Genomic DNA, 51367 nt, shown 5'->3' on the forward strand with positions numbered 1-51367 from the left:
ATTATGAAAAGGTGCTAACTTCGGTTAGCGCTTTTCTTATATAGTTACATAAATTTGCCGGCTTAGCTCAGTTGGTAGAGCATCGGTATCGTAAACCGGCGGTCACAGGTTCAAGTCCTGCAGCCGGCATAAAAAAACTAGGATGTCTTACTCATCCTAGTTTTTTTATGCGGTATTGATATAAAAGATTAAAAATTGATTAAAATTAAATCGAAGCGTATAATTACCGTTGCTGTAGTTATATTTTTGTCTGGAGGACTTAGACTTGGATAATATTGATAATAATCAATCTAAGGGATTGATTTCACTAACGTTAACTGAATCATTGGAACGTTTCAGTTATTATGGCATGCAAGCAATTTTACTATATTACATGTATTACTCAATCAGTCGGGGAGGATTGGGTTTTACACCATCAACAGCAGCTTCAATCTTTGCAATCTATGGTTCACTTAGCTACTTAGCTGCTGCTTGCGGAGGATACATAAGTGATCGTATTTTAGGTGGAAAAAGAACTGTTTCTCTTGGGGCAATAATGATTATTATTGGACAGTTAATATTATCCATTCCACTTTCTAACATGATTTTGCTATTATTTGTTTCATTAATTTTCTTAACTGTTGGAATGGGATTACTAAAGCCTACTATTACCACTATGGTCGGAAATTTATATGATGAACGATACAACACTAGAGCTTATCGTTTTACTATTTTCTTATCAGGAATTAATATTGGGGCCTTTTTAGCACCAATTATCATTGGATTTTTAGGAATGCACGTTAATTTTCATTTAGGGTTCTTCACTGGAGCCATAGCAATGTTAATTGGACTTTGCATCTTTGAGTATCATACTAAAGATTACAATCAAAATAATAGTATTTATACGTCTGATCCGATTGAGCCTTATGAAGTTCGTAAGATATTTGATCGAATCTTATTCTGTGTTGTTTCAATTGCATTAGTATTTTTATTAATGTATTCTTTTGATGCTGTAAATTTAACTAATATTATTACTTTATTAAGTGTTATCACAGTTGTGATTCCATTCATTTATTTCTTTGTGATTATTACTAGTAATGATACCGACCCAGCCGAAAGAAGGGGCATGTTAATTTATGTCATCCTATTCATTGGAGCAGCCTTCTTTTGGGGAATTGAAGAACAAGGTCCAATCGTATTGGCAATTATGGCCAACGGAAATACAGATAATGACTTCACTATTTGGAAATATGGATTACTAACATTTTTCATTGTTGTGTTTGCGATTATTGGTTATTTTTTACATAAGAAAACTGATAGTAAATTACTCAAACTATTTACAGCAGCAATCGCCGTATTCTTTATTTTAATTGCTGCACTTCATAATGGAGACTTTTATGTTCATATTTCAAGAACATGGTATCAAGCAATTAACCCACTATTTATTTTAATATTTACACCAATCTTTGCTAAGCTATGGCATCATCATGAAAGTAGTGCCATTAAAACTTTCCCAATCGGAGTGTTATTAGCAAGTATTGGTTGTTTGGTACTATATTTACCAATTCGCTTTTTAAATGGTGGAAGCGTTAATCCATTATGGATTGTTTTAACTGTTGGTATTATTTGTTTAGGTGAAATGTTAATCTCTCCAGTGGGACTTTCTGTAACGTACAGATTAGCACCAAAGAACTTTGTTTCTCAAATGATGGGAGTTTGGTATTTATCTGACGCCGCTGGACAAGCGATTAATTCTCAAGTAGTAAGATACTTCTCTGTTGAGAATGTAGATTACTTTTTAGTGCTTGGAATCATTGGAATTGTATTGTCTGCATTAATGTTTGGAATACTTCATTTCATTCTTAGAAAGGTTCCCAAAAAATAATTGTTATAAAATGAAAAAAAGTGTTGACTCATTCTACGATTTTCGATATTATATTATATGTTGATTGGTTGAGAGATATCAATCAGCGTCGCAGTTTTAACACTTGCGATTAGATAAAAAGTTATTGACATGTAAGTATGATTTTGATATTATATTTTTTGTTGATTACATTTTGTATCTTTTCGGAGGGGTAGCGAAGTCTGGCTAAACGCGGCGGACTGTAAATCCGCTCCTTCGGGTTCGGTGGTTCGAATCCACTCCCCTCCATTTTTATTGGGCTATAGCCAAGTGGTAAGGCAACGGGTTTTGATCCCGTGATGCGCTGGTTCGAACCCAGCTAGCCCAACTACTTAAAATGACTGACTTTCATAGTCGGTCATTTTTTTTATGTTATAATATATTCAATATTTCGCTTCAGGAGGTTACTATGAAAATTGGTTTTATTGGAGTAGGAGCAATGGCTAAGGCAATGATTAAGGGATTTATCAATTCTAATCAAGTTAAGCCAGAAGACATTTACGTTCATGCTCCTCATATTGGTAAGTACAAGCAATTCGCAGAAGAATTAGGGGTAAATTGTAGTAACAATAATCAAGAAGTAGTTAAAAGCAGTGATTTAATTATTTTAGCTGTTGGACCTAAGCAAGTTGTGGATGTTTTAAGAGAGGTAAGAGACGACTTAGTACATAAAACATTAGCATCCATCGTTTGGCAAGTATCATTAGAACGACTAGAAGAATTAACTAGTTATGATTTGCCAATCATTCGTTTGATTCCAAATGTTAACGTTGAAGTGAACGAAGGAATGTTAATTTATAAGAGTAATGAAAATCTAGATGGTGAATCATTAAATGAAATAGTTCATGTTTTTGATTTACTAGGTAAGACAATCGAAGTTGAAGAAGATAAATTTGATGTTTCTGGATCATTGATGGGTTGTACACCTGCATATGCATATTTATTTGCCGATATTTTCAGTCGGAGTGCTGTTAATCACGGTTTAGATAAACAAACAGCTACTGAAATGGTAGCCCAAGCAATTTTAGGTTCAATGAAAATGATTGATAAATCTGAAAAATCACCAAGCGATTTAATCGATGATGTTTGTTCACCTGCTGGTGGAACCATCAAAGGTTTATTAGCATTAAAAAAGAGTGGTTTTGAAAAAGCAGTTATTGATTGCTTTGATGCAACGCAAGAAGAGTAATATTTTGAGGGGATTGTTAGATAATGGCTTTGCCAATTTATATTCAAATTCATAATTCAATCAAAAAGAATATCGAAGATGGAAAATGGAAACTAGGTAGTCGCATACCTTCTGAACGTCAATTATCAGCTGAATTTAATGTCAGCAGAATGACTTTAAGACAAGCCATTCAAACGTTAGTTGATGAAGGAATTTTGGACCAAAGAGTTGGATCTGGTACTTATGTTTCCAATCAAAAGGTACAAGAAAAAATGTCTGGAGTTACTGGTTTTTCAGACATAATGATTGCCCAAGGAAAACATCCATCGAGTAAAACAGTCTCATATCATATGTTAGAACCATCATTAAGTGAGATTGAAAAACTAAACATTTCTGAAAACGAGAAAGTTTTAAGAATGGAAAGAATCAGATATGGTGATAATATTCCAATTTGTTTTGAAATTGCGACCGTACCTGAGAAGTTTATTGATGGTCTAAGTAAAGATGACGTTTCCCATTCTTTCTATGCATCATTAAAAGAAAAAAAGAGATTAACGCCAAAGGTATCACGTCAAAACGTTTCAGCTACTTTGGCATCTGAAAGAATTGCTGAATTTCTGGATATTAAAAAAGGTGATGCAATCTTATTATTACGTCAGGTAACTGAACTACAAAATGGCGAACCATTTGAATACGTTAGAACTCAATATGTCGGTGAAAGATTCGAATTTTATTTAGACAGTAAAAAAAGTACATTTGATTAATCAAATGTACTTTTTGTTTTATTTTTGTTTCTTTTGTTTTTTAATTAAACGAATAAATTTGGGTAACGCTAACATACGTTTAAATCTAGTTGGTTCTTTAATTAAACGATATAACCATTCAATACGATGGTTGATCCAAAATTGTGGAGCTCTTTGGACGTGACCTGATAAAACATCAAAGCTACCACCTAAGCCAATCCATAATCCATCGTTTTGTTGACGGTATTTTTCAATAAAGTATTCTTGTTTAGGAAAACCTAACGCAACAAATACCATATCAGGTTTATTTTGTGCGATTTCAGCAGCAATTTCGTCACTATCGTTAAAATACCCGTCATGATATCCAGCAACGCTTAAATCGGGATATTTTTGCGGAATAATGGTTTTTAAATCGGCAATGACTTCTGGTTTTGCTCCCAGGAAGTAAGCAGATTTATGATTTTGATTTCCCCACGCTAATAGGTCTAATAAAACATCGTAACCAGTAATTCTTTCGCTCATATCTGATCCTAGTATGTTTGCACCCATGACAATGCCGACTCCGTCTGGAACTAAGTAATCAGCTTTTTTGATGGTTTCAGCATATTGATTATCGTTTAAAGCAGCTACCACAATTTCTGGATTAGCTGTTACAACAAATGTATTTTGTCTTTGATTGATACGTTCTTTTAGTCCATCCATAAAATTATTAAATGAACTGTTTAAAAAATCGAAACCCAAAATATTTACTTTTTTATTTTCCATCTCTATACCTTCAAATAAATTATTATGATTATTTCTTTAATTAATGATAAAATAAAAGACAATAAAATGCGACATGTATTAGGAGGATTTCATTAAAAATGTCAAATCAATTTGATAATTTAACATTACATACTGATGCATATGAAATCAATATGATGCAAACATACTTTAAAGCAGGTTTGCAAAATCGCCACGCTGTATATGAAGTTTACTTTAGAAAAATGCCATTCGAAAATGGTTTTGCTATTTTCGCTGGATTAGAAAAAGTAATCGATTATATTCAAAATATTAACTTCACTGATGAAGATATTGAATTTTTGCGAAGTCAAAATGAATATAGTGAAGAATTTTTAACATACTTAAGTAATTTCAAATTTACTGGATCAATTCGTTCATTTGTAGAAGGAGAGTTAGTCTTTAACAACGAACCAATGCTACAAGTTGAAGGAAACGTTTGCGAATGTCAATTGGTAGAAACAGCAATATTAAATATTGTTAATTATCAAACTTTAATCGCAACTAAAGCAGCTAGAATTAGAATGGCCGCTGGTAACGATCCACTACTAGAATTTGGTAGTCGTAGAGCGCAAGAAACTGAAGCCGCTTTATGGGGAACTAGAGCTGCCTACATTGGTGGCTTTAATGCTACTTCCAACGTTTTAGCTGGAAAGAACTTTAATATTCCAATTAGTGGTACCCATGCGCATTCATTAGTGGAATTATTCCAAGACGACTACAAAGCCTTTAAGGCATATGCAAACAGTCATCATGAGTGTGTCTTTTTAGTTGATACTTTTGACACATTGAAGAGTGGCGTCCCTAATGCGATTAAAGTCGCTAAAGAATTAGGTGATAAGATTCACTTTGCCGGAGTTAGAATTGATTCTGGTGATATGGCATACTTATCAAAACGAGTACGTGAAATGTTAGACGATGCTGGTTTCCCTAATGCTAAGATTTTTGCTTCAAATGACTTGGATGAAAAAACCATCACTAGTTTAAAGATGCAAGATGCTAAGATTGATGTTTGGGGAATTGGAACTAAGTTAATTACTGCGTTTGATCAACCTGCATTAGGAGCCGTTTACAAGATGGTTTCAGTTGAAAATGATGATGGTGAAATGGTGGATACAATTAAGCTATCTAATAACGCTGAAAAAGTTTCTACACCAGGTAAAAAACAAGTATGGCGTGTTACCGAAAGAAAAGATGGTAAGTCAGAAGGGGATTACATCACATTGAATGATGAAAATCCTAATGAAGAATCTGAACTATACATGTTCCATCCACAATATACTTATATCAATAAGACACTTACTGATTTTGTTGCCAAGCCACTACTAACTGATATTTTTGTAGATGGTAAGTTGATTTATAACCAACCAGAATTATCTGATATTAAAGCCCATAGTGAAGAAGTATTATCTTCATTATGGCCTGAATACAAACGTGAGTTAAATCCTCAGGAATATCCAGTTGATTTATCAACTAAGTGTTGGGACAACAAGATGAGTATTATTAAAGAAGTCCATGCTCAAATTAAACAAAAACAAGATAAGGGTGAATTATAATGCGCGATAAGCAAGCTGAAATTATTGATGCGTTAATGGTTAAACCATCAATTGATTCAAAAGAAGAAATTAGAAATAGTGTTGAATTTTTAAAGAGCTATCTAAAGAAATACCCATTTTTAAAAACATTTGTATTGGGAATTTCAGGTGGTCAAGATTCTACATTAACTGGTAAATTAGCTCAAATTGCAATTAGCGAAATGCGTGAAGAAACTAAAGATGATTCATATCAATTTATTGCTGTTCGACTACCATATGGTACGCAAGCAGATGAATCAGATGCAATGGATTCAATTGCATTTATCGGTGCTGATAAGACATTTAGAGTTGATATTAAACCAATGGCAGATGCAGCAATGAAAGCTGTTGAAGAAAATGGTTTAGATATTTCTGACTTTAACAAAGGAAATATCAAAGCACGTCAAAGAATGATTGCCCAATATGCAATTGCTGGTCAAACTAGCGGTGCTGTTTTAGGTACTGACCATGCTGCTGAAGCAGTAACTGGTTTTTACACTAAATTTGGGGATGGTGCTGCTGATATCACGCCACTATGGCGACTAGATAAGCGCCAAGGAAAAGCAATGTTGAATGAACTAAATGCACCTAAGCATTTATACGAAAAGACACCAACTGCTGACCTAGAAGATGATCGTCCAGCTTTACCAGATGAAGTAGCACTAGGTGTGACTTATGACGATATCGACAATTACCTAGAAGGTAAAGATATTGATGATTCGGCTGCAGAAAAGATTGAAAACTGGTATATTAAAACTGAACACAAACGTCATCTACCAATCACCATTTACGATGACTTTTGGAAATAAGAAGGGAAATTTATAATTATGAAAAAGAACAAGATGGCAATTTATGCTCCATTACTATCTGATTTAATCACTAACACTAATAAAGTGGGAGAAGAAATGAGTCATGATTACGAACCACTAGAAGATGCGGTTGCTAAGAATGACTATGCTGGAATTGATTTAGCTAAGACAAAACAAACTTTCCAGGATGGAACTGATCAATACCAAGGCTTTTTAGTTCAATTACAAAACGCTGATGTACCTGCTAAAGAATTAGGACGTCACTCAGTATTAACTGAAGCATATGCTGACTATGTTAAGGGATGCCAAGACATGGTTGATAGCATTAGCGCCGATAAAATTGATGTCGAAGCTTTCAATGCTGCTGGTCAAGCACAACAAGATAGCATTGAAAGAGTATTTAAGACTGCTCAAAAAATCATGATGTCAATGTAATAATTAAAGATAGTTGGTAATTACTACCAGCTATTTTTTTGCTTAAAAAGACGTGAAGATAGGATGATATCAATGGAAGAATCAATTATTAAAAAGATTGTAAAGGAACTTTCTCACTATTCTGAAAAACAAGTGACTGCCGTTATATCAATGATGGAAGAAGGAAATACCGTTCCTTTTATTGCTAGATATAGAAAAGAACGCACTGGTAGTTTAGATGAAGTCCAAATTAGAGAAATTGCCGATGCAAACACTAAAATTAGTAATTTAGAAAAGCGTAAAGAGGAAGTGATTCGTTTAATTGAAGAACAAGGCCAATTAAACGCGGAACTTAAAAAAGCGATTCAAAATGCTGAAACGATGCAAAACGTTGAAGACTTATACCTTCCATACAAAAAGAAGAAGAAAACCAAGGCAATGATTGCTAGAGAACAAGGGTTAGAACCATTGGCGAAGTTAGTATTGGCCAATGATGATTCATTTGTTCAAAAGGCTAGTGATTATGTTAATGCTGAACAAGAATTAAATTCAGTCGAAGATGTCTTGGCTGGAGTGCACGAAATTTTAACTGAAGACATTGGTAACGATGCTTATTTAAGAGAATGGATTAGAGAAGATACTAAGAAGCATGGATTAATCACTAGTAAGGTCAAAAAGAATGGTGAAGAACTAGATGAAAAGAATGTTTATGCTGATTACTATGATTTTTCACAACCAATTAATCAATTAAAGAAGCATAGAGTATTAGCACTTAACCGTGGTGAAAAAGAAAAGATTCTGACCGTTAACATTGAAGTTAATACCAACGTGATTTACAAGTTCTTACAAGCTGAAACTAACCGTAAGCGAACTAACAAAAGCGCTGATGCTGTTAAATCAGCATATGAAGATGCGTATGCTCGTTTCATGAAACCAGCAATTGACCGTGAAATTAGAAATCAATTAACGGAGGAAGCTGATGAACATGCAATTGGCATCTTTGGTAAAAACTTGTATAACCTATTAATGCAAGCACCAATTAAAGGCAAAGTTGTAATTGGATTTGATCCAGCATACAGAACTGGATGTAAATTAGCAGCAATTGATGACAATGGTAAGTTTTTAGATAAGCTAGTGATTTATCCACATAAACCAGCTAGTGAAACTAAACGTGAACAATCTAAAAAGCAATTAGTGGATTTTATTAACAAGAACCATGCAGAAATGATTGCAATTGGAAATGGAACTGCTAGTCGTGAATCAGAACAGTTTGTTGCTGATTTAATTAAAGAAAATAAGCTACCAGTTTATTACGTAATTGTTAATGAAGCAGGCGCTTCAGTATATTCAGCCAGTCAAAACGCACGTGATGAATTCCCAGATTTTCATGTTGAAGAAAGATCTGCTGTAAGTATTGGAAGACGCTTGCAAGATCCGTTAGCTGAGTTAATTAAGATTGATCCTAAATCAGTTGGTGTTGGTCAATATCAACATGATTTACCTGCAAAACAATTAGATGCTCAATTAGACAGAGTTGTGGAAACAGCTGTGAATAAAGTTGGGGTTAATGTAAATACTGCTAGTCCAGAATTATTAACCCATATTTCTGGAATTACGAAAGCAACCGCTAAAAACGTGGTTAAGTATAGAAATAGCAATGGAGTATTTAAAACACGCCAAGAACTAAGTAGTGTGCCTCGTTTAGGAAGCAAGACTTACGAACAAGCGATTGGGTTCTTACGTGTTATTGATGGAACAAATCCATTAGATAATACCGATATTCATCCAGAAAGTTATTCAGTAGCAATGAAGATTTTAAAAGAACTAGGATTATCCACAGATGCATTGGGTAGTGCAGAAATCAATTCTGCCTTATCCACATTCGATGTTGATAAGTTTATTAATGAAACCCAAACCGGACAACAAACCGTCTTGGATATTATTGATGGACTAAAACGTCCGGGAAGAGATTTCCGCGATAGCATGCCAATGCCAGCTTTAAAACAAGATGTTTTGAAGATTGAGGACTTAAAAGAAGGCATGCAATTACAAGGAACTGTTAGAAACGTAATTGATTTCGGTGCGTTTGTGGATATAGGTGTTAAACAAGATGGTTTAGTGCACATCTCACAAATGAGTGATAAATTTATTTCTGACCCTAGTACAATTGTTTCTGTTGGAGATATTGTTGATGTTTGGGTATTATCAATTGATATTAAGAGAAATCGGATTCAACTAACAATGATTAATCCGGAGAAGTGATAAAATTTAAATGAATGATCAAGAATTACAAACTTTAGTGGAAAACGTTTCACTAGAATCATTTGCGAAACCGTTTGTCCACAGGGCATATTTTAATCGACGATTAAAGACGACTGGGGGTCGTTACCATGTCCAAAGTCATAATATCGATATTAATCCAAAGATGTTGTCAGAGCATTCTAAAGATGTTTTAATTGGTGTAATTAAGCACGAATTATGTCATTACCACCTTCATTTATCAGGTTATTCTGGTAAACATAATACTCTTGCTTTTAAACGATTATTAAAAACAGTAGGCGGATCACGTTATGCACCGGCACCTGTTGATAATCGTCCATTGGTTTATATTTGTTCACATTGTGGACAAACGTATCGTCGAAAGCGTAAAATCGACGTTAAAAAATATGTCTGTGGAAAATGTCGTGGAAAACTAGAATTAAAAACTGGAGATGATTAGTTTGGATAAAAAAATAATTATCAGAGTACCAGCTACATCAACTGGAATTGGTGCAGGTATTAATTCAATTGGAATTGCATTTGGCTTATATTACACTGTCATCGTGGAAGAAGAAATGGATCGTTGGCAAGTTAACCACGCACTTGGAGATGATGTGCCTCGTGACGAAAATAACATTATTGTACAAACTATTTTAAAAGTAGACCCAACGATTAAACCACATCAATTAACTGTGATGTCAGATGTGCCAATTGGAAGGGGACTAGGTTCTAGTACAACTGCAATTGTTGCTGGAATTAAAATTGCCAATGCACTTGGTAACTTAGACATGTCATTAGATGATGAAATTAACGCTGGAAGTAAGATTGAGGGCCATGCTGATGGTGTTGCCTCTGCTTTACTTGGTAACATCACCGTTTCATATTTCAATGGAAAGATGGCAACCACAGTAAAGACCGATATTCCCGAAGTAATTAATGCGTTAGTTTATCTAGTTAAAGACGATGGCACTCATGATAAAGCTATCTATAAGGATGAAGTTAGCTCTGTAGATGCTGTAAAAGCAAGTAGTGCTACTAATGTACTAGTTGCATCATTGATGAATAATGAATGGACTAAAGCTACTGAAATGATGGAAAACGATGCCATTTATACCGACAATATCTATGATATTGTTCCTGAACTTGAAGTAATTAGAAATCAAGCCCATCAATTAGGGATATATGGAACGTTCTTAAATCAATCTCAACGTAGTGTGATTACCTTTGGAACATCTTCACAACTAAATGAGTTAAGAAATGCATTAAGCGACAGTAATTTAACTGGGGTAATGAGACTAATTAAGGTTGATCATACTGGTGCTACTGTTCGCGGAGAATAAATTTTAATAAATAGTATTGAAATTAAGTTGAAAATCACATATAATAATATTTGTGATTTTTTACTGCGGCCATGGCGGAATTGGCAGACGCGCAAGATTAAGGATCTTGTCGGGATTACTCCCGGTGGAAGTTCGAGTCTTCTTGGCCGCATTATTAAAATCATCATTACACATAATGATATGGCGGTAGTGGTGAAGTGGTTAACACATCGGATTGTGGTTCCGACACGCGTGGGTTCGATTCCCACCTACCGCCCTTTTATTGGGCTATAGCCAAGTGGTAAGGCAACGGGTTTTGATCCCGTGATGCGCTGGTTCGAACCCAGCTAGCCCAATCTAAATAAAAGACATTCGTTTAATCGAATGTCTTTTTTGTTTTCTAAAGGGGAAATGAGGGTAATAAAAAAGCATCTAAACATAACATTCAGATGCTTTTTTTATTAATAGTTAATTTGAGTTGAAGTACTTGAAGTGGTTGAACTGTAATCACTAGTTGTATCTTGTGTTTGGTTCAATGATGATAAAGTACTTAAACCAAGGCTTGAACGAATTGAGTTAGAAATAGTTAATAACTCTTGTTGTGTTGGAACTTCATAATCAATTCCATTAATAACAGCTGTTTCACCTTGTAGTGTTTGTGACTTGATATGGTGAGTAGCAACTCCATATCTTTCACGAAGTGCAACCATATCGTCGAACTTCATATCAGTTTTTAGCTTACCTGAGACAGAATTTAAGATTTCCTTGTAACGAGGTAATGAAGAAATGTTCATACCTTTAAGAACAAGCTTTTGTAGGACTTGTCTTTGTCTTACTTGACGACCGTAGTCACCAGCTGGATCTTGATGTCTCATTCTTGAGTAAGCAAGTGCTTCAGCACCATTTAGAGTAACTGTCTTACCTTTAACAACGTTTGCAGCACCATATTGGAAAGTAAGTGGAGGAGTAACGGTAACACCACCAACGGCGTTAACCATCTTTTCTAGACCACCCATGTTAATGATTGCATAGAAATCAATTGGAACGTTCAATAGATTTTGAACGGTTTGAACAGCGCTAGATGCTCCTCCAATAGTATATGCTGCATTAATCTTTTCGTATGGTTGTGAATCACCAGGAACAGTAACCTTAGTATCACGAGGAATACTTGTTAGGTAAATTGTTTTCTTCTTGGGATTTACAGTTGCCAAGATGATAGTATCAGTTCTCCCAGTATCATGACGACCAAGAGCACCAGTATCAGTACCTAATAGTAAAATAGATACTGGTTTGTTTTGAGCAATCACACTCGAAACATTTCTAGCCTTTGTTGATAAACCAGGTTGATAGGCTTTATCAGCTGCATTTTTCATGTTCACATAGATACCGTGAGCAACGACCAGACCAGTAACTAGCAGAACTAAGAAAACAAGGAAGGTGATCCAAGCACCTTTATGACTTTTTTTCTTGAAATGAGGTTGACTTGCTCTGGATCTGGAAACTCGTTCGAAATTTTGATTGTTATTTTGCATAAATCAATCATAGCTCCTTTTTATGAATTTCCCCATTATAAAAGATATAATCAAGATTCGTAAATATAATTAACATTATAAACTTATTTTATAAAAATTAATAACGGTTACAAAAGATGTAACAAATTGTAATAATTTTGTCATATTTTAATGGATATGGGGAATATGATATAATTCTGATGTTGATATAACTAAATCAAGAAATTACAAATTTAATTTAAGTTAGTAGTGTATCAAGTTTTTGTTAATTTGTAAATTAAAAAAGGGGAGCGCGTTTTAAGTTGAAAAAAACTTTTCTATATATATTAATTTCTACTTTCATGTTTAGCTCAATGGAAATTGCATTAAAGAGTGTACAAGGAGTCTTTAGCCCAATTCAGTTAAACTTAGTTAGATTCTTTATCGGAGGATTGATTTTATTACCAATTGTTTTGAAGAATGGTAAACAACCTCTGATGACAACAAAGTGGAAAAGTATTGGAGTGTTTTTATTAACCGGATTTTTATGTGTGGTAGTTAGTATGACATTGTATCAATTAGCTATCATGTACGATGAAGCTTCTACGGTTGCTGTGGTCTTTAGCTGTAACCCAGTTTTTGCATTACTATTTGCATTTTTTATTTTAAAAGAAAAAATCAGCAGATTGGGATTTATTTCATTAGTAATTTCAATCGTTGGATTAATAATTATTGTTAACCCTGAAAACTTAACTAATCCACTGGGATTAACACTAGCATTAGGTTCAGCACTAACATTTGGATTGTACGGAATTGTTTCTAGATGGGGATCTAGTGTTACAGGGATGAATGGATTAGCAACAACGTGTTATACTTTCTTAGCAGGAGCTATTGAACTATTGATATTAGTTTTAATCAGTAATATTAATCAAGTAGCTCTATTAATGGATAAAGTAGAATGGTTAAAACCATTTGCTAAAACACCAATTTTACATAATATTTCATTACAATATTTTTGGATTCTATTATTTATCTGTGTATTTGTGACCGGTGGAGGATTTGCTTTTTACTTCTTGGCAATGGAAAGAGCAGGAGTATCGATTGCATCCATCGTGTTTTTCATTAAACCTGGATTGGCACCAATATTAGCAATGATTCTTATTGGTGATAAAATTGCAATTAATACCTGGATTGGAATTGTTATTATTTTAATTGGTTCCGTGATTACGTTTGTAGGGAGTCAATTGGAACAAAAAAATGCTGAATTAGAAGAATAAAAAAGAGATGATAAGATGGCTTATTTAGTAATTATGCGTCATGGTGAGAGTGTTGCTAATCAGCAAAATGTTTTTACTGGTTGGAGTGATGTTGAGTTAACCGAAAAGGGAATTCAACAAGCACACATTGCAGCACAAGCATTACAAAAATTAAATATTAACTTTCAGCATGCACATACATCTTATTTAAAACGCGCAATTGAAACTTTAAACATTGTTTTAGGTGACATTGATCAAGATTATGTGAATGCTACTAAAACATGGCGTTTGAATGAACGACACTATGGAGCTTTACGTGGCCGGATTAAAAGTGATGTTAAAGAAGAATATGGTGTTGAACAGTTTAATCTGTTTAGAAGAAGTTATAACACGGTACCACCATTATTGAAGCAACACGATGTAGACCGTCGTTACCAAAGATTAGGGGTGCAAATTCCGTTAGGTGAAAGTTTAAAAATGGCTTCTGATCGTTTAATACCGTATTGGGAAGACCAAATTGCTCCTAAGCTATTAGATAATCAAAATCAATTAATTGTGGCTCACGGCTCTATTTTAAGAGCATTAATTAAGTATTTAGATAATATTGATGATAGTGAGATTAATCAGGTTGAAGTTCCAAACGGGAAACCAATTATTTATCAATTTGATCAAAAACTTCACGTAATTAATAAAAAGACAATATAAAAAGAGTTGATACATTGTATCAACTCTTTTTTAGTTGGTTTATTTTTCAAAGAAAGCAAGAGTTCCCATTGGATCCCATGGATCTAAAACAACAGGGTCTTTTTCTTGAGAAGCGTTGTCAGCTTCTGATAAGTATTTCTTGTTAATAACTACTTGGTAGGTGAAACGTCTGAACCATGATTCACTCATAACAAAGTATCCCTTTGAACCAACTTTGTTACCCCATGAGTTTTCAACTTTCCATTTAGTTGGTTTACCATCAACAATGTCAACACCAGTGATAACCATTGCGTGGTTCATAACACTTTGATGGAAGTCTAATTGTTCAGCCTTGCTCATACCTAAATCAATGTCGAATAATTCGCCTTTAGAATATAGGTCATCATCCATGATTCCTTTTTTACGATCTGATTCTTTAGCAACATCGCTTCCGAACCAAACACTTTCACCATTCTTTAGTTGAGTAATGGTTAGTTCTTCAAGTTTGTCCATTTCTAAGTTTAAATGTTTAACTTGACGACCGTTAATGACATTACCCAGCATATCAACAGTGTATGTATTGTCATAAGGTTTATCTTCAGTAGGTGAGTTAATAATTGATACATAGTCTTCCAAGTTTAAGTTAACGTATTTATCGAAGAACTTCTTAGGAGTTAAATCATTATCAACATGGTATTCATGTTTTTCATCACGATATTCAAAGTTAAATGTTGAAACAGGTTCACCAAATGCGTATACCAAGACACGGTAAATTTCACTTAGCATATCATCTTTTGCTGCTTGAACATCTTTACCATCGTTAGCAAGTTCACGAAGTTTAATTGCATCGATTCTTAGCTTTTGGTTTAAGACTGCATTTAATTCTGAAGTATCATTACTATTTGCAGTTTCAACCATTGCAGATTGAGGAGCAACACCGTATTTTTCGATTACGGCACATAACATGTCCCATTGACCACCATCTTGTTGAGGTGAGTCTAATAACCAAGAAACACGACGACTGGTTAAAGGTTGGTTGGCAGTTCTAATAATGTTTTCTAAGAACCAGTTACACTTTTCAAATTTATCCCAAAATGTTGTGTAAATTTGTGATAATTCAAAATCACCAGATAAATTAAAGTTCTTAGCTAAATTATGACGCATAGTATTTAAAGCAGCGAAAATCCAGCAACGACCACTATGTTGTTGGTTTGATACTTCACCAGTATCGACTTCCACTGAAAAAATAGGCTTCATGTTAGCTTCAGATTCGAAGTTTGCGGCAGTTGAGTTAATACCATTGTGGCTAATAGCTCTTTGCATTACCTTAGCTTCTTGACGATTCTTTAAATCGCTTTGATATTTTTGGATATTTTCATTACTAATACTTTCTGACATCATCAGACCTCCTATACTTTTGTCATATTATATCACTGGTTTCTCATTAATTAAACGCAAAATAAAAAGAACCATAATGATAAAGTAAGCTAATCATTATGGTTCTGGGATTTAGTTTAATTAGAAAAAAATTAGATTTTTAATTTCTTTTTGCTTCAAAAGTTTCGCAATGATCTTCATGACCAACGATAACCATATCAACGACATCTAAGAATAAACCATGTTCAACGATTCCTGTCATGTTGTTTAGAATAGTTTCTAATTCATGAGGACGTTCAATATATCCAAGGTTTAAATCGATAATGTAGTTATCAGCATGAGTTAAAACGTGACCACCTTTAGCATTTGTTCTAAAAGTAGGGTGATAACCCATTTCATCTAATCGATTGAATAAATGAGAACTTCCATAAGGTGTAACTTCTAGGGGAAGTGGGAATGAACCCAAATTTTTGGCCATTTTGGTAGCATCCACAATCCAAATGTTACGGTCAGAGTTGATGGCAACAATCTTTTCACGAAGATGCGCAACACCACCACCCTTGATTCCTTGGAAGTTTTCGTCGATTTGATCAGCACCATCAATGGTTAAATCGATGTGATCAACATCGTCGATACTTTTAACATCAATCCCTAAATCGCGAGCACGTTTTGCTGAACGATTTGATGTGGGAACTCCAATGATTCGGAGACCTTCTTCTGCAACTCGTTGACCCAATGCATCCAACAAGTATTTTACAGTTGAACCGGTTCCTAGACCAACAGTCATACCGTCTTCGATATACTTAACTGCCTCTTGTCCGGCCATTTGTTTCATTAATTCTTTGTCCATAATCAGGTTCCCCTCTATAATTTCGGTAAAACGATTAAATCAGTTTGGGATGATTAATATCCAAACAAAAAGTTTCGAAAAAGGTATCAAATACCTTACTAATACATAATATAATTTTCTATGGTTATGGCTTGTTTGTCAAATAAAATATTTGGTTTTAATTGAGACCAGATTTTATAGCAAATCAGTAGTATAATATATAGTAATACTAAAACAGGATGTGTAGAGATGAAAAGAGGATTTGAAGTAGTTTCAAAATATAAGAATGATGGGATTAACTTACCATATCGTTCAACACAACAAGCTGCTGGTTACGATATTGAAGCATCCAGCGATTTTGTACTTCCATCAATTTGGAAGTTAGGATTTTTAAAAGTTTTATGGGCACTTAAACATCAACAAGATGTTTCTGAAGAAGACATGCAAAAAGCCAAAGATGTTTTGAGACCATTACTTGTACCAACTGGAATCAAAGCATACATGCAACCAGACGAAATGTTAGTAATTGCAAACAGATCAAGTGGACCTCTTAAGAGAGGGATGGTTTTACCAAATGGAATTGGAATTGTTGACGCAGATTACTACAACAATGAAAGCAATGAAGGAGAGTTATTTGTTCAAATGACTAACTTTGGATTGCTTGATAGAAAAATCAAGAAGGGTGACAGAATTGCGCAAGGTATTTTTGTACCATTCTTGACAACCGATGATGATGCTAACAAAGGAACCACTAGAATTGGTGGATTTGGCTCATCTGGAGAATAAGTTTTTAACGAAAGGAAATTAACGTGGCTAAAGTTAAGACACAATTTGTTTGTGAAGAATGTGGATACATTTCTCCTAAGTATTTAGGACATTGTCCTAACTGTGGAAAGTGGAATACATTTGAAGAACAAACCGTGCAAAAAGAAACATCTAGTTTAAAATCAAGCCATCGAATGGATTTCAATGGTAAGCAAACTCAACCACAATTAGTTAAAGATGTTAAGTTCGAAAAAGAATCAAGATTTGAGACTGATTCTAAAGAGTTTAATCGTGTATTAGGGGGCGGGGTTGTTCCTGGCTCTTTAATCTTAATCGGTGGAGATCCTGGAATTGGAAAGTCAACATTGCTTCTACAAATATCAGGACAACTTAGTGAGAAAAATCAAAAGATTTTATACGTATCTGGTGAAGAAAGTGCTAGTCAAATTAAGCTTAGAGCTGAAAGACTAGCAGTGAATGGGGCCAATATGTATCTTTACCCTGAGACTGACATGGGTGCAATTAGAAGTGCAATTGATGAGATTCAACCAGATGCAGTTGTGATTGACTCTGTTCAAACAATTTCCGAACCAGATGTTGATTCAGCAATTGGTTCAGTTTCTCAAGTACGTGCAATTACCGCTGATTTAATGTCAATCGCCAAGACTAATGGAATTACAGTCTTCGTGGTTGGCCATGTTACTAAGGGTGGTTCATTAGCTGGGCCAAAGACGTTAGAACACATGGTTGATACTGTTTTATATTTTGAAGGAGATATGCATCACTCCTACAGAATTTTAAGAGCAGTTAAAAACCGTTTTGGTTCAACAGACGAATTGGGAATATTCGACATGCAAGAATCCGGATTACAAGAAGTTGCTAATCCCTCAGAAGTTTTCTTAGAGGAACGATTGAAAGATGCTAACGGTTCTGCAATTGTGGTTTCAATGGAAGGAACCAGACCAATTCTAGTTGAAATCCAAGCATTGGTAACCCCATCTGTTTTTGGGAATGCGCAAAGAACAGCGACTGGAATCGACAGAAATCGGGTAGCGGTATTGATGGCCGTACTAGAAAAACGTGCTGGATTGATGTTACAAAATCAAGATGCATTCCTAAAAGCTGCTGGTGGAGTGAAGTTAAACGAACCAGCAATTGATTTGGCGGTTGCAATCAGTGTTGCATCTAGTTACAAGAACAAAGGGACTGATCCTGCAGAGTGTTATATTGGTGAAATTGGATTGACCGGAGAAATTAGAAGGGTTAATCGAATTGAACAACGAGTTTTAGAAGCTCAAAAGTTAGGCTTTAAGCGGGTGCTTGTTCCCAAGCACAACTTATCTGGATGGACTGCTCCAGATGGAATTGAAGTAGTCGGGGTAGCAACATTATCCCAAGCGATAAAAATGGCTTTAAAGTAAGATAACTAGCGAGGAAAATAAAAATGAAAACATTTGATAAATACACTGTGATACAACTGATATTCGTAATATTAGGAGCAACACTTGGGGTGATTTATTTACCAGTTCTATGGCATGCGATTTGGTTACACCCATCCCACTTATTAAATAATGCCTTTGTTGATTCATTAATCGGAGCATTGGTATTTTTCTTAATCTCATTATTTGCCGTTAAAAGAGTAATTTTTACATTAGTTAAAATGGAAAAATATTTGTCTTCTAAAAATCCGCTTTACGTTTTAATGGGAACAATTGGAATGATTATTGGTCTTGTCTTGGCCATCTTAATTTCAATTGTATTATTTAGAACCAAATATTTAATTACTAACTTAATCTTGCCAGCATTACTTATGATTGTTTTTGGTTACTTAGGATTTATTCTGGGAACAACTAAGTTAAATGATTGGAAAAAGATTTTTGGAATGGGCATTAAGAAGGCCAGTGGCTCAGTTAGTGCTACCAATGGTAATGAAGTGAAATATAAAATTCTAGATACTAATATCTTAATTGATGGTCGTATCTATGAAGTTGCTAAAACCGGTTTTATTGAAGGTACTTTGTTAGTACCAAAATTCGTTTTATACGAATTACAATACATTGCGGATTCATCAGATAGTCAAAAGAGAATTCGTGGCCGTCGTGGTTTAGATATTTTAAATAAATTACAGACTGAAAAGATTATGCCAATTGAAGTTACTGATAAGGATTTTGAGGATATCAAGGAAGTTGATAGTAAGTTAATCCATTTAGCCAAAGATGTGAATGGGTCAATTATTACTAATGACTACAACCTAAACAAAGTAATTCAATTCCAAAAAGTAAACGTACTAAACATTAATGAGTTAGCAAGTTCATTGAAACCACGTTTTGTACCTGGAGAACATTTAGAAGTTATGATTCTTAAAAAGGGAACAGAACGTAGCCAAGGAGTTGCATTCTTAGATGATGGAACAATGGTGGTTGTTGAAGAAGGAAAGAACCATCTAAATGAAAGACTTTCAGTTGAAGTAACTAGTTCTATTCAAACAGATGCAGGTAAAATGATCTTTGCGAAAATTGATGAATAAATAAAAAATTATATAAACGGATAGATTTAATGCTACCCTTTATTTTTGCTGATAATAATTGTAAAATTAGAATGTTATTCTATGAATTTATACAAAAGAAGAGGAGAAAATATCATTGGCTAATAAGAAAATTCGTGTTAGATATGCACCAAGTCCAACCGGACATTTACACATTGGTAATGCTAGAACAGCAATTTTTAATTACCTATTTGCTAGACATAATAAAGGTAAGTTTATTATCCGTATCGAAGATACTGATACTAAGCGAAACGTAGCTGATGGTGAGAGAAGTCAGTTAGACAACTTAAAATGGCTTGGCTTAGATTGGGATGAAGGTCCAGATAATCCAGGAAAATTCGGTCCTTACAGACAATCAGAAAGAAGATCAATTTATGATCCATTAATTCAACAATTGTTGGATGAAGACAAAGCATACTACTCATACAAAACCGAAGAAGAACTTGAAGCAGACCGTGAAGAACAACGTGCTAAAGGAATCATGCCACATTACGAATACGAATATGCTGGTATGTCTCAAGAAGAAATTGAAAAATCAATGGCTGACTCAGAAGCTAAAGGTTTAAAACCAGTTATTCGTTTCAGAGTTCCTAAGAACAAAGTTTACGCATGGGATGATGTAGTTAAAGGTCATGTTGAATTTAATTCAGACACTATCGGTGGAGACTTCGTTATCGTAAAACGTGATGGAATGCCTACTTACAACTTCGCGGTTATCATTGATGATCACGAAATGCAAATTTCACACGTCTTTAGAGGAGACGACCACGTTGCTAATACACCTAAACAATTAATGATGTATGAAGCATTTGGTTGGGAAGCTCCAGTATTCGGTCACATGAGTTTAATTACTAGTGCTGATACCGGTAAGAAACTAAGTAAACGTGATGAATCAATCATTCAATTTATCGAACAATACCGTGATTTAGGATACCTACCAGATGCAATGTTTAACTTCATTACATTGCTAGGTTGGTCACCTCAAGGTGAAGATGAAATCTTCTCTCAAAAAGACTTTATCAAGATGTACGATGAAAATCGTTTGAGCAAATCACCAGCCAACTTCGATAACAAGAAGCTAGAATGGATTAACAACCAATACGTTAAGTCAGCTGACGAAGACGTTGTAATGGACTTAGCATTACGTCAATTGATTAAGAAGGGTAACTTACCTGAAAATCCTGATGCTTTAACTATCGAATGGGCTCGTAAGTTAATTAATACTTACAAGCAACAAATGAGTTACATGGCTCAAATTAATGAAATGGCTGACGTATTCTTCAATGAACCTGCTGAAGTATCTGGTGAAGCTCTTGAAGAAATTCAAAATGAAACTGCACCAGTGGTATTAAAAGCATTCGCTGAAAAAATCAAAAAAGCCCCAATCTTGGATACTGTTGAAATTCTAAAAGCAATTAAAGAAATTCAAAAAGAAACTAAGATTAAGGGTCGTCAACTATGGATGCCAATCAGAATCGCCGTTACTCACGAAAGTCACGGACCTGAACTACCTGAATCAATTGAATTGATTGGTAGAGAAAAAGCATTGAAGCATATTGATGAAACATTAAAACAAATCAATCAATAATAAAATTAGTCGCACTAAAGCATGCTTTGGGCGGCTTTTTTATTTGAATTTATCCTAATATATAAGCTATTCTTATGATAGAATTGTATAAGAACAAAAAATAGAAATAGAGGTGCCATTAATGCTAAGGATCTATAATACATTAACTCAAGAAAAAGACGTATTTAAGCCAATTAAGCCAAGAACGGTTGGTATGTATGTCTGTGGTCCAACAGTATACAACTATATTCATATTGGAAACGCGAGAAGTATTGTTGCATTTGATACTATTCGTCGTTATTTTGAATATTGTGGTTACCAAGTTAACTATATTTCTAATTTTACCGATGTAGATGATAAGTTAATTAATGAAGCAAAAGCAGAAAATACTACTGTAAATGAATTAGCTGATAAGTATATCGAAGCTTATAAAGAGGATGTCAAAGCGTTGAACGTTGAACCTGCAACAATGAATCCTAGAGCGACTGATAATATTGATGGAATCATTGATTTTGTTAAATCATTAATTGATCAAGGATATGCATATGAAGTTGATGGGGATGTCTACTATCGTGCTAGAAAATACGATGATTATGGTCATCTAGCCCATCAAAGTATTGATGACTTAGAATCTGGTGCTAGTCAACACGTTAGTGATGATGAATTAGCTAAAAAAGAAGACCCAATTGATTTTGTCCTTTGGAAAGCTGCTAAACCTGGCGAAATTTCATGGCAATCACCATGGGGAGAAGGTAGACCAGGATGGCATATTGAATGTTCAGTAATGTCAACTAAGTATCTAGGTGATACGATTGATATCCATGGTGGTGGTGAAGACTTGAAGTTCCCTCATCATGAAAATGAACGTGCCCAAAGTGAAGCCAAGACTGGCCACAAGTTTGTTAACTACTGGATGCACAACGGTTTTGTGACAGTTGGTGATGATAACGAAAAGATGAGTAAATCATTGGGCAACTTCGTTACTGTTCATGACATTGTGAAAGAAGTTGATCCGCAGGTAGTTCGTTTCCTAATGTCTACCACCCAATACCGTCGTCCTATTCAATATAACCAAGCTAATCTAAAGGCCGCTGAAAATAATTTGAATAAGTTAAAGAATGCATTTAATAATTTGAATTACCGACTATCTGATGCTGGGGATGTAGACGACATTAAACTAGAACAAGAAATTCGCCAAATCCAAGCGGATTTCCAAGATGCAATGGATGATGATTTTAATGCGCAAAACGGAATCGATGCTGTCTATGAATTAGCCAAATTAGGTAATTTATATGCAGAAAGACCTGAAGTGGGTGCTGGAACTGTTAAGTTAATTATCGATAAATTAGTTAAAATGTCATCTGTTTTTGGTGTGATTCTAAAAGAAGAAAAACTTGATGATAGTGAAGTTGAAGGTTTGATTGAAGAAAGAAATCAAGCTCGTAAAAATAAGGACTTCGCTAGAAGTGATGAAATTAGGGATCAATTGAAAGAACTTGGGATTATTTTAGAAGATACAGCTCAAGGAACCCGTTTTAGAAGGGAATAAATAATGGAAAACAACATTGATTATAAACAGTTGAATGGAATCGCGTTAGCATATTTAGGCGACTCTGTGTATGAAGTGTTTATTAGAAAGCACCTATTAAACTTAGGAATTAACAAGCCTAATCGTTTACAAAAAACTGCTAGAAAGTACGTGTCTGCAAAGGCACAAGCAGCATTAATTCAACTTATGTTAGAAGATGAAATTTTAACTGAGGAAGAAGATGCCGTTTTTAAACGCGGAAGAAATGCGAAAAGTTATACTCATGCTAAAAATACAAGTGTATTAACATACCGTTTTTCAACCGGTTTTGAAGCAATGATGGGATACCTATCACTAACACAACAAAATGAACGATTAGCTGAATTAGCACAATGGTGCATTGAACAAGTAGAAGCAGGGAGGCCACAATATGAAAACTAGCGATCAAAGTGAATTTATTATCGGACGTCATCCGGTCGTTTCCGCATTAAGAGGGAAACAAGAAATCAACAAGGTCTTTTTGCAAAATGGAATTAAAAAAGATGAAAAAAGTATCGAAGAAATTATTAAGTTAGCAAAACAAAAGCACTTAGTCATTTCTACTGTACCAAAGCAAAAATTAGATTTATTATCTGATAATCAAAATCACCAAGGAGTAATCCTTTCAATTTCACCATACAAGTATGCAACGGTTGATGAATTGTTTGATAACTCAGAAAAACAAGATGTTCCACCATTCTTCTTGATTTTAGATAACATCGAAGATCCACATAATCTAGGATCAATCATTAGAACTGCTGATGCTGCAGGGGTAACCGGAGTTATTATTCCTAAACACCGTGCAGTTGGATTAACTTCAACTGTTGCGAAAACTTCTGCTGGGGCAATTGAAAGAATCCCAGTAGCACGAGTAACTAACCTAGTTAACACTGTTAATGAATTAAAAGAACGTGGTGTTTGGGTATTTGGTACAGATATGAGGGGATCAGATTATAGAAGATGGGACGCTAAAGGCCCAGTTGCTGTAATTATTGGTAATGAAGGAAAAGGAATTTCACCATTATTGAAAAAGAATGTAGATGAAATGTTAACTATTCCAATGGTAGGTCAATTACAAAGTTTAAACGCTAGTGTTGCTGCCAGTTTATTAATGTATCAAGCTTATAACTCAAGAAATCCATTATAAGAGGGTTTTAAAAATGAAAAAACAATTACTGTTGATTGATGGATACAATGTAATTGGTAGCTGGCCTGAATTGAACAAACTAAAGTTAGAGGACAGATTATCTGACGCTAGGGATGCTTTAATTCATACGATTTCTGAATATAAAAAATATCGTGACGTCGATATGAAAATTATCTTTGATGCTATGTATGTACCTGGATTATCTAAAAAAGATAATAAATATGATTTAGATATTATATGGACTAGTAAGGACGAGACAGCGGATAGTTATATTGAGGCTTATGCTCGACAAAAACAATCTAGATTCGTGCAAGTAGTAGTAGTTACTTCTGATCAAGCTGAACAATGGACTGTCTTTTCTGCAGGAGCATTGAGAATATCATCTCGTGAATTGTTGAGGGATGTTCAAAGATCAAAGAAGGAAATTAAATCACACGTTAAAAATTATTCTAATCAATTAAATGCACAACGTTTAACATGGTCGGATGACCAGTTGTTAAGACTAGAGCAATTAAGGGACAATTTATCGAAAGATTAAATTTCTTAAATAAGATTAATCTATATTATCAATTTATAAACGAACGAAAGTTCGCTTGTTTATAAAGCCAAGCTTATTTAGATTTATTTATGCACTTATGATTCTGATAGGGGTATTGATAAATGGTTTTAGAAAGTCGAGAAATTGATAAAAGATTGATTATGGATTTTAATAATAATAATAACGAAGATGCATTGGCTAAATTATTTAACAAATATAAGCCACTCATAAATAAAGTATGGAGTTCTTATTACTTAACCGACATGGATATTGATGATTGGTATCAAGAAGCAATGTTGGTGTTGATTAAAAATATTAATGAATATAATTTTGAACGGAATGCTTCATTTGGAACGCTCTTTAAGATTAGTTTGAAAAATCATATGTTTGATATTTTAAGAAGAAGTAATGCTAAGAAAAGGATGCCAGCCGATAAATTAGTTTCATATAGTGCAAATGAATCGTTATATAATAATAGTATAAAAGACAAGGCTTACATGCATCCTGAAGAAGCAATGAAGATGAAAGAATGTATCGAAAAACTTTCAAATCAATTATCACCAATGGAGTTAAAAGTTGCTCATGCAATGTTAATGCAGATATGTGACGGTAAGAGTGACGAGATGGATCAAATCCGTCACAATCTAAATCAGACTCATAGTGATAAAACATTGGAAAATTGCATTAGTCGTTTAAAAATCAAACTAAAAAAGGTACTGAACAGTACCTATCATTAATATTTGTTTCGTTGACTAGCTAAAATATAAATGCTATCATAAAAACATTAAAGTCTGGGAGTAATCAGAAATGTCACAAAAGAAAATTGCGTTGCAATGTGCAGTTTGTGGTTCCAGAAATTATACGACTACGGTCGGTAATAACCATGACAATCGATTAGAAGTAAAAAAATATTGTAAGCATTGTGGTAAAGCTACCATGCATAAGCAAACGGTATAAAATTGGAGGAAGACAATGAAGTTATTTAAATTCTTTAAGAGTGTTGGTACTGAAATGAAACTAGTTGTATGGCCAAACGGTCACCAAACTAGAATCGATACAACTATCGTAGTATCAATGTCAATTATTTTTGCAATCTTCTTTGCAATTGTTGATTGGGCAATTCAATCAGGTTTACTATATATTTAATTTAGTATTTAAAAATTATCACAATAGTGATATTATAATGATAGTTTAAAACTTCGTGAGTGCGGAGTTTTTTTATTTTGGAAAAATATAAGGGAGTTAATCATAATGGAATCAGTAGAAAAACAATGGTATGTAATTCACACTTACTCAGGTTACGAAAACAAAGTTAAGGCTAACCTTGATTCACGTACTGAATCAATGGGTATGTCTAACTTTATCTTTAGAGTAGTTGTTCCTGAAACTGAAGAACACGAAGTTAAAGACGGTGTTGATAAGGTTAAGATGGATAAAACATTCCCAGGTTATGTATTAGTTGAAATGGTTATGACTGATGAAGCATGGTACATCGTTAGAAATACTCCAGGTGTTACTGGTTTTATCGGATCACATGGTCAAGGAAGTAAACCAACTCCATTGTTACCTGATGAAGTAGAATTAATTCTAAGTCGTATCGGTGTAGCACAAGAAAAACAAGAACTTGATGCAGAAATCGGTGACACTATCACTATTATTGATGGTGCATTCGCTGACTTAACTGGTAAGATTGTTGAAAAAGATGATGAAAAGGCTAAGTTAAAAGTTAATATTGACATGTTTGGTCGTGCAACCACTGCAGAATTAACATTTAGCCAAGTACAACCAATTAGATAAAAAATGGGTTGTTAATTATAAATAAACGTGATATATTATATTTTGTATGTTCACGCATACTCAAGTGGGAGGAGAAATCTCATCTCCAATTTTTACCACACACGGACTTAAGGAGGTATGTCTCGTGGCTAAAAAAGTAGCTAACGTAGTTAAATTGCAAATTCCTGCGGGTAAAGCAACACCTGCTCCTCCAGTTGGACCTGCATTGGGTCAAGCTGGTATTAACATTATGGGATTCACTAAGGAATTCAATGCACGTACTGCTGATCAAGCAGGTTATTTGATTCCAGTTGTGATTTCTGTATATGAAGATCGTTCATTCGATTTCATTACTAAGACACCACCTGCTTCAATTCTATTGAAGAAGGCTGCTGGTGTTGAACATGGTTCTGGTGAACCAAACACTAACAAGGTTGCTAGTGTAACTAAGGACCAAGTTAAGGAAATCGCCGAAACTAAGATGAAAGATCTAAACGCAGCTGATGTTGAAGCCGCAATGCGTATGATCGAAGGTACTGCTCGTAGTATGGGATTCACTGTTGAAGGCTAATTTTTAATTAGTTTCTATACTGTAGTACCATAACACCTATATTTAGGTGTTATGTGGGAGGTTTATCCGTTACAACCACAATTGCAAGGAGGAAAACACTGATGGCTCAAAAAAGAGGTAAAAAGTATCAAGACGCTTTAAAGCAAGTAGACCGTAACAAGGCTTACTCTGTTGAAGAAGCTGTTGATCTTGTAAAGAAAATTGATTTCGCTAAGTTTGATTCAACTGTTGAAGTTGTATTTAACTTAAATGTTGACACTAAACAAGCTGATCAACAATTACGTGGTGCTGTTGTCTTACCAAACGGTACAGGTAAAGACCAAAAAGTTGTTGTATTTGCTAAGGGTGACAAGGCTAAGGAAGCTGAAGAAGCTGGCGCAGATGTTGTTGGTGACGCTGAATTAGCTGATAAAATCCAAAACGGTTGGTTAGACTTTGATGTTGCTATTGCAACACCAGACATGATGGCTCAAGTTGGTCGTCTAGGTCGTGTTCTTGGACCAAAGAACTTAATGCCAAACCCTAAGACTGGTACAGTTACTATGGATGTTAAGAAAGCCGTATCTGATTCAAAATCAGGTAAGGTTACTTACCGTACTGACCGTGACGGTAACGTTGCTGTTATTATTGGTAAGTCTTCATTCGACACTGACAAGCTAGTTGGTAACTTCAAGGCTATTGAAGACTTGATTGTTAAGAACCGTCCAGCTTCAGTTCGTGGTACTTACATCGCTAACTTATCAGTTTCATCAACTTTCGGACCTGGTGTGAAGGTTGATCTAGAATCATTCTAAAGTTAAGTAATTAATTTGGAATTTAAAAATCCCTATTGACCAAGCTTTATATGTATAGTAAAATACTATTTGTTATAAAAATTGATATCTACCTAAGACTTGGGTGGTACTTGTACCTTAATATCCCAACGAGGACACTTAAAACGGTTTCTCTATGTCTAGGTGGCATAGGGATTTTTTATTAAATCCCAAAAAATATTGGGAGGTGAAACAATGCCAAAGAAAGAAGTAATCGACGCCAAAGCTAAACGTGTAGAAGAAGTTACTGAACAATTCAAGAACGCTACTACTGCTATCGTAGTTAACTACCGTGGTTTGAACGTTGCTGAAGTAACTGATTTACGTAAGCAATTACGTGATGCAGGTGTTTCATTCAATGTTATCAAGAATAACATTGCTGTACGTGCATCTAAAGAAGCAGGTTACGAAGAATTAGGTGATTTATTCAAGGGTCCTACTGCCGTAGCATTCTCTGATGAAGATCCTATTGCTCCAGCTAAAGTATTGAAGAGCTTTGCTGACAATACTGAAGCTGTTGAAATTAAGGGTGGTATCCTTGAAAGTAAGGTATCTACTCTTGCTGAAATTGAAGAATTCGCTTCATTACCAAGTCGAGAAGAATCAATTTCAATCCTTGCAAGCATGTTACAATCACCTGTTCGCAAGTTTGCTATTGCTGTTAAAGCAGTTGCAGAAAAGGGCGATGGCGACGTAGCCTAAGCTCAACAAATAAAATTATAACTATCCAAATTGGAGGAAATTAAAATGGCTTTTGATAAAGATAACATTATTGAACAAATTAAAGAAGCTTCAATCTCAGACCTAAACGACTTAGTTAAGGCTATTGAAGAAGAATTCGACGTTACAGCTGCAGCTGCTGCTGCTCCTGCTGCTGGTGGTGCTGCTGGTGCCGCTAAAGACTCATTCACTGTAGAACTAACTTCAGCTGGTGACCAAAAGGTTAAGGCTATCAAGGTTGTACGTGAAATCACTGGTCTAGGTCTAAAAGACTCAAAAGACCTTGTTGATGGTGCTCCTTCAGTTATCAAAGAAGATGCTAAAGAAGACGAAGCTAACGACATCAAAGCTAAGCTTGAAGAAGTTGGCGCACAAGTTACTCTTAAGTAATTTAAACCTTTTCAAAAAGACACATGTTTATCATGTGTCTTTTTTTGTACATAAATTAGATATAAAACCTTGTTATGTTAATTATAAATTGAGATAATGTAGATAATTAGATTTTTATGGAGGAAGCAGAATTGAAAGCTTTATTTAAAAAGTGTGCTGATTGGATAAATCGTCATATGACACTTGTTAAAGTCATTTTCGTTTTATTTGTATTAGCAGTTGTAGTTCATGTTATTTTTTCTGTGTCAAAAGAAATTAGTGGAAGACAAATGGCGGAAAGTTTCTCTAGATTATCACCGATATCTATCTTTATTATGATTCTTTTGGGATTCATCGCAGTATCTCCAATGTTAATTTATGATTTCACTATTGTTGATTTTTTACCTGGTAAATTTAAAAAATCATATATCATAAAAACAGGTTGGATTACTAACACATTAACTAATATCGCAGGTTTCGGTGGGGTATTAGGAGCTAGTATGAGATCTAGTTTCTATAGTGAAAATGCGACTAAAAAACAAATTTTATATGCAATTTCAAAAATTGTGATATTCCTATTAGCAGGACTATCAACATATTGTTGGATCGCTTTAATTATGATGTTTAGTTTCGGTTTCGGAACTAATAGTCATGATTGGTGGTGGTGGATTGTTTTAGTACTTGGTGGATTATACTTCCCAATTCTATTCATCATTACCAGATTCACAGATTCCGATTACTTTAAAGATTTAACAATCAAATTAGAAGCACAATTAATTACTGGCTCATGCTTGGAATGGCTAGGATGTGCAGGACTATTTATGGCTATTGGTGCATTTATGCATCAACCAATTAACCTACTAGCTGTTTTCCCAGTGTTTGTTGTTGCTAATGTAGTGGGAGTGGCTTCTTTAGTACCAGGGGGACTTGGTAGTTTTGAAGGAACCATGTTATTGGGGTTAACTTTTATTGGGGTGACACCAAGTGATGCCGCTGTTTGGTTAATCTTATATCGTGCATTCTACTACATTTTCCCAGTGGCTTTAGGAATTATCTTCCTAGTTATTGATGTATTCCAACGATTTAACACATTCTTAGACGGTATTCCTAAGCTAATTATTCAAAGACTAGCTCATATGTTTATAACACTATTCATGTATTTCTCAGGAATCATGATGTTATTACTTGCTGTAATTCCTAATTTAGTATTAATGAATAGATTCTATATTTCATTGGAACCATATTCGTTCTACTTCTTAGACCAATTAAGTACAGTGATTGTGGCGTTCCTATTAATTGGATTCGCTCGTGGATTTGGCTCAAAGGTTAAAAAAGCATTTTGGCCAACTGCATTACTTTTAATTATCGCAATGGGGAATACACTTTGGAAAGAAGATTTCCCAAGTAATATGATTGCTCTTTCTGTATTGATATTAATTAGTTTATGGCTAAGTTATGGCGTCTTATACCGCCAAAAATTCACATATTCATGGGGCCATGTATTAATTGATTTATTGATTTTTGGCCTAGCGTTTATTTTCTATTTGATCATCGGATTACTTACAAACTTTAAGTTTGCTGTTTTCCACTGGTCAAACTCATACTTGCTTCCTTCACCACAAGTTTGGTTTGCTGGCTTCTTAGGACTTATTTTAGCTTGCCTAATCTTAGTCCTAACTTATCGTTTTCTTTCATACTCAAAAGTAGATTGGTTAAACCAACCATTTGACGCTAATCGAGTTTCTGAAGTTATTAACAAGTTTGGTGGAAATGAAGTTAGTCATTTAGCATATGTTCGCGATAAGGATATTTATTTCTATCAAGAAGATGGGGAAGATCAACTATTCTTTATGTACAAATGTCGTGCTAACAAGATTATGATTATGGGTGAACCTATTGGTAACATGGCTAAACTAGAATCTGCTATCGATCAATTTATTGAAGATAGTGACAATATCGGTTACTCACTTGTTTTCTATGAAATTGGTGAAGAACTAACAATGTTACTTCATGAAAAAGGATTCAGTTTCACCAAGGCTGGAGAAGAAGGGCACGTTGCACTAGATACTTTCTCCATTACAGGAAAGAAGCATCGTGGTGAACGTGCTTTGATGAATAAATTTGAACGTGATGAATACAAGTTTGAAATTATTCAACCACCATTCTCTGATGCCTTTATTGATGAATTGAAAGAAGTATCTGACAATTGGTTAAAAGGAAAACCAGAAAAGGGATTCTCACTGGGTTACTTTAATAAGTATTACTTAAACCAGGCACCAATTGCAGTTATGAAAGACAAAGATAATAAACCGGTCGCATTTGCGAATATTATGCCAACTGGTGACCGTGAAATGACATCAATTGATTTAATGCGTTCAAGTGAAGATGCACCATCTGGAATTATGGATGGAATTTTCATTAACTTATTTAACTATGTTAAGGATGAAGGATACAGCTACTTCAACTTAGGAATGGCACCATTATCTAATGTTGGAGAATCTAGATATAGTTTTATTGATGAAAAGATATCTAACTTGATTTACAAGTATGGAACAGCTTTCTACAGTTTCCAAGGACTAAGATCTTACAAAGAAAAATACGTTAGTGAATGGACTCCTAAGTATATTTCATACCGTCGTGGAAACTCACTTGTCTTTACAATGTTACAACTATTAGTATTGGTAAATGAACATGTTGAAAAGAGTTCTGAAAATCTTCCATTCTGGAAAAAATGGTTTAAAAAATAGACCTTTAATCAATTTAAAATGATGTAAATAAAAATACCCGAGATTGATATTTAAAATTCAATCTCGGGTATTTTTTTGCTAATATCGAATATAAAAAAGCAGTCACTAATTATTAATGACTGCTTTTTTATTATTGATTATCTTTTGGGAACCAAATCTTGTAATCGTCATCTTTCATTGCTTCAACTTCACCTAAACGGTAACCATTACCAACTTGTGAGAAGAAGTCATGGTTAGCTGTAGATGTTGAAATACCGTTCATAACGATTGGATCAACATCGTCGGCGTTGTCTGGGAACAATGGATCTTGACCTAAGTTCATTAGTGCCTTGTTAGCATTGTATCTAATGAATTTTAGTACGTCATCAGTCCAACCAACTTGATCATATAAGATGTGAGTGTATTTTTCTTCATTTTCGTATAAGTCGTATAAGAAGTTGTACATCCAATCCTTTAAGTCTTGCTTTTCATTATCACCTAATTGGTTAAAACCTAATTGGAATTTGTAACCAATGTAAGTTCCATGAACTGATTCATCACGAAGAATTAATTTAATGATTTCAGCCACGTTAGGTAACTTGTTGTGTCCTAAGTACCAAAGTGGAGTGTAGAAACCAGAGTAGAACAAAAAGGTTTCTAGGAATACACTTGAAATCTTTTTCTTTAATGGGTTTGAATCGTCATGATATAGTTGATAAATTTTCTTTGATTTGTTTTGAAGGAATTCTTCTGAATCACTCCAATCAAAGATTTCAGCAATTTCGTCAGGAGTATTTAGAGTTGAAAAAATTGATGAGTAACTTTTGGCATGGACAGATTCCATAAATTGAATGTTACTTAGAACTGCACTTTCATGTTGTGTAGCGACATCTTTTCTAAGTGCAGCCATACCATCTTGTGATTGAAGGGTATCTAATAGAGTTAAACCACCAAAGACATGACCAACTAACCATTTGTGATCATCATCTAAGGTTCTCCAATCAGCTAAATCGTTTGATAGGGGAATTCTAGTATCTAACCAAAATTGTTCGGTTAATTTTTCCCAGGTTGCTTTATCAATTTGGTCACTAATCGCATTCCAGTTGATAGCTTTATAATTTTCCATTGTAATAAAAATCTCCTAACTAGTTTAGATTGAGCAACTTTCACATTCGTTAACACCGACTTCTTGGTTGTCATCAGTGTAAGTTCTTACGTAGTACAATGACTTAATGCCTTTAGCGTGAGCGTAATTACGAAGAATTGTTAAGTCACGAGTGGTCATTTTATCAGTTCTACCGTTTTTCCATTCATATAGTCCAGCAGGAATAGTTGAACGCATGAATAGGGTAAGACTCATACTTTGATCCACATGTTTTTGAGCAGCAGCATAAGTATCGATAACTCTTCTCATATCAATGTCGTAAGCTGACTTGTAGTATTTTAGAGTGTCATTTGATAAGAATGGAGCTGGATAGTAAATTTTACCAGTTTTTGATTCGTATCTTTCTTCAACACGACTAATGATAGGGTGCAAACTAGCAGTAGAATCATTAATGTATGAAATTGAACCGTTTGGAGCAACAGCCATTCTATTTTGGTGGTATAAACCATCCTTCATAACAGCTTGTTTCAATTCTTCCCAGTCACTTTCAGTTGGAACAAAAATACCATCAAATAGTTCTTTAACACGGTCGTTAGTTGGACCCCAGTATTTAGTGGTGTATCTGTCGAAGTAAGTTCCGTCAGCATATTGACTCTTTTCAAAGTTATGGAAAGTTTCGTGGCGTTCAGCCGCAATCTTGTTAGAAGCAACTAAAGTCCAGTAGTTTAATAGCATGAAGTAAACACCAGTAAATTCAATAGCTTCATCTGAACCATATTCAATTTGGTTTTTAGCTAAGAAACTGTGTAGACCCATTCCACCTAGACCAATACTATGTGATAGGGCGTTACCTCTTTGGATAGAAGGAACAACATCAATATCAGAGTGGTCAGTAACAAAAGTTAAAGCACGAACCATTGCATCAACAGACTTACCAAAATCAGGACTAGCCATCAAATTAACAATGTTGGTTGATCCTAAGTTACATGAAACGTCAGTACCTAATTGTTCATAGTTTTGTTCGTTATCAACAGTAGAAGGTTCTTGTACTTGCATGATTTCTGAACATAGATTACTCATAACAATCTTACCATCAATAGGGTTTTCCTTGTTAACAGTATCGATATTAATAATGTATGGGTAACCAGATTCTTGTTGTAACTTACTAATTTCAGTTTCTAGTTCACGAGCGTTAATCTTAGTCTTTTTGATTTCATCGTTGTTAACCATGTTGTCATATTCAGCAGTAATATCAACGTATGAGAATGGTACACCATAAATTCTTTCCACATCATATGGACTGAATAGGTACATATCTTCATCGTTTTGAGCTAATTCATAGAACTTATCAGGAACAGTTACTGCTAGTGATAAAGTCTTAACACGAATTTTTTCATCAGCATTTTCTTTCTTAGCTGAAAGGAATGCAATGATGTCTGGATGGAAAACGTTTAAGTAAACCGCACCAGCACCTTGACGTTGACCTAATTGGTTAGAGTAAGAAAAACTATCTTCCAATAACTTCATAACAGGAACAACACCAGAAGCAGCACCTTCGATATGTTTGATAGGGTCACCTGCAGCACGTAGGTTAGAAAGGTTAATTCCAACACCACCACCAATACGTGATAGTTGTAGTGCTGAATTAATAGTTCTACCAATTGTGTTCATGTCATCAGTTGGTTGAATTAGGAAACATGAAACGAATTCACCACGACGTTTTCTACCGGCATTCAAGAATGAAGGGGTAGCAGGTTGATATCTTTGGTGAACGATTTCATCAGCTAGGTTCATTGCTAATTCTTCATCACCATCTGCAAAGTATAATGCGTTAATCGCAACACGATCGATGAATTCTTCTAGGTAGTAGTTTCCATCATCAGTCTTTAATGCGTATTGAGCATAAAATTTGTAAGCAGCCATAAAAGATTTGAATTCAAAATTTTGGCTCTTCAAATAATCATAAATTTTTTCAATAAATGAGAAGTCATATTTTGCTAAGAATTCTTCTTCAAGATAATCATTTTCTACTAAAAAGTCATATTTTTCTTTTAAAGAATTAAAAGTTTTTAAATTAGGTTTAACGTTTTCTTTGATAAATGCAGCTAGGGCATCTTTATCTTTATTTAGTTGAATTTTATCATCCTTAGGGATGTTAATTTCATTATTAAGATCGTAATAAGTTACGTCTTTCAAATCTTTTAATGACATATTCGAACCACTCTTTCATAGTAAAAAATTGATATTTATAGATAAAATATGGCGAGACCATTAGCGGTTTCGCCAAAAATTACTTTTTATATTATAATGAATAATACGAAATTAAATTAAGCAAGTTGGCTTAATTGATCTGGTCTAAAACCTGAAATTGAGTCAATACCATCAGCTTCAACAACTGGTAATGACATAAAACCTTTTGATTTTAAGTATGATACGTATTCTGGTTCTTCATTGATGTTTCTTTCGATAAAATCGATATCGTGTTCGCTTAAAAAGCGCTTTGTCATTTTGCATTGCATACAATTGTTTTTTGAATATACAGTAACTTGTGCCATGTGTATTGCTCCCTTTCTGTTGACGAATATGTATTTCTTTTAAACGAAATATGTATTCCTTTTTCTCTTAATTTATATATAAAAGTTTACACCAGAAAAGAAAAAAATCAAATAAAAAAACACCATATTTAGTGTTGAAAATGTTTACAATCTACTAGATACAGTGTGTTAGAGAATTTTAAAAATTTTTAATTTAAGGATCTGATTTCAAATGAACGAATTTTATTATACACCAAATCCAAACGTTGTCCATGAACTTCACACATGGAATTTTAATTTGTTAGGAAACAATTTAACCTTCACGACCGACAATGGCGTGTTCTCTAAGCGAACAGTAGACTTCGGTTCTAAAACATTAGTTGAAAGTGTAAATATGGAAAAAATCCCCGATGGAAATGTATTAGATTTGGGATGTGGATATGGTCCAATGGCAATTGCTTTAGCTAAGCATCACCAAGATAGAGTGTTTGAAATGGTTGATGTAAATAATTTAGCATTAGAATTAGCTGTTAAAAACGCTGAACAAAATCATGTTTCTAACGTAAAAATTCATAATTCTAATATTTATGAAACAGTTGAAGACAAGTTTGCTGCCATCATTACTAATCCACCAGTAAGAGCCGGAAAAGATGTTGTTGACGGCATGATTGAAGGAGCGGTATCTCATTTAGTGCCAAATGGAACACTAACTGTAGTTTTACAAAAGAAGCAAGGGGCACCATCAGCTAAAAAATTAATGACATCATTATTTGGTAACTGTGAAATCATTAAAAAGAATAAGGGATACTATATCTTGGAAAGTGTTTACAATGGATAATTCAGCGGAAAAATACATGCAAGAGGCATTATTTGAAGCCAAGAAAGCATACTTAATTGATGAAGTGCCAATTGGCGCGATTGTTGTGCATAATGGCAAAATCATCGGTAGAGGTCATAACTTAAGAGAGCATAGTAATGTTGCTATGGACCATGCAGAAGTGATTGCAATTGATGAGGCTTGTCGTTATCTAGGTAGTTGGCGATTGGAAGATTGCGATTTATATGTGACAATTGAACCTTGCTTAATGTGTGCTGGAACGATTATTAATTCACGAATTAAAAGAGTTTTTTATGGTGCTGACGATACAAAAGCGGGAGCAGCTAAAAGTTTGTATCAAGTTTTTGCTGATGATAGATTAAACCATCAGGTGGAATTACATTCAGGAATTATCAACACAGAATGTAGCAATATAATGAAGAGTTTCTTTAAAATGAAAAGAAAGAAACGAAAAGAACAAAGGAAAAAATTAAACTTGAAAAAAGTTTTTCAATAAGTTAATATTATTAATGCCGTAAGGCCTGGAAGCAAAGTTGTGTTTACGAACCGTGTCAGATCCGAAAGGAAGCAGCACTAAGTATTCTACGCTTGTGCTTCTTGTTTTTTATACAAATAAACTCTTAGTCAAATCTTGGCTAAGAGGTTTTTTTATTTTAAGGGAAAACGATAATGGAATAATTCATCGATAGAATATATAATATATATAACTAGTTTTATGAAAGGGAGTTTTCCATGAGTTATCAAGCTTTATACCGTGTATGGAGACCGCAACGTTTTGATGATGTGATTGGACAAGATGTAATCACAACTACATTAAAGAATGCGATTATCACCAATCAATTGAGTCATGCTTATTTATTTGCAGGTCCTAGGGGAACTGGAAAAACTTCCGACGCTAAGATTTTAGCGAAGGCAATTAATTGTCCTAATCAAAAAGATGGAGAACCTTGTAATGAGTGTGAGATTTGTCAAAGCATTACTAATGGAACATTGAATGATGTTATCGAAATCGATGCCGCATCCAATAATGGGGTTGAAGAAATTAGAGATGTTAGAGACAAAGCGAAATATGCACCAACACAAGCTACTTACAAAGTTTATATTATTGATGAAGTTCATATGCTTTCTACCGGAGCTTTTAATGCACTTCTAAAGACATTAGAAGAACCACCAGCACATGTTATCTTCATCTTGGCAACTACAGAACCACAAAAGATTCCCGCTACAATTATTTCTCGTGTTCAAAGATTTGATTTCAAACGAATCACGTCTCAAGATATTCTATCTAGAATGGAATTTATCCTGAACGAAAAAGGCATTGAATATGATGATCAAGCACTTAGAGTGATTGCAAAGTCTGCTGAAGGTGGGATGCGTGATGCGCTAAGTATCTTGGATCAAGTTTTATCATTTGGTTTTGATAAGGTGACATATGATAATGCGCTTCAAGTAACTGGAAGTGTGACCAAGTCACTGCTCGCCCAATATCTTAACAATGCTGTAAAACATGATGTTCAAGCAGCCTTATCTAATGTGCGTGAAATGTTAGATTCAGGAAAAGATGCAGAACGTTTTATTGAAGATTTAATTAAGTATTGCCAAGATATTCTGTTGTATCAACAATCACCAGAAATGGTTGAAGAAGTCGAATTAGGGGTTATTGATGATAACTTTAAGGCGTTAACAGAATCAATTGATGCATCAACTATCTATCAAATGATTGTTGATTTGAATGATATTCAAAATCAAATGAAATACACAATGCATCCAGACGTTTACCTAGATGTGTTAACAGTTAAATTGGCATCTACTCAAGCACAACCAGCTACTAACGTTACTTCTGCATCAAGTAGTCAAAACGTAGAAAACAACGTGGACATAGCTGATAACTCAACGATTCGTGCGCTAAAAGATCAAATTAATTCTTTGCAAAAACAAGTGGAGGAATTAACTAAAAATGGTGTTCAAGTAAAGGCTGAATCCTCTAAACCAGTTGAAAAGCCAAAACGTTCAACTAATAGAAACAATGCTAGATCTACTGGGAAAGTTAATGTTACCAAGATTTATCCAATTTTGGATAACGCCACCAGAGAAGATTTGAATAATGTTAAAAATATTTGGGATGAACTTTTAGGAGAACTAGACGTCACACAACGTGCACTTATGAAAGTTTCTAAACCAGTTGCAGCAAGTCATGACGGAATTGTTGTCTCATTTGAATATGCGTTCTTATTCCAAAAAGCTAGCAATGATCAAAAATTACTTGACGATTTATCCAACGGACTAGATCGTATATTACACAATATTCCTGATTTTATTTTCATTCCTTCTGACCAATGGCCAGAAATTAGAAAAGGTTATATTGTCGCTCAAAAGAATGGTGGTAGAGAAGTAAAATCACCAAACCTTGATTCTAGTGTTGAAAATCCAGGTGAAAACGATGATAATAATATTGAAAAATCAGAAGAAAATTCTAAATTAGTAAAACAAGCAACACAATTATTCGGTGAAGAAATAATTGATGTTAAAGATGATTAAGGAGATGGATTAATTATGATGAATGGTATGAACATGGGAAAAATGATGAAACAAGTTAAGCAACTACAAAAACAAATGGGTGCTGAACAAGAACAAATCAACAACAGTGAATTTGTTGGTAAGGCTCCTGAAGATATGGTAGTTGTTACTTTCTCAGGTGATCGTAAGATGAAAGACATGAAGATTAAGCCAGAAGCAATCGATCCTGAAGATCCAGATATGGTTTCAGACTTAGTAATTAGTGCCGTAAATGATGCGTTATCACAAATTGAAAAGAAAACTCAAGATTCATTAGGTAAATACACTAAGGGAATCCCTGGAATGTAATAAAAAATAAAGAAGGTTAATTATGCAATATCCTGAACCAATTGCTAAGTTGATCGACAGTTTTATGCGTCTACCAGGAATTGGTCATAAAACTGCAATCAGATTGGCATACTTTGTTGTTGATATGAACAAAGATGATGTTAAGAAATTCTCAGATGCATTGGATGAAACTAAGGACAAGCTAATGTATTGCTCAACCTGTGGTAATTTAACCGATGAAGATCCATGTGTAATATGTCGTGATAGTACTAGAGATAAATCAACAGTATTAGTTGTGGAACAACCAAGAGATATTATGGTGATGGAAAAGATGAAGGATTATCATGGCTTATATCACGTTTTAAATGGGGTTTTATCTCCAATCGAAGGTAAAGGTCCAGATGAATTAAACATCAAACAGTTAATTCAACGTTTACAAGGTGATGAGGGCATTAAAGAAATCATTATTGCAACCAATGCCACTCCTGAAGGAGAAGCGACGGCGATGTATCTATCACGTTTAATCAAACCTGCAGGAATTAAGGTAACAAGATTAGCTCATGGCTTATCTGTTGGTAGTGATATTGAATATGCTGATGAAATGACATTATCTAGAGCTGTTTCTGGAAGAACAGAAATGTAGGAGTAGTGATTTATATGTTTGGATTTAGAAGATTTCCACATAACGTTGGTCAACAATATGACGAATTTTTGTTAGACTCTATTGATCGTGCTAAGTATCAATGGGATCACGCAATCGAAACAGAAGAAGCAATTTTCGAAGTTGATGGAGAAATTGTTGCTCAAACAAGACTAGCTCGTGAAAAATATTTATTTTTATATCGAGAAGCAAGAGAAAGAAAAGTTTCCAATAATCGTATTCAATCTTCAGTTATTGATTACTAAAAAGGTGTCTTTATTCTTTGGAATAAGACACTTTTTATTTATTGTTAATTTGTTGAAAATGTTAAATTAAAGTACAATAATGTATAAAGATGAAAGTAGGGGTAGATATGGCTGGCAAGTTTATAACATTTGAAGGTACCGATGGAGCTGGAAAGACAACCATTTTAAACATGGTATTGGAGTATTTAAAGGATACTATGGGTGATCAACTAGTAACTAGTCGTGAACCGGGTGGAAATCCAATTGCTGAAAGTATTCGAGAAGTTATTTTGGATCGTCAGAATATCGAAATGGATAAAAGAACGGAGGCGTTATTATACGCAGCTGCCCGAAGACAAAATATTGAACAAACCGTTAAGCCCGCAATTGCAGCTAATAAGTTAGTAATTTGTGATCGCTATTTAGATAGTTCAATTGCTTATCAAGGTGGTGGCCGACAAATTGGTGAAAAAGAAATTTATGAAATGAACCAATTTGCCACCGAAGGTTTTTTACCAGATTTAACGATTTACTTTAATCTTCCGGTTGAAGAAGGATTAAAGCGAATTGCCCAAAATCGGAATGAGAATGACATTGATAGATTGGATGTAGAAACGATTGATTTTCATAATCGTGTCTATGATGCATATCAGAGATTGGCTAAACAACAACCTGAAAGAATTAAATCTGTGGATGCAACTCAATCAATTGATGCCGTTTATCAAAATGTTTTAGAAATTTTGCAACCATATTTAGAAGAATTTAAAAAATAGGGACGTGATTTCAGTGAAACTTTTAATTGTAATTGTACAAAACAAAGATGCTAACAAACTTCAAAATGCCTTCGCTAAAAACGATGTGCAACAAACTAAGCTTTCAACAACTGGTGGATTTTTGAAATCCGGAAATACTACCTTTATGATTGGAATTGAAGATGAAAGAGTCAGTGATGTTTTAGACATCATTAAGAAAGTATCAAGTAAACGTGAACAATACATGACACCGCCTGTAAACTTAGATGGTGGGGTTTCTGATTCATCATATCCAGTAAAAATTGAAGTTGGTGGCGCAACTGTAATGGAAATGCCAATGGATAATTTTTATAGATTCTAGTGGGGGTCAATAATGACACAAAACCAAGTAATCACTGAAACAGATATTAAGCAAAAAGATTTAATGGATAATTTTTTGCGTGTTATAAAACAAAATGAATTATCACATTCGTATCTATTTAGTGGTGAAGAAGGTGTAGGAAAGTTATCGCTAGCTTTATTCATAACAATGAGAATGTTTTGTCAGAATTTAACTAGTGAATCAATGCCTTGTGGAGAATGCGATGAATGTCGTAGAATCACTGATTTACAACATCCAGATGTGATTGTTATCAAACCAGATGGATTAAGCATTAAAGTCGACCAAATCAGATATTTAAAATCTGAATTCTCCAAAAGTGGTTTGGAAGGTAACCAAAAGTTCTTCATTATTTGTGATGCCGAAAAGATGACGACTGGAGCTGCAAACAGTTTATTGAAGTTCATCGAAGAACCAATGGGTAATGTTGTATCTTTCCTACTAACAACAAATCGTAATTTAATATTGCCAACAATTATTTCTAGGACACAGGTAGTAGAGCTAAATTCACTAAGTCGAAGTGATTTTGAAGCGGAATTAGCGAAATTATCAGTAACGCCTAGTCAATATAAGTTGCTCAGTCGCTTGACTAATAGAATCTCAACAGTGCAAGAATGGCAGGAAGACGAATGGCTAGCTCATAGTATTTCTGCTGTTAGTCACTGGTTCAATTTAATTGTAGACAATGATATTACTGCGTTTGCTGCAATTAAAACTAACGTAATGTCATTGGCAAGTGATAATAGTAAAAAACAAGTGATTATTAATATGTTATTATCTATTTTTGAGGATGTTTTGGATGCTAAATTTACTAGTGAACATAATTTTAACTTTCCAAAACAGGCTGATAGCATTAAGAAGTTAGCTAATCATGTTAACAAATCACAGTTGATTCAAATATTAGAAGAATTATTAAGCTGTAATAAATTGATGGCGATAAATGTTAGTTATAAAAATATTTTAGAAGCAACCACATTAAAAATAATGCGAATATTAAATAGTTAATTGGGGTGAATTTGTTTGGATAAAAGAGAAATTTATGATGGCTTAAAGAATATGGAAACACAAACTCAATTAATGTTAGATAAATTTACTGAATTACGAGAAGCATTAACTGAAGTAATGGAAGAAAATGCTGAACTTAGAATTGAAAATCAACATCTTCGTGAGTTTATTGATGAACAAAAGCCTAGTAACGTTGAATCAGATTCAAATAGTAGTAATTCTAACCGTCTTTCAAATTCTAGAAAGAATCTAGAAAACCTATTTAATGAAGGTTTTCATGTATGTACAGAATTTTATGGAACTCATCGAGGAGATAGCGAAAGCTGCATTTTCTGTAATGAAATTTTAAACCGATAGTATGGAGGTATCTCAGTGCAAGAACAACATAGTTTTACTGCCAATCAAAATCAAGGTAGTTTATATTTAGTTCCAACACCAATTGGAAATTTAGAAGATATGACCTTTCGGGCAATTAAGACTTTAAAAGAAGTTGATTTAATTGCTGCTGAGAATCCCAGTCATACTCAACAATTGCTAAATCATTTTGAAATTGATACTAAAAAGATTAGTTTTAGAGAAGATAACAAAGACTATCGAATCGATGAAATTATTAATAATCTACAATCTGGATTAAATGTTGCTCAAGTTAGCGATGCAGGGATGCCATCAATTAGTGATCCTGGACAAGAATTAGTTAAGGCTTGTGTTGAACAACATATTAACGTAATTCCGTTACCTGGTGCGAACGCTGGACTAACAGCGCTAATTGCGTCTGGATTAATGCCACAACCATTTTACTTCTTTGGATTTTTAAATCGAAAGAACAGTGAACAAATTACTGAACTAGAAGAGTTAAACAAACATACAGAGACTTTAATTTTTTACGAAGCACCTCATCGTTTGAATAAAACATTAAAGAACATGCAAAAAGTATTCGGTGAAAATAGACAAGCTGTGCTATGTCGCGAATTAACTAAAAAGTTTGAAGAATTCGATCGTGGTAGTTTAAGTGAACTAATTCAATGGACCGAAGACAATCAAGTCCGTGGCGAATTTGTTGTCATTGTTGATGGAAATGATAAGGCTAATGAACAAGCTGAAGAAGATGATCAATTAGCTGGTTTATCAATCAAAGAACAGGTTGATTATTTCATTTCTGATGGGATGAAAACCAATGCATCAATTAAGGAAGTAGCCAAACTACATCAAGTCAAAAAACAAGAAATTTATAATATTTACCATGAAATATAGGGGTGTAGACGAACATGGAACCAACAGTTTTTAGCGAAAAACATCGAGTTACATATTACGAAGCTGATTTTACTAGAAGAATGACAATTGCGATGATGCTAGATGTTATTATCTTAGCTTCTGAAGACCATAGTGATGAACTAGGTGTTGGCGCTGAATTTGTGCGTCAATTTGGTGTAACCTGGGTAGTTATTCAATACGATGTGCATATCAATAGAATGCCAACAGTGGATGAAGTAATTACTATTAACACCAAATCTAAGTCATACAACAAATACTTTGCTTACCGTGAATTTACTATTACGGATGAACAAGGCAATGAGTTAATGAATATGACTGGGCTATGGGCAGCAATGAACTATAAGGAACGTAAGATTGCTTCAATTCCAAAGGAAACTGTGGAACCCTTTGGTGCTGAAAAAGTAAATCAAGTTCCTAAGATGCCAAAACCTAAGAAAATTGATTTTGATTCAGCTGATAAACAAACATTTACAGTTAGATATACCGATATTGATTCTAACCAACATGTTAACAATGCCCATTACATGGATTGGATGGTAAACGTGTTACCAGCGGAATTTTTGACCAATCATACACCAACTGGATTCTTATTAAGATATGAAAACGAAGTTAAGTATGGTTCCAATGTTGATAGTTATTACAACTTGGATAAATTAGAAGATGGAACGATTATGACCAGACATGAAATCATGAGTGGGGATAGTCATTCTGCAATCGCAAACATTACTTGGCGAGAAAATTAATAAATATTGATAGGTGACTTCATTTTTACTATGGAGTCACCTATTTTTTTGTTATAATTTACCATAGAATTATTCGAACACTATAAAAGTTATTGGGGAGACGAAAAAACGGATGAAAGTATTGGCTTTAGACACATCCAATAAACAATTAACCGTTGCGATATTAGATGATGATCAAATTTTAGCAACTGAAACAACTACCGTTCATCAAAAACATGCGGAATATTTATTACCAATTATTGATGAATTAGTACGAAAGACAGATTTAAAACCAACTGATTTGCAAAGAATTGTTGTGGCAACTGGTCCTGGATCATATACAGGAATTAGAATCGCGACTGCGACAGCTAAAACTTTAGCATTTACACTTGGAATTGAATTGGTAGGGGTTTCTAGTTTAGAAACTTTGGCGTTAAACGTCTCCAAAAAAGAAAGTCTTGTGATGCCAATTTTTGATGCCAGAAATAATAATGTATTTACTGGTTTGTATGAAATTAAAGATGATGGTGTTACAACAGTATTAGAAGACCGTCATACTGATTTTGATAAATGGTTAGATCAAATTGATAATGATGGCAAGAATGTATATGCAATCGGTGCAGACGCAAAGAATTTTGAAGAAGCACTTACCAATAAATTCGGTGATAAATTAGTTTTCATGGATAGCTTTGATAATTTACCTCAAGCAGCTAGACTGGGATTATACGGTCAAACTAAAGAACCAGTTAAAGATATTCATTCATTTGTTCCGAATTATTTAAGACTTACAAAAGCGGAATTAGATTGGCGAGAAAAACATCCGGGGGAAGAAGTTACTTCATATGTTGAAAAAGTTGATTAATTGGTATCAGACTAAATTCATGAATACCAAAAGATTATTAAAAAAAGAGCATTTAAATATTAAAAATCATATTGTTGATATCAATGGTGATAAATTCTATTTAGCAAAAGCAATGGTCACTGATATTCCAGAAATGGTGGGAATTGAACGAGACGTATATGATGGCGTTGCTCCATGGACGGAAGAAGCATTTATGCCAGAATTAAAACCACGTTTAGATCGTTTTTACTTACTATTACGTCAAAATGATCAATTGGTAGCTTTTATTGGTAGTTCTCTAAACGATAAAAAGCTAGATTGTCATATTTCGAATGTCGCGGTGGAACCAGACTTTCAAGATCGTGGATTAGGCTACTTTTTAGTTGCTAAAGTTATTAAAAAAGCGCGTCAATTAAATTACAAAACAGTCTCACTTGAGGTTAGAGTAAGTAACGTCAAGGCACAAAGATTGTATATGGATTTAGGCTTTAAAAAGATGGGCGTTAAAGAGAATTATTATGACGGTGATCACGAAGACGCTGTTGATATGGTATTAGATTTAAGTTTATACGAAACAATTCCCAATAATTATGGGATGTAAAAGAAATGAGGTCTTTTTGTGCAACCACATATAATTATGTCATTTGAATCTAGTTGTGATGAAACTAGTGTCGCAATTATTGAAGATGGTGAAAAAATATTATCAAACGTTGTTGCAACGCAAATTAATAGTCATAAGCGATTTGGTGGAGTTGTTCCAGAAGTAGCTAGTCGCCATCATATTGAAGAAATCACAATCTGTGTTGAAGATGCAATGAAACAAGCGAATGTTACCTATGATGATATTGACGCTATTGCAGTAACATACGGTCCTGGATTGGTTGGAGCATTATTGATTGGAGTAACCGCAGCCAAAACAATTGCGTGGGCTCATGATATTCCATTGATTCCAGTTAACCATATTGCTGGCCATATTTTAGCCAGTCGTTTTGTGACTAAAATTAATTACCCTGCGTTAGCACTAGTTGTTTCAGGTGGTCATACTGAGTTAGTCTTGATGAAAGAAGAAGGCGACTTTAAGATTATCGGAGAAACTAGGGATGATGCAGCTGGTGAAGCATATGATAAAGTAGGACGCGTATTAGGAATTAATTATCCTGCTGGTCCGAAAGTCGATGAAATGGCTGCTAAGGGAAAAGATACATTTAATTTCCCTCGCGCAATGGAAAAAGAAGATAACTTTGACTTTAGTTTTAGTGGATTAAAGAGTGCATTCTTAAATACTAATCATCACGCTGAACAAATTGGTGAAACTCTAGATCAAAATGATCTAGCTACTAGTTTCCAAAGTGCAGTCGTAGATGTTTTGGTTGATAAGACAAAGAAAGCGCTACAAGAATATCCAGTCTCACAATTGATATTAGCAGGTGGAGTGGCCGCTAATAACGGATTGAGAACTGCGTTAGGCAACGCAATTGATCAAATTGATACTACTGAATTAGTAAAGGTACCTAACAAACTTTGTGGTGATAATGCTGCAATGATTGGTGCTGCTGGTTATGTAATGGCAAAGAAAAATGTCTTTGCAGGGGTCGATTTAAATGCTGATCCTAGTCTAGAATTTGACTTATTAGATGAATAAAAAAAGATGAGGCAATTATGCCTCATCTTTTTTATTGTTCTAATTCAATCATTGCTTCTTCCCATTGGGCTTCAATGGATTCGATGTTTTGATTGGTTTCGTTTAATTGATTTTGTAGTTCATTTAATTTTTCGATGTCGTTAAGAACGTCTGGATTAACCATTTGATTTTCAATAGTTTCTTTATTGGATTGTGCTTCCTCTAGTTGACTTTCTAATGTTTCGACTAATCTTCTTAACTTTCTTTCTTGTTTTTGAGCTTCTTTATTAGCAAGAAAATCTTGTTGATTTTGTGATTTAACAGAAACGTCTTTTTTATCATCTTCAGCTGCTTGTTCAGCTTGTTGATGCTGTTGAATAGCTTCTTTTTCTTCTTTCTTTTCTACGTAGTAATCGTAGTTACCTAGATAAAGTTCGCTACCATCATTAGACAATTCAACAATTTGCGTTGCTAACTTATTGATGAAGTATCTATCATGAGAAACAAATAGGATGGTTCCGTCAAAATTGATTAATGCATTTTCTAAAACTTCTCGACTATCAATATCTAAATGGTTGGTAGGTTCATCTAGAATCAAAAAGTTATCATGATTCATGGCTAATTTAGTTAAGACTAGTCTAGCCTTTTCACCACCAGACAGATTACCGACAATTTTTTCAACATCATTACCAGAGAATAAAAAACTCCCTAAAATAGAACGAATTCTTTGCTCAGGGTAAGTAGGGTAGTCGTCCCAAATTTCATTTAAAACAGTTTTATTAGAACTTAGATTATCTAGATGTTGATCATAGTATCCTACTTGAACACCGGTACCACGGTTTATTTCACCATCGATTAGTGGCAATTTATTCATGATGGTTTTTAGCAGTGTCGATTTTCCCACACCGTTAGGACCAATTAAAGCCATTGCTTGATTTCTTTTAACGTCTAAATTTATGTTTGATGAAAGAATATGATGATCATATCCAATCGAAGCATCATCAACTTTTAAGACGACATTACCACTTTGCTTTTCAGGAGTGAAAGTTAGTTTAGCACTTTTATCGTCTCTGATAGGGGTGCTAATTTTATCCATCTTTTCTAACTGACTTCTCCTGGATTGAGCACGTTTAGTGGTTGATGCACGAACAATATTTTTGTCAACGAAATCCTGCATTTCTTTGATTTTCTTTTGTTGTTTTTCATATTCTTTTAGTTGGTGCTGGTAATTTAACTTCTTTTGTTCAACGTAATTCGAATAATTACCGACATAATGAGTCATTTTACCTTGGCTTAAGTCGTAGACTTCGTCGACTATTTTGTCCATGAAGTAACGGTCATGGGAAATGATTAGAAGTGCACCGTGATAAGAGTTCAAGTAGTCTTCTAACCAACTAATTGTTTTAACATCAATGTGGTTAGTAGGTTCATCTAAAATTAGTAAATCTTTTCTTTGTAATAACAATTTTGCCATTGCTAATTGGGTTTGTTGTCCACCGGATAACTCACTAATTTTATGGTTATATGAATCTTCACCAAAACCAAAACCATTTAAGACAGCTTTGATTTCAGCTTGATATGAAAAACCATTTTGAGCTGCAAAGTCAGCTTGCATTTGATCATATGTTTTAGTAACTTCAGCTAATTTAGCGGGGTCACTATTAATTGTTGAATCAGCCATTTTAAGTTCATATTCGTGAATTTTATTTTCTAATTCAATTAAGTCTGCGAAGACACTAGTCATTTCTTCTATAATCGTTAAATCAGATTTCAAACCAGTGTTTTGCGCTAAGTAACCAATAGTAATTCCTTTTTTGGTGGTCACTTCACCATCATCGATGATTTCGTCGCCTAAGATCATTTTCACTAAGGTTGATTTTCCAGCACCGTTACGACCAACTAGCGCTACTTTACTATTTTCTTCGATGCTTAAATTAACGCTTGTGAAAAGATCTTCACCACCAAAACGTTTGGTTAATTTATTTGCTTGTAAAATAATCATTTATTTCACCTCCGATATTCCCTTTTTTATCAATAATACTAACTATTTTAGCATAAAAATCGGATGAATTTGAAACGGAAAGTCTTTTTTTAAAAGATGATAATTATTTCACAAACTTTGTTTTTATGATAAAATACATAAATGTTACGAAAGATTCGGGAGGGAACAATTTGGACATTAAAATTCCTAGGGCAACAGCGAAAAGGTTGCCTATGTATTACCGATACCTAAGCGGTTTACATGATGCCAAAATTAAAAGAATATCATCTAGTACGTTTGCTGAAGCGGTTCAAGTTGATTCTGCAACCATTAGAAGAGATTTATCATACTTTGGAGCTTTAGGTAAAAGAGGATACGGTTACGAAGTAGATAATTTATTAGACTTCTTCAAGAAGATTTTAAATCAAGATCATTTAACTAACGTTGCTTTAGTTGGATTAGGTAATTTAGGACAAGCTTTATTACGTTTCAACTTTCACAAAGATAGTAATGTTAGAATTTCAGCTGCATTTGATATTCATGACGACATGATTAATACCGTCCAAAGTGGAGTACCGGTTTATGATGTCCATGATTTACAAGAACAACTAAGAGATCAACAAATTGAAGTTGTTATCTTTACCGTTCCAGCCACAGTAGTTCAAGAACTATGTGACGAAGCGGTTAAGGGTGGCGCTAAGGGAATTATGAACTTTACTTCAAAACGTTTATCTGTTCCACAAAATGTTAGAATTCAAAACGTTGATTTAACAAATGAACTTCAAACTTTAATTTACTTCATTGAACACTATGAAGGATCATAAAAAATGATGACCAATTGGTCATCATTTTTTTGTTTTATCGAGAGATAATTCTTGCAACGAGAAATAAAAAATAATATATTATTTATAGACTTTAGCACTTTTAACAAAAGAGTGCTAAAAAAGAATTTATGGGGGCTAGGATAATGTTAAAACCATTAGGCGATCGTGTTATTGTTGAAGCACAAGAAGCTAAAGAAGAAACTATCGGAGGCATTGTGTTAGCAAACAACGCTAAAGAAAAACCACAAACAGGTGTAGTCGTAGCAGTTGGTAGAGGTCACGTTTTACAAACTGGAGAAACAATTAAACCAGAAGTTAAAAAGGGTGACACAGTCGTTTACGATAAGTACGCAGGTACTTCAGTAGAAGACGGCGACAAGACTTACCTAGTATTAAAATCAAATGATATTTTAGCAATCGTTGAATAATTAATTAATGGGGTGAAAAAATATGGCTAAGGAAGTAAAATTTGCAGAAGACGCAAGACATTCAATGCTAAAAGGTGTTGATAAACTTGCTAATACAGTAAAAACAACATTAGGACCAAAAGGTAGAAACGTTGTTGTTGAACAATCATTAGGAACACCAACTATTACAAATGATGGTGTAACTATTGCTAAATCAATCGAACTACCTGATCACTTTGAAAACATGGGAGCTAAATTAGTTTCAGAAGTAGCATCAAAAACTGATGATATTGCAGGTGATGGTACTACTACTGCTACTGTTTTAACTCAAGCAATCGTTAACGAAGGAATGAAAAACGTTACTGCAGGTGCTAACCCAGTTGGTGTTAGACGTGGTATTGAAAAGGCAACTGAAGTAGCTGTAGAAAAGCTACACAAGATGTCTAACGAAATTAAGAGTAAGAAGGATATTGCACAAATTGCTTCTATCTCTGCTGCTAATCCAGAAGTTGGTGAATTGATTGCCGATGCAATGGAAAAGGTAGGTAACGATGGTGTTATTACCGTTGAAGATTCACGTGGTGTTAACACTACTATGGATGTAGTTGAAGGAATGCAATTTGATCGTGGTTACATGTCACAATACATGGTAACTGATAACGACAAGATGCAAGCTGACCTAGACAACCCTTACATTTTAATTACTGACAAGAAGATTAATAATATTCAAGAAATTTTACCAGTGCTACAATCAGTTGTTGAACAAGGTCGTTCACTATTAATTATTGCTGATGATATTGGTGGAGAAGCTCTTCCAACATTGGTATTAAACAAGATGCGTGGTACTTTCAACGTAGTTGCAGTTAAAGCTCCTGGTTTTGGTGATCGTCGTAAGGCACAACTACAAGACATCGCCGTTTTAACTGGTGCTACAGTTATCACTGATGATTTAGGCTTGAACCTAAAGGACGTTACAATTGATCAATTAGGTCAATCAAACAAGATTAACGTTACTAAAGACGATACCACTATCGTTCAAGGTGCCGGTGACAAAGAACAATTAGCTGCTAGAGTTGCAGAAATCAAGTCACAATTAGAAACAACTACTTCTGAATTTGACCGTGATAAGCTACGTGAAAGATTAGCTAAATTAGCTGGTGGAGTTGCAGTTATCCGTGTTGGTGCTGCCACAGAAACTGAACTAAAAGAACGTAAATACAGAATTGAAGATGCACTGAACTCAACTAGAGCTGCCGTAGAAGAAGGTTTTGTTCCTGGTGGGGGAACTGCATTTATCAATATTCTAAAAGACCTAGAAGAAATTCCTGCTGAAGGCGATGAAAAGACAGGGGTTAACATTGTACTTCGTGCATTAGAAGCTCCAGTTAGACAAATCGCCCACAACGCTGGAATTGATGGTTCAATCGTTGTTGAACATCTAAAGAGTGAACCAATGGGTGTTGGTTACAATGCTGCTACTGGTGAATACGAAGACATGGTTAAAGCCGGTGTTGTTGATCCAACCAAGGTTTCTAGATCAGCTCTTCAAAACGCTGCTTCAGTATCTGCATTATTATTAACTACAGAAGCTGTTGTTGCTAAATTACCAGAAGAAAACAAAGATCCAATGAACCCTGGTATGAACCCAATGATGTAATAAAAAAGGATTC

The 51367-nt window shown here is 34.4% G+C and carries 54 protein-coding genes, 6 tRNA genes, 1 other RNA gene and 1 other annotated feature; of the genes, 53 read left to right on the forward strand and 8 right to left on the reverse strand.

The features are described from left to right. Positions 1-56 precede the first annotated feature (56 nt). The 6 genes from RZ74_RS01530 to RZ74_RS01555 all read left to right on the forward strand — a co-directional run bounded on the left by RZ74_RS01530 (position 57) and on the right by RZ74_RS01555 (position 3814). A tRNA-Thr gene (locus tag RZ74_RS01530) sits at positions 57-129 on the forward strand. Between the two features lie 136 nt (positions 130-265). Continuing rightward, positions 266-1864 (forward strand): peptide MFS transporter, encoded by a 1599-nt coding sequence (locus RZ74_RS01535; RefSeq protein ID WP_083437127.1) that lies wholly within the window; start codon positions 266-268, stop codon positions 1862-1864. A gap of 184 nt (positions 1865-2048) precedes the next feature. Continuing rightward, a tRNA-Tyr gene (locus RZ74_RS01540) sits at positions 2049-2131 on the forward strand. A 7-nt stretch (positions 2132-2138) separates the two neighbouring features. Next, a tRNA-Gln gene (locus tag RZ74_RS01545) sits at positions 2139-2210 on the forward strand. An 81-nt stretch (positions 2211-2291) separates the two neighbouring features. After that, positions 2292-3071, forward strand: a complete 780-nt coding sequence (gene proC, locus RZ74_RS01550; RefSeq protein ID WP_053949700.1) for a pyrroline-5-carboxylate reductase — start codon at positions 2292-2294, stop codon at positions 3069-3071. Positions 3072-3094: 23 nt separating this feature from the next. After that, complete coding sequence (locus RZ74_RS01555) at positions 3095-3814, forward strand: GntR family transcriptional regulator (protein ID WP_053949701.1); 720 nt, start codon at positions 3095-3097, stop codon at positions 3812-3814. Positions 3815-3832: 18 nt separating this feature from the next. Here the strand turns inward: RZ74_RS01555 and RZ74_RS01560 are convergent, their stop codons facing one another. Continuing rightward, entirely contained in the window at positions 3833-4558 is a 726-nt protein-coding gene (locus RZ74_RS01560; protein ID WP_053949702.1) for a WecB/TagA/CpsF family glycosyltransferase, read from the reverse strand. A gap of 98 nt (positions 4559-4656) precedes the next feature. Between RZ74_RS01560 and RZ74_RS01565 the strand changes: the two genes are divergently transcribed. The 9 genes from RZ74_RS01565 (at position 4657) to RZ74_RS01605 (ending at position 11304) form a co-directional block, all read left to right on the forward strand. After that, positions 4657-6129 (forward strand): nicotinate phosphoribosyltransferase, encoded by a 1473-nt coding sequence (locus RZ74_RS01565; protein WP_053949703.1) that lies wholly within the window; start codon positions 4657-4659, stop codon positions 6127-6129. After that, positions 6129-6956 carry an ammonia-dependent NAD(+) synthetase gene (gene nadE, locus RZ74_RS01570; RefSeq protein WP_053949704.1) on the forward strand — a complete coding sequence of 276 codons (828 nt, stop codon included), beginning with the start codon at positions 6129-6131 and terminating at the stop codon, positions 6954-6956. Before RZ74_RS01565 ends, nadE begins: the two co-directional genes overlap by 1 nt. Before the next feature lie 18 nt (positions 6957-6974). Next, positions 6975-7391, forward strand: coding sequence for a hypothetical protein (locus tag RZ74_RS01575; protein WP_053949705.1), 417 nt, complete (start codon positions 6975-6977; stop codon positions 7389-7391). A gap of 72 nt (positions 7392-7463) precedes the next feature. After that, a complete protein-coding gene (locus RZ74_RS01580) occupies positions 7464-9632 on the forward strand; it encodes a Tex family protein (RefSeq protein ID WP_053949706.1) in 2169 nt (722 codons plus the stop codon). 10 nt (positions 9633-9642) lie between these two features. Then, positions 9643-10089, forward strand: coding sequence for a SprT family protein (locus RZ74_RS01585; protein WP_053949707.1), 447 nt, complete (start codon positions 9643-9645; stop codon positions 10087-10089). Between the two features lies 1 nt (position 10090). Then, positions 10091-10969: a homoserine kinase gene (locus tag RZ74_RS01590; RefSeq protein ID WP_237756909.1), complete on the forward strand. Its 879-nt coding sequence runs from the start codon at positions 10091-10093 to the stop codon at positions 10967-10969. A gap of 65 nt (positions 10970-11034) precedes the next feature. Continuing rightward, positions 11035-11120: transfer RNA gene (locus RZ74_RS01595), tRNA-Leu, on the forward strand. A 32-nt stretch (positions 11121-11152) separates the two neighbouring features. Next, positions 11153-11225 (forward strand) — tRNA-His (locus tag RZ74_RS01600). Between the two features lie 7 nt (positions 11226-11232). Continuing rightward, positions 11233-11304: transfer RNA gene (locus tag RZ74_RS01605), tRNA-Gln, on the forward strand. A 105-nt stretch (positions 11305-11409) separates the two neighbouring features. Here the strand turns inward: RZ74_RS01605 and RZ74_RS01610 are convergent. Beyond that, positions 11410-12480: an LCP family protein gene (locus tag RZ74_RS01610; protein ID WP_053949709.1), complete on the reverse strand. Its 1071-nt coding sequence runs from the start codon at positions 12478-12480 to the stop codon at positions 11410-11412. A gap of 281 nt (positions 12481-12761) precedes the next feature. On the opposite strand from RZ74_RS01610, the gene RZ74_RS01615 reads away from it, so the two are divergent. After that, positions 12762-13715, forward strand: a complete 954-nt coding sequence (locus RZ74_RS01615) for a DMT family transporter (RefSeq protein ID WP_053949710.1) — start codon at positions 12762-12764, stop codon at positions 13713-13715. 15 nt (positions 13716-13730) lie between these two features. Then, positions 13731-14399 (forward strand): 2,3-bisphosphoglycerate-dependent phosphoglycerate mutase, encoded by a 669-nt coding sequence (locus RZ74_RS01620; protein WP_053949711.1) that lies wholly within the window; start codon positions 13731-13733, stop codon positions 14397-14399. Between the two features lie 39 nt (positions 14400-14438). On the opposite strand, the gene RZ74_RS01625 is transcribed toward RZ74_RS01620, so the two are convergent. Both RZ74_RS01625 and rpiA read right to left on the reverse strand, forming a co-directional pair. Next, on the reverse strand, positions 14439-15776 hold the full coding sequence (locus tag RZ74_RS01625) for a C1 family peptidase (RefSeq protein WP_053949712.1): 1338 nt from the start codon (positions 15774-15776) through the stop codon (positions 14439-14441). A 139-nt stretch (positions 15777-15915) separates the two neighbouring features. After that, positions 15916-16605: a ribose-5-phosphate isomerase RpiA gene (gene rpiA, locus RZ74_RS01630; RefSeq protein ID WP_053949713.1), complete on the reverse strand. Its 690-nt coding sequence runs from the start codon at positions 16603-16605 to the stop codon at positions 15916-15918. Positions 16606-16833: 228 nt separating this feature from the next. Between rpiA and RZ74_RS01635 the strand changes: the two genes are divergently transcribed. From RZ74_RS01635 to mprF, 17 genes are all read left to right on the forward strand, one after another. Continuing rightward, complete coding sequence (locus tag RZ74_RS01635; protein WP_053949714.1) at positions 16834-17370, forward strand: dCTP deaminase/dUTPase family protein; 537 nt, start codon at positions 16834-16836, stop codon at positions 17368-17370. A 23-nt stretch (positions 17371-17393) separates the two neighbouring features. Beyond that, positions 17394-18770, forward strand: coding sequence for a DNA repair protein RadA (radA, locus tag RZ74_RS01640; protein ID WP_053949715.1), 1377 nt, complete (start codon positions 17394-17396; stop codon positions 18768-18770). 23 nt (positions 18771-18793) lie between these two features. Further along, a complete protein-coding gene (locus tag RZ74_RS01645) occupies positions 18794-19876 on the forward strand; it encodes a PIN/TRAM domain-containing protein (protein WP_053949716.1) in 1083 nt (360 codons plus the stop codon). A 115-nt stretch (positions 19877-19991) separates the two neighbouring features. Further along, complete coding sequence (gene gltX, locus RZ74_RS01650) at positions 19992-21482, forward strand: glutamate--tRNA ligase (RefSeq protein ID WP_053949717.1); 1491 nt, start codon at positions 19992-19994, stop codon at positions 21480-21482. 121 nt (positions 21483-21603) lie between these two features. Further along, positions 21604-23010 carry a cysteine--tRNA ligase gene (gene cysS, locus RZ74_RS01655; protein WP_053949718.1) on the forward strand — a complete coding sequence of 469 codons (1407 nt, stop codon included), beginning with the start codon at positions 21604-21606 and terminating at the stop codon, positions 23008-23010. A 3-nt stretch (positions 23011-23013) separates the two neighbouring features. Then, the gene (locus RZ74_RS01660) at positions 23014-23430 is read left to right on the forward strand and encodes a Mini-ribonuclease 3 (RefSeq protein WP_053949719.1); all 417 of its coding nucleotides are present in this window, start codon (positions 23014-23016) and stop codon (positions 23428-23430) included. Then, positions 23420-24175, forward strand: a complete 756-nt coding sequence (gene rlmB / locus RZ74_RS01665) for a 23S rRNA (guanosine(2251)-2'-O)-methyltransferase RlmB (protein ID WP_053949720.1) — start codon at positions 23420-23422, stop codon at positions 24173-24175. The genes RZ74_RS01660 and rlmB overlap by 11 nt, the downstream gene beginning before the upstream one ends. Positions 24176-24188: 13 nt before the next feature. Further along, complete coding sequence (locus tag RZ74_RS01670; protein WP_053949721.1) at positions 24189-24713, forward strand: NYN domain-containing protein; 525 nt, start codon at positions 24189-24191, stop codon at positions 24711-24713. A gap of 122 nt (positions 24714-24835) precedes the next feature. Next, complete coding sequence (locus RZ74_RS01675) at positions 24836-25450, forward strand: sigma-70 family RNA polymerase sigma factor (RefSeq protein WP_053949722.1); 615 nt, start codon at positions 24836-24838, stop codon at positions 25448-25450. A 70-nt stretch (positions 25451-25520) separates the two neighbouring features. Further along, complete coding sequence (gene rpmG, locus RZ74_RS01680) at positions 25521-25670, forward strand: 50S ribosomal protein L33 (RefSeq protein ID WP_053949723.1); 150 nt, start codon at positions 25521-25523, stop codon at positions 25668-25670. Between the two features lie 15 nt (positions 25671-25685). Next, complete coding sequence (gene secE / locus RZ74_RS01685) at positions 25686-25859, forward strand: preprotein translocase subunit SecE (RefSeq protein ID WP_053949724.1); 174 nt, start codon at positions 25686-25688, stop codon at positions 25857-25859. 102 nt (positions 25860-25961) lie between these two features. Next, positions 25962-26510, forward strand: coding sequence for a transcription termination/antitermination protein NusG (gene nusG / locus RZ74_RS01690; RefSeq protein WP_053949725.1), 549 nt, complete (start codon positions 25962-25964; stop codon positions 26508-26510). A 124-nt stretch (positions 26511-26634) separates the two neighbouring features. Next, complete coding sequence (gene rplK, locus RZ74_RS01695; protein WP_034531902.1) at positions 26635-27060, forward strand: 50S ribosomal protein L11; 426 nt, start codon at positions 26635-26637, stop codon at positions 27058-27060. 101 nt (positions 27061-27161) lie between these two features. Continuing rightward, positions 27162-27854, forward strand: a complete 693-nt coding sequence (gene rplA, locus RZ74_RS01700; RefSeq protein ID WP_053949726.1) for a 50S ribosomal protein L1 — start codon at positions 27162-27164, stop codon at positions 27852-27854. Between the two features lie 73 nt (positions 27855-27927). After that, positions 27928-28043: a sequence feature (ribosomal protein L10 leader region), on the forward strand. A gap of 24 nt (positions 28044-28067) precedes the next feature. After that, positions 28068-28574 carry a 50S ribosomal protein L10 gene (gene rplJ, locus RZ74_RS01705; protein WP_053949727.1) on the forward strand — a complete coding sequence of 169 codons (507 nt, stop codon included), beginning with the start codon at positions 28068-28070 and terminating at the stop codon, positions 28572-28574. A gap of 45 nt (positions 28575-28619) precedes the next feature. Further along, positions 28620-28982 carry a 50S ribosomal protein L7/L12 gene (gene rplL, locus RZ74_RS01710; protein WP_053949728.1) on the forward strand — a complete coding sequence of 121 codons (363 nt, stop codon included), beginning with the start codon at positions 28620-28622 and terminating at the stop codon, positions 28980-28982. 131 nt (positions 28983-29113) lie between these two features. After that, on the forward strand, positions 29114-31708 hold the full coding sequence (mprF, locus tag RZ74_RS01715; RefSeq protein ID WP_378252597.1) for a bifunctional lysylphosphatidylglycerol flippase/synthetase MprF: 2595 nt from the start codon (positions 29114-29116) through the stop codon (positions 31706-31708). 130 nt (positions 31709-31838) lie between these two features. Here mprF and nrdF read toward each other — a convergent pair whose 3' ends face one another. The 3 genes from nrdF to RZ74_RS01730 all read right to left on the reverse strand — a co-directional run bounded on the left by nrdF (position 31839) and on the right by RZ74_RS01730 (position 35347). Next, complete coding sequence (nrdF, locus tag RZ74_RS01720; RefSeq protein WP_053949730.1) at positions 31839-32813, reverse strand: class 1b ribonucleoside-diphosphate reductase subunit beta; 975 nt, start codon at positions 32811-32813, stop codon at positions 31839-31841. 24 nt (positions 32814-32837) lie between these two features. Continuing rightward, positions 32838-35003, reverse strand: a complete 2166-nt coding sequence (nrdE, locus tag RZ74_RS01725) for a class 1b ribonucleoside-diphosphate reductase subunit alpha (RefSeq protein WP_053949731.1) — start codon at positions 35001-35003, stop codon at positions 32838-32840. A gap of 116 nt (positions 35004-35119) precedes the next feature. Continuing rightward, a complete protein-coding gene (locus RZ74_RS01730; RefSeq protein ID WP_034531908.1) occupies positions 35120-35347 on the reverse strand; it encodes a redoxin NrdH in 228 nt (75 codons plus the stop codon). A gap of 211 nt (positions 35348-35558) precedes the next feature. Here RZ74_RS01730 and RZ74_RS01735 point away from each other — a divergent pair, with 211 nt between their 5' ends. From RZ74_RS01735 to tsaD, 16 genes are all read left to right on the forward strand, one after another. After that, positions 35559-36164 (forward strand): class I SAM-dependent methyltransferase, encoded by a 606-nt coding sequence (locus tag RZ74_RS01735; RefSeq protein WP_053949732.1) that lies wholly within the window; start codon positions 35559-35561, stop codon positions 36162-36164. Beyond that, positions 36157-36660: a tRNA adenosine(34) deaminase TadA gene (tadA, locus tag RZ74_RS01740; protein ID WP_053949733.1), complete on the forward strand. Its 504-nt coding sequence runs from the start codon at positions 36157-36159 to the stop codon at positions 36658-36660. The genes RZ74_RS01735 and tadA overlap by 8 nt, the downstream gene beginning before the upstream one ends. 17 nt (positions 36661-36677) lie before the next feature. After that, an RNA gene (ffs, locus tag RZ74_RS06855) (signal recognition particle sRNA small type) lies at positions 36678-36774 on the forward strand. Positions 36775-36896: 122 nt separating this feature from the next. Further along, complete coding sequence (gene dnaX / locus RZ74_RS01745) at positions 36897-38702, forward strand: DNA polymerase III subunit gamma/tau (protein WP_053949734.1); 1806 nt, start codon at positions 36897-36899, stop codon at positions 38700-38702. Positions 38703-38717: 15 nt separating this feature from the next. Further along, the gene (locus RZ74_RS01750) at positions 38718-39029 is read left to right on the forward strand and encodes a YbaB/EbfC family nucleoid-associated protein (RefSeq protein ID WP_053949735.1); all 312 of its coding nucleotides are present in this window, start codon (positions 38718-38720) and stop codon (positions 39027-39029) included. A 22-nt stretch (positions 39030-39051) separates the two neighbouring features. Beyond that, entirely contained in the window at positions 39052-39651 is a 600-nt protein-coding gene (gene recR / locus RZ74_RS01755; RefSeq protein WP_053949736.1) for a recombination mediator RecR, read from the forward strand. 14 nt (positions 39652-39665) lie between these two features. Continuing rightward, complete coding sequence (locus RZ74_RS01760) at positions 39666-39914, forward strand: YaaL family protein (RefSeq protein ID WP_053949737.1); 249 nt, start codon at positions 39666-39668, stop codon at positions 39912-39914. 107 nt (positions 39915-40021) lie between these two features. Continuing rightward, on the forward strand, positions 40022-40666 hold the full coding sequence (tmk, locus tag RZ74_RS01765; RefSeq protein WP_053949738.1) for a dTMP kinase: 645 nt from the start codon (positions 40022-40024) through the stop codon (positions 40664-40666). 13 nt (positions 40667-40679) lie between these two features. Continuing rightward, positions 40680-41006, forward strand: a complete 327-nt coding sequence (locus RZ74_RS01770; RefSeq protein ID WP_053949739.1) for a cyclic-di-AMP receptor — start codon at positions 40680-40682, stop codon at positions 41004-41006. 12 nt (positions 41007-41018) lie between these two features. Beyond that, positions 41019-42029 (forward strand): DNA polymerase III subunit delta', encoded by a 1011-nt coding sequence (gene holB / locus RZ74_RS01775; protein ID WP_053949740.1) that lies wholly within the window; start codon positions 41019-41021, stop codon positions 42027-42029. 15 nt (positions 42030-42044) lie between these two features. Next, positions 42045-42386, forward strand: a complete 342-nt coding sequence (locus tag RZ74_RS01780) for a DNA replication initiation control protein YabA (RefSeq protein WP_053949741.1) — start codon at positions 42045-42047, stop codon at positions 42384-42386. 15 nt (positions 42387-42401) lie between these two features. After that, entirely contained in the window at positions 42402-43280 is an 879-nt protein-coding gene (gene rsmI, locus RZ74_RS01785; RefSeq protein WP_053949742.1) for a 16S rRNA (cytidine(1402)-2'-O)-methyltransferase, read from the forward strand. Between the two features lie 14 nt (positions 43281-43294). Then, a complete protein-coding gene (locus tag RZ74_RS01790; protein WP_053949743.1) occupies positions 43295-44044 on the forward strand; it encodes an acyl-[acyl-carrier-protein] thioesterase in 750 nt (249 codons plus the stop codon). Between the two features lie 112 nt (positions 44045-44156). Next, entirely contained in the window at positions 44157-44885 is a 729-nt protein-coding gene (gene tsaB, locus RZ74_RS01795; RefSeq protein ID WP_053949744.1) for a tRNA (adenosine(37)-N6)-threonylcarbamoyltransferase complex dimerization subunit type 1 TsaB, read from the forward strand. After that, positions 44866-45465 (forward strand): ribosomal protein S18-alanine N-acetyltransferase, encoded by a 600-nt coding sequence (gene rimI / locus RZ74_RS01800; protein ID WP_053949745.1) that lies wholly within the window; start codon positions 44866-44868, stop codon positions 45463-45465. Before tsaB ends, rimI begins: the two co-directional genes overlap by 20 nt. A gap of 36 nt (positions 45466-45501) precedes the next feature. Then, the gene (tsaD, locus tag RZ74_RS01805) at positions 45502-46506 is read left to right on the forward strand and encodes a tRNA (adenosine(37)-N6)-threonylcarbamoyltransferase complex transferase subunit TsaD (RefSeq protein WP_053949919.1); all 1005 of its coding nucleotides are present in this window, start codon (positions 45502-45504) and stop codon (positions 46504-46506) included. Positions 46507-46537: 31 nt separating this feature from the next. Here the strand turns inward: tsaD and RZ74_RS01810 are convergent, their stop codons facing one another. Further along, positions 46538-48487 (reverse strand): ABC-F family ATP-binding cassette domain-containing protein, encoded by a 1950-nt coding sequence (locus RZ74_RS01810; RefSeq protein ID WP_053949746.1) that lies wholly within the window; start codon positions 48485-48487, stop codon positions 46538-46540. 170 nt (positions 48488-48657) lie between these two features. Here RZ74_RS01810 and RZ74_RS01815 point away from each other — a divergent pair, with 170 nt between their 5' ends. The 3 genes from RZ74_RS01815 (at position 48658) to groL (ending at position 51354) form a co-directional block, all read left to right on the forward strand. Then, positions 48658-49290, forward strand: a complete 633-nt coding sequence (locus RZ74_RS01815) for a redox-sensing transcriptional repressor Rex (RefSeq protein ID WP_263505235.1) — start codon at positions 48658-48660, stop codon at positions 49288-49290. Positions 49291-49433: 143 nt separating this feature from the next. Then, entirely contained in the window at positions 49434-49718 is a 285-nt protein-coding gene (gene groES / locus RZ74_RS01820; RefSeq protein ID WP_053949748.1) for a co-chaperone GroES, read from the forward strand. Between the two features lie 22 nt (positions 49719-49740). Then, the gene (gene groL / locus RZ74_RS01825) at positions 49741-51354 is read left to right on the forward strand and encodes a chaperonin GroEL (protein ID WP_053949749.1); all 1614 of its coding nucleotides are present in this window, start codon (positions 49741-49743) and stop codon (positions 51352-51354) included. Positions 51355-51367 lie beyond the last annotated feature (13 nt).

The sequence above is a fragment of the Apilactobacillus apinorum genome, from assembly GCF_001281175.1.
Classification (GTDB): Bacteria; Bacillota; Bacilli; order Lactobacillales; family Lactobacillaceae; genus Apilactobacillus; species Apilactobacillus apinorum.

What these genes read in the sequence shown, in the direction of transcription:
- RZ74_RS01645 (WP_053949716.1), top strand. Translation starts at nt 18,794, where the DNA reads ATGAAAACATTTGATAAATACACTGTGATACAACTGATATTCGTAATA.
- RZ74_RS01810 (WP_053949746.1), bottom strand. Translation starts at nt 48,487, where the DNA reads ATGATTATTTTACAAGCAAATAAATTAACCAAACGTTTTGGTGGTGAA.
- tadA (WP_053949733.1), top strand. Translation starts at nt 36,157, where the DNA reads ATGGATAATTCAGCGGAAAAATACATGCAAGAGGCATTATTTGAAGCC.
- rplL (WP_053949728.1), top strand. Translation starts at nt 28,620, where the DNA reads ATGGCTTTTGATAAAGATAACATTATTGAACAAATTAAAGAAGCTTCA.
- RZ74_RS01670 (WP_053949721.1), top strand. Translation starts at nt 24,189, where the DNA reads ATGAAAAAACAATTACTGTTGATTGATGGATACAATGTAATTGGTAGC.
- RZ74_RS01575 (WP_053949705.1), top strand. Translation starts at nt 6,975, where the DNA reads ATGAAAAAGAACAAGATGGCAATTTATGCTCCATTACTATCTGATTTA.
- nrdE (WP_053949731.1), bottom strand. Translation starts at nt 35,003, where the DNA reads ATGTCATTAAAAGATTTGAAAGACGTAACTTATTACGATCTTAATAAT.
- RZ74_RS01730 (WP_034531908.1), bottom strand. Translation starts at nt 35,347, where the DNA reads ATGGCACAAGTTACTGTATATTCAAAAAACAATTGTATGCAATGCAAA.
- RZ74_RS01555 (WP_053949701.1), top strand. Translation starts at nt 3,095, where the DNA reads ATGGCTTTGCCAATTTATATTCAAATTCATAATTCAATCAAAAAGAAT.
- RZ74_RS01635 (WP_053949714.1), top strand. Translation starts at nt 16,834, where the DNA reads ATGAAAAGAGGATTTGAAGTAGTTTCAAAATATAAGAATGATGGGATT.
- tsaB (WP_053949744.1), top strand. Translation starts at nt 44,157, where the DNA reads ATGAAAGTATTGGCTTTAGACACATCCAATAAACAATTAACCGTTGCG.
- RZ74_RS01660 (WP_053949719.1), top strand. Translation starts at nt 23,014, where the DNA reads ATGGAAAACAACATTGATTATAAACAGTTGAATGGAATCGCGTTAGCA.
- nrdF (WP_053949730.1), bottom strand. Translation starts at nt 32,813, where the DNA reads ATGGAAAATTATAAAGCTATCAACTGGAATGCGATTAGTGACCAAATT.
- groES (WP_053949748.1), top strand. Translation starts at nt 49,434, where the DNA reads ATGTTAAAACCATTAGGCGATCGTGTTATTGTTGAAGCACAAGAAGCT.
- rpiA (WP_053949713.1), bottom strand. Translation starts at nt 16,605, where the DNA reads ATGGACAAAGAATTAATGAAACAAATGGCCGGACAAGAGGCAGTTAAG.
- rplA (WP_053949726.1), top strand. Translation starts at nt 27,162, where the DNA reads ATGGCTCAAAAAAGAGGTAAAAAGTATCAAGACGCTTTAAAGCAAGTA.
- RZ74_RS01560 (WP_053949702.1), bottom strand. Translation starts at nt 4,558, where the DNA reads ATGGAAAATAAAAAAGTAAATATTTTGGGTTTCGATTTTTTAAACAGT.
- rplJ (WP_053949727.1), top strand. Translation starts at nt 28,068, where the DNA reads ATGCCAAAGAAAGAAGTAATCGACGCCAAAGCTAAACGTGTAGAAGAA.
- tsaD (WP_053949919.1), top strand. Translation starts at nt 45,502, where the DNA reads ATGTCATTTGAATCTAGTTGTGATGAAACTAGTGTCGCAATTATTGAA.
- secE (WP_053949724.1), top strand. Translation starts at nt 25,686, where the DNA reads ATGAAGTTATTTAAATTCTTTAAGAGTGTTGGTACTGAAATGAAACTA.
- RZ74_RS01675 (WP_053949722.1), top strand. Translation starts at nt 24,836, where the DNA reads ATGGTTTTAGAAAGTCGAGAAATTGATAAAAGATTGATTATGGATTTT.
- RZ74_RS01760 (WP_053949737.1), top strand. Translation starts at nt 39,666, where the DNA reads ATGTTTGGATTTAGAAGATTTCCACATAACGTTGGTCAACAATATGAC.
- rpmG (WP_053949723.1), top strand. Translation starts at nt 25,521, where the DNA reads ATGTCACAAAAGAAAATTGCGTTGCAATGTGCAGTTTGTGGTTCCAGA.
- holB (WP_053949740.1), top strand. Translation starts at nt 41,019, where the DNA reads ATGACACAAAACCAAGTAATCACTGAAACAGATATTAAGCAAAAAGAT.
- RZ74_RS01750 (WP_053949735.1), top strand. Translation starts at nt 38,718, where the DNA reads ATGATGAATGGTATGAACATGGGAAAAATGATGAAACAAGTTAAGCAA.
- cysS (WP_053949718.1), top strand. Translation starts at nt 21,604, where the DNA reads ATGCTAAGGATCTATAATACATTAACTCAAGAAAAAGACGTATTTAAG.
- RZ74_RS01565 (WP_053949703.1), top strand. Translation starts at nt 4,657, where the DNA reads ATGTCAAATCAATTTGATAATTTAACATTACATACTGATGCATATGAA.
- RZ74_RS01735 (WP_053949732.1), top strand. Translation starts at nt 35,559, where the DNA reads ATGAACGAATTTTATTATACACCAAATCCAAACGTTGTCCATGAACTT.
- dnaX (WP_053949734.1), top strand. Translation starts at nt 36,897, where the DNA reads ATGAGTTATCAAGCTTTATACCGTGTATGGAGACCGCAACGTTTTGAT.
- RZ74_RS01580 (WP_053949706.1), top strand. Translation starts at nt 7,464, where the DNA reads ATGGAAGAATCAATTATTAAAAAGATTGTAAAGGAACTTTCTCACTAT.
- RZ74_RS01790 (WP_053949743.1), top strand. Translation starts at nt 43,295, where the DNA reads ATGGAACCAACAGTTTTTAGCGAAAAACATCGAGTTACATATTACGAA.
- RZ74_RS01620 (WP_053949711.1), top strand. Translation starts at nt 13,731, where the DNA reads ATGGCTTATTTAGTAATTATGCGTCATGGTGAGAGTGTTGCTAATCAG.
- rimI (WP_053949745.1), top strand. Translation starts at nt 44,866, where the DNA reads ATGTTGAAAAAGTTGATTAATTGGTATCAGACTAAATTCATGAATACC.
- proC (WP_053949700.1), top strand. Translation starts at nt 2,292, where the DNA reads ATGAAAATTGGTTTTATTGGAGTAGGAGCAATGGCTAAGGCAATGATT.
- nadE (WP_053949704.1), top strand. Translation starts at nt 6,129, where the DNA reads ATGCGCGATAAGCAAGCTGAAATTATTGATGCGTTAATGGTTAAACCA.
- RZ74_RS01625 (WP_053949712.1), bottom strand. Translation starts at nt 15,776, where the DNA reads ATGTCAGAAAGTATTAGTAATGAAAATATCCAAAAATATCAAAGCGAT.
- groL (WP_053949749.1), top strand. Translation starts at nt 49,741, where the DNA reads ATGGCTAAGGAAGTAAAATTTGCAGAAGACGCAAGACATTCAATGCTA.
- RZ74_RS01610 (WP_053949709.1), bottom strand. Translation starts at nt 12,480, where the DNA reads ATGCAAAATAACAATCAAAATTTCGAACGAGTTTCCAGATCCAGAGCA.
- rlmB (WP_053949720.1), top strand. Translation starts at nt 23,420, where the DNA reads ATGAAAACTAGCGATCAAAGTGAATTTATTATCGGACGTCATCCGGTC.
- RZ74_RS01585 (WP_053949707.1), top strand. Translation starts at nt 9,643, where the DNA reads ATGAATGATCAAGAATTACAAACTTTAGTGGAAAACGTTTCACTAGAA.
- recR (WP_053949736.1), top strand. Translation starts at nt 39,052, where the DNA reads ATGCAATATCCTGAACCAATTGCTAAGTTGATCGACAGTTTTATGCGT.
- tmk (WP_053949738.1), top strand. Translation starts at nt 40,022, where the DNA reads ATGGCTGGCAAGTTTATAACATTTGAAGGTACCGATGGAGCTGGAAAG.